The organism is Amycolatopsis nalaikhensis (genome assembly GCF_030264295.1).
GTDB lineage: Bacteria > Actinomycetota > Actinomycetes > Mycobacteriales > Pseudonocardiaceae > Amycolatopsis > Amycolatopsis nalaikhensis.
In genome coordinates this window covers 7,266,637-7,324,307 of record NZ_CP127173.1, presented here as the reverse complement: position 1 = coordinate 7,324,307, position 57,671 = coordinate 7,266,637, and the positions used below count along the sequence as shown (strand labels likewise).

The following is a 57,671-nucleotide window of genomic DNA, read 5'->3' as shown; positions in this document are numbered from 1 at the left end:
GCGCCGCCACCGCCGCCGTGCTGCGGGACGCATACGCCCTCGGCGCGCGCACGGCTTTCCTGCACGCCAGCCCGCTGGGCGTGCCGCTCTACGAGGCGATGGGCTTCGGCCACGCCGAAACCTGGTCGCTGTTCACCCAGTGAAAGAGGACGACATGACCGAACCGAAGAACCTGGTGCTCGTGCACGGCGCCTGGCACGGACCCTGGTGCTGGGAGCCGCTGCGGCCCGAGCTGGCCGGCCGCGGCTGGACCGTGTCCACTGTGGACCTCCCGAGCACGTCCGGCGACCCGGCGGCCGGGATGCACGCCGACGCCCGCGCCGTCGAGGCGCACCTGGCCGCGATCGACGGCCCGGTGACCCTGCTCGCGCACTCCTACGGCGGCGTCCCCGCCACCGAGGCCGCGGCGCCGAACGTCCGCGCGCTCGTCTACCTCGCGGCGCACGTGCTGAAGGCGGGGGAATCCCTGGTCTCCCCGCTGGGCGGGCCGTGGTTCCCGCCGGAGACGGAGTTCGTGCCCGGCGCCGACCCGCTCGAGGCGCTCTACCACGACGTGCCCGCCGACCTGGCGCGGGAAGCGGTGGCGCGGCTGCGGCCGCAGAGCGCGAAGGCGTTCACCGAGGAGCTGACGCGCGAGGCGTGGCGGGACACCCCGTCCGCGCTGATCGTCTGCGACGACGACCGGGCCATGCCCGAACCGCTCATGAAGCGGGCCGTCGCCGAGGGGCTGACGGACGTCGTCCGGCACCTGCCCGGCAGCCACTCCCCGTTCCTGACGCGGCCCGCCGAGCTGGCCGCGCTCCTCGACGACGTCGTGGCGGCGCTGTCGTGACAGTGGAACCGCTCGAGCTGGCTCCGGACTACGTCCAGGACCCGCACGAGCTGGAAGCCCTGCTGCGGGCCGAAGCCCCGGTCCGGCCGGTCTTCATCCGGCGCGGCGTGCGGCTGTGGCTGGTCACCCGCTACGACGACGTGCGCGCCGTGCTGACCGACCCGCGCGTGCGCAAGGACTCGCGCCGCACGACGGAGCTGATGGCCGAACAGCTCGGGCCGCGGTCGGGTGCGCTGAGCCCGGCCTTCCGGGCCCTGGATGCCCACCTGCTCAACTCCGACCCGCCGGACCACACGCGGCTGCGGCGGCTGGTCGGGAAGGCGTTCACCAGCGGGGTGGTCGCGCGGCTGCGGCCCCGCGTCGAGGCGGTGGCCGACGAGCTGCTCGACGCGATGGCCGCCGACGGCGCGGCCGACCTGCTCCCCGCGTACGCCGAACCGTTGCCGATGACGGTGATCTGCGAGCTGCTCGGCGTGCCCGAAGAGGACCGTCAGTCTTTCCGCGAGTGCGTGCTGGTGATCACCGCGCAGGACGCCGCCGGGCAGCTCGCGGCCGCGTCGACCCGGTTGCTGGGCTACCTCGGCGAGCTGATCGAGCGCAAGCGCGCGGAACCGGGCGACGACCTGCTCTCGGAGCTGGTGCGCGTGTCCGACGACGGCGACCGGCTGTCGGCCGCCGAACTCGTCGCGATGGCGTCGCTGCTGGTGATCGCGGGCCAGGACACCACGGTCAACCTGATCGGCAACGGTGTGCTGTCGCTGCTGCGGGAGCCGGTCCTGCTCGACAAGCTCCGCGCCGATCCGGAGCTGCTGCCGGGTGCCGTCCAGGAGCTGCTGCGCTACGAGGGCCCGGTACACGTCGGCACGTACCGGTTCACGGCGGAGCCCGTGGTGGTCGGCGGGGTGGAGATCCCGGCGGGCGAGTTCGTCGCCGTGTCGCTGAACTCGGCCAACCGCGACGAGCACCGGTTCCCCGAGCCGGACCGGCTCGACCTCACCCGCCGCACCGGCGGCCACGTCGCGTTCGGGCACGGCATCCACTACTGCCTGGGCGCGCCGCTGGCCCGGCTGGAGGGTCAGGTGGCCATCGGGCGGCTCATCACCCGGTTCCCGCGGCTGCGGCTCGACGTCGGCTCGGAACCGAAGTGGCGGTTCAGCCGGCTGATGCGGGGTCTGGAGGCGTTGCCCGTCCGGCTGGACTGACGGCGAGCGCCGGGCCGACCCAGCGGCGGACGAGGGCCCGCAGCTCGTCGTCGGTGCGGTCCGGGGCCGAGGGGTACTGCAGGAACGACATGAACAGCCGCATCAGGACCTCGGCGAGCCCGCGCAGGTCGGCGTCGGTGGCGACGCCGGCCGCGCGCCAGTCGACCGGGACGTCGCGCAGGATCCGCGCGCCGAAGTCGAACGCCTGCGGCGAGATCACGCCGTCGGTGAAGAAGTCGGCCTCGCCCGCCTGCAGGAGCAGGCCGAGGTGCGGCTCGCCGGGGACCGTCCGCAGCGCGAACACCACCGATTCGACGGCCACTTCGGCGGCGGTGCCGAACGCGGCCAGGTGGCGTGCCATCCGCCCGGCGAACTCCTCGACCCCGGCCAGCGCCACGGCCCGGAGGATGTCCTTGAGGCTCGGGAAGTAGCGGTAGACGGTCTGCCGGGTCACCCCGGCCTCGGCGGCGACGTCGGAGAGGTTCGTCTTGGCGAGCCCGACCCGGTCGAGGCACGCCGTGGCCGCCGCCACGATCCGGCGGCGTGCCTCGTCTTCGGTGCCGGGCGGGTTGCCCCGCCAGCCGTGGTGCCCCATGGGCTCCATCATTCCCGAGCGGCCCGGGCCGGCGCCCGGCGGTACAGCGCGCCCAGCAGCAGCCCGGCTCCGGCGAGGCAGGCCAGCGCGTAGAGCCCGCTCCCGATCGGCACGCCGTCGCCGAGCGCGCGCACCCAGAACAGCGCCATGCCCGCCAGGTACAGGGCCGGGTACCACCGGGCGAACGCGGACAGCGGCTCGGCCGGGCCGCGGCGCCTGAAGACGACCCAGGCCCCGGCCGCCCACACCAGCGCCAGCTCGACGCCGAGGATCCAGGCCCGCGCGGTGCCGCTCTCCCCGGCGAACCCGGCCGGGACGCTCGCGACCACCATGGTCAACGGCGTCAGGACCCCGGCGAGGACGATGCGCCACCACCTGAGCCGGGCCCCACGCGTGAGGCGCACGACCAAGTAGGTCAGGCCCGCCATCGACACCGAGGCGAACAGCAGCATGCTCGTCAACGGCACCGTCGCCAGCGCGGGGTGGTTGACGACGTCGTTGGCCGGGTTCCACGCCCACCACCGCAGCGGCGGGCCGACCTGGTCGAAGGGTTCGTAGAAGACCTGGCAGGCGAACGCGACGGCGACCGCCCCGGCCAGCGGGCCGCGGTCGCGGAAGATCCCGAGGGTGCGCACGAGCTCGTAGGCGAGCTGGCTGATCACCGGGTAGAACGCGACGATGTAGAGCGGCAGCCGGTCCCCCATGAACTGCACGGTGAACAGGTTGTGCGCGAAGATGAAGCCGTAGACCGCGTCGAGGCCGAACCACTCCGGGAAGTACAGCGGCGGCTCGGTGACGAACAGGTAGACCAGGGAGGCGCACCACAGCACCAGGTTGACCGGGTCGCCCGCGCGGTGGCGGCGGATCGCGTGCAGCAGCGCGAAAACGGCGCCGCCGACGATCAGCACCTCCAGCACCGGCAGCGTCCAGTTCGCCAGCTCCCACGGGAAGCGGACCGAGACCACCGGCGAGACGTCGTGGCAGTCGAAGCCGAGGCCGCGGGTGACGGCCTCGGCGTCCGGTCCGCAGCCGTCGCTCATCGCGTGGCCGCCGTGGCCGCCGAGTAGTCCGTGGCCGGGGGCTCGGCGCGCGGGTCGAAGCCGAACGGCACCCGGTGCCTGCCCAGCGCCGCGCGGACGCGGTAGCGCACCAGCCCGGCGAGAACCCGCGGGTTCCGCAGCATCTCCCCCAGCGACTCGTCGAGGTTGAACACCTTCGCGAAGTGCTCGTCGACGACGTCGTCTTCGCGGGCCGCCCCGACGATGAGCCGGAAGGCCGGGCCGGATGCGGCGGCGAGCAGGCGGCGCCGCCACTCGGGAGGTTTCTCGGTGCCCACGGCGCATTCGTAGCCCTGGTCCCGCGCCATCGCCAGGCGCCACGGCACGGCGAGCAGTTTCCGTTGCGCCAGCAGGAACTCCTTGGCGAACCCGGCGTCGAGCCGTCCGGCGCGGGCGAGGTGCTCGCGCAGCAGCAGGGCCGACCCGGCGGCGGAGCTGATGCCCTGCGCGTAGAACGGGTTGAACGCGCAGATCGAGTCGCCGACGAACGCCAGCCCCTCCGGCGGTGTGCGCAGCCGGTCGTAGCGGCGCCACTTGTTGCCCGTCGAGCGGGTCAGGTGGACTTCCGAAGTGGGCGTGCACCGGTCCATCGCGGCCGCGAACAACGGCGTCCGCACCCGGCGGGCCGCTTCGCCGAACGCGTCCGCCGTGCGGGGCATGTCCAGGCCCCACGAGCCCATGCAGGCGATGACGCGGCCGCCCTCGATCGGGAAGAAGTTGACCAGGAACTCGTGCTCGTCGGGGTGCTCGCCCTTGTCCGGCGTCGGCATCACGACCAGGTGCTGCCACCACCACGACGCGGGCCGCTGCGGGGGCAGGTCGTACCACCGCGAGGTGTAGGTGACCTTGGCGTCGAGGGTCCGCACCTCGGGCTCGGGCCAGCCCGCGGCCGCCAGCCAGCCGCCGACCGGGGAGCCGCGGCCCGTCGCGTCCACCACGAAGTCCGCGTCGACGTGCTCCTCGCCGATCTCGACGCCGGTGACCCGCCCGGCGCACGTGCGCAGGCCGGTCACCGTGGCGCCCTCGCGGATGACGACGTTGGCCAGGCCGCGCACCTCGTCGCGCAGCACGCGCTCGATGAGGATGCGCGAGCCGTAGATCATCGTCATCGAGCTGCGCTTGCGCGCCGACCAGCCTTCGCCGTCGAGGTAGGCGGCGTCCATGGACGGCATCAGGTGCAGCCCGCCCGCCGCGATCAGGTGCTCCTCGAAGCCGGGGAACAACGCGCCGATCGCCCGGCGGCCGGAGTTGAGCAGGAAGTGCGGGTGCTTGCTCTGCGGCACGCCGCGGCGGTGCTCGGCCGCGGCCGGGAGCTCGTCGCGTTCCAGCACCAGCACCCGGTCGAAGTGCGGGGCGAGCGCCCCGGCCGAGCAGAGCCCGGCGGCGCTGCCGCCCAGGACGACGGCGGTCTGGCCGAGCCGCATGCGGACCAACTCCCCACGTCATTCATACAACTGGACATCGAATGTATGAATGACCGGATGCGGGTGTCAAGGCCGCGCCGCGGGCGGACATCGGCCGAATGGCCGAGGCGGCAGACGTCGTCCTGCCCCTTCGGCCGAGGTCACGGGCCCGCGCGAGCCCCTAGCTTGATCAGCATCGGGAGTCCGGCGAGGGCGAGGGAGTGGTCATGGAGTTCACCGTCAAGCGGGTCGGCGTGACCGCCGTCGCGGCCGGGGCCGCGGTGGTGGCGATCGGCGCGACCGTGATGGCCACGGCCGCCGACCCGGTCGCGCCGGAGGTCCTCAGCGCGGTCCCGGCCGAGGCCGGGCACGCGAACGAAGGCAAGTACACCGCCGGGGACTACGTCCTGAACGTGCACGAGCTGAACGGCGACGACGAAGGCATGGGCACGACCATCGGGCCGAACACGACGTACTACTCGAAGAGCCTGCACGGCACCGGCTCCTGGCAGCCGACGGTCCTCAAGTTCTCCGTGGGCACCGACTCCGACGCGCCGATCGTCTACAGCTACCCGGTGCCCGGCGCCGGCCGGGCCGTCGACTGCGTCGCGTCCGGAACCCAAGCGGCACCGAGCATCCGGTGCGAAACCAAACTCAACCCCGCCGCAGGGTGACTTCGTCGACGAGGACGTTGTCTTCGGTCAACGCGCGCACCTTCAACCGGCCGGGCGTGCCGCCCACGGTGGGCGTGACCTCGACGTGCACCAGGCTGTAGCCGCGGTAGCGCACCCGCGACCAGGTGACCTTCTTCGAGTGCCCGCCACCGTCCTCGTCGTCCCACCGCATGGTGACCGTGGCGTCGTTGACGTGGCCGATGTAGGAATCGCCGACCTTCTCGTCGATCCAGTCGTTGATGCTCTCGCCGCCCCCGCCCGCGGTGATGTAGGTGACGCCGTCGGTCTTGGGGTTGACGGTCGCGCCGGGCGAGGCCTTCTTGGTGCCCTTGCCCGCCTTGATCGGGTCGGTGCGCTCGTAGAGGTGGTTGTGTCCATTGAGGACCAAGTCCACTTGGTACTGGTCGAACAGCGGCGCCCACTTCTGCTGCGCGCCCAGCTCCGCGCCGTTCGCGTCGGAGGTCGAGTACGTGCACTGGTGGCAGTAGACGACGATGAACTCGATGCTCGGGTCGTCGCGGAACTTCTTCAGCTGGCTCTTCAGCCACGCCGTCTGCCTGCCTTCGGTGTAGTCCAGGTTGGACGGGCTGTTGTAGCAGATGTCGTTGCCGTCCAGGCTGATCAGGCCGACGTTCTGGTAGCGCCACGAGTAGATGCACGTCGATCCGGCCCAGGCGTTGTCGGGCATGGTGAACCGGGCGCGCATGCCGCCGTAGCCGTGGTGGTCGTACCAGCCTTCCATTTCGTGGTTGCCGAGGGCGACCATCCACGGGATCCCGGACGAGACCGGATCGTTCTGGGCGAAGAACGAGTCCCACTTGCGGGCGTCGTACTTGTCCTCCTTCGGGTGCCCGCCTTCGCCCTCGAGCGCGTAGCTCATGTCGCCCATGGCGAGGTGGAACCGCGGGTCGAGGTCCGCGATGAGACTGTTGGTGGCGAGGGCGTTGTAGCCGACGCCCTGGTCGCCGAAGGCCGTGAAGGAGAACGTGCCGGTGCCGCCCGCCGCCGGCGCGGTGCGGAAGGTGGCGACCTCGCCGACCCGGCCGCTGGTCGTGGGGTCGTAGCCCTGGTGGCCGAGGACGTAGTAGTAGGTCGTGTTCGGGACCAGGTTGTCCAGCTTGACGTGGTGGTAGTACTGCGTGACGGCCGACCCGCTGTGCGGCGGGAAGTCGTGCTCCGGAGTCTGCCACGAGAGGTCGCTCGTCAGGGCGCGCACCTCGGCGGGCACGGTGGCGCCGTAGTCGCCCGCGGCCGTGCCGATCCGGAGGTAGGGCGCGGTCACCTTCGCCGGCGTCTGCCAGGAGACGACCACCTGGCGCGAGGCGTCGGCTCCGAAACCGAGGTGCCGCCCGAAGGGACGTTGCGTCGAGCCCGCCACCTTCTCGCCACTCAGGAGCACGGTCGGCCCGGGAGCCGCTTCGGCGGTTCCCGGCAGCAGCAGGTGCCCGGCGGCCAGCGTGGCACCACCGGCGGCGGTCGCGCGGAGGACGCCGCGCCGCGTGTGCTTCTTGACGTAGTGGTCGTGCCACTCGGCCAGCCGGATTTGTTCGGCGGGGTTCCGGCGCCGTCGGTTGTCGGACATGCGTCTCAAGTTAGGAAAGTTTCCTAACTACTGTCAACGGCGCGAGCCTCCTTCTCGATTCAGTGGCATTTCCCCCGGTCCGGCGGTTGCCGGAAGTCGATCACCCGGCTACAGTCCCGCTTTGTTAAGATTCTTTCCTAATACTTCAGGGGGCGACGTGCACCTCTCCCGCCGGTTCGCCATGGCAGGCACCCTGTTCGTCGCGGGCCTGCTCACCGTTCCACCCGGCAGCGCCCAGGCCTCGACCGCGGCGGCGTGGCCCGGTGACCCGGCCGTCGCGGTCGCCGACGCGGCCGGCGCTTTCGGCGACAACCTGAGCGGCCTGTCGTTCCAGGGCGCCGACGTGCTGTGGGCGGTGAAGAACGGCCCGGGCACGCTGTACCGGCTGGTCCGCCGCGACGGTCTCTGGCGCCCGGCCGACGGCTGGTCGTCGGGCAAGCGGCTGCACTACGCCGACGGCGGCGGCGACCCGGACGCCGAAGCGGTGGTGGCCACGCCGGACGGCGTCGTGGCGGCGACCGAGCGCGACAACGACGGCGACGGCAGCCTGCTGAAGGTGTTGCGATTCGACGGCTCTGCCACGGGTAGCTCGCTCGACGCGGTGGCGGAGTGGGACCTCACCGACGACCTGCCCGCCGTCGACGACAACGGCGGTTTCGAAGCCATCAGCTGGATCCCGGACACCTTCCTGACCGCGGGTGGTTTCCTCGACGAGCACACGAAGAAGCCGTACGACCCGGCCGCCTACCCCGACCACGGCACCGGCCTGTACTTCGTCGGTCTCGAGGACGAGGGCAAGGTGTACGCGTACGCGTTGAACCGGTCCGGGGGCGGGTTCACCCGGGTGGCCGCGTTCTCGGCGGGCTTCCCGAACGTCATGGAGCTGGAGTTCGAGCCGGAGACGGGCAGCCTCTGGTCGGTGTGCGACAACACGTGCGACGGCCGCTCGGCGCGCCTGAAGCTGGTCGACGGCCGGTTCAAGGTAGCGGCGACGTACGCGCGCCCGGCGAAGATGCCGAACTACAACAACGAGGGGTTCGCGATCGCCCCGCAGTCGAGTTGCGCGTCGGGCCGCAAGGAGGTGGTGTGGGCCGACGACGGCAACGACGGCGACCACGCGTTGCGCAGGGGAACCCTGCCGTGCCAACCACCATCCGCCTCGGCGACGGCATGACGGCGACGCGCTCGTGGCGCGCGACGCCAAGAAGACAGGTGCGGCGACCTCACCCGCCGCGCATTGAGTTGAACTCCTACCGGCAGGCGACCACCGTCCGCGGCGTGAGTCGCCCTTTCTCCGGCTCCCGGCTGATATCTCCCGCCGCGGCGGCGGCCGTCAAGGCCGCCACCGCATCGGCCGGACGGTAAATCGTCTCGAGCAGCGTGTGCTGCTGCAGTTCCGCCACCGAACACGAACCCCGCCGAGCCAACTCCGCCGACAACACCCGCCGCAGCGGCAACAGCTGCGGGGTCAGCGAGATGTCGACCAACGTCCGCTCCGGGTCCCGCGGGTCGCGGTAGCGGATGCCCGCGAACTCGTCCACCGCCCACAGCTCGTTCTTGAAGGTCGCGAGGTGCTTGCTGTCCGCCGTCGCGAACACCAGCGTTTGCGCTGCCCCGTCCTCGGCCACCAAGTCGACCGCCAGCACGCACCGAAGGCCCGCCGTCCGCAGCCGGGCTCGGTGGTCGTCGCCCGGCTCGGCGCCCGTCACCACCACTTCGTGCCCCTTGCCGCGGGCGAGCGACTCGGCCACCGGCCAGTCGTCCTCGACGTGCGCGAGCACCGGCCCGGCAAAACCGAACGGCTCGGTCATCTCCCGGACGCTCAACCCCGCGGGCACCGCCACCGGCGCCGGGCCGGTGACCACCAGCTCGAGGTGGTGCCCGTCGAGCCGGTCGGCGAACTCGGCGAAGACCCGCACCGCGTCGGCCGCGAACCCGCCGCACTCGACGTACGTGCCGCCGCGCTGGGAGCGCAACGTCGTCGCCGTCCACGCGTCGAGGTACCGCACCAGCACGTCCCGCTCCACCACGACGTGCTGGTCACGGCGCCGGACGCGCTCGGACACATCTCCCGTTGTACCCCGTCCGCCCGGCGAGCACCATGGTCGTTCAGCCGACGAGTGCGCTGTCCCGCAGCTGACGGCGGGAACTGATCCCCAGCTTCGTGAAGATCTTGCGCAGGTGCCACTCGACCGTGCGCGGGCTGAGGAACAGCCGCGTGGCGATCTCCGGGTTCGAATACCCCTCGCCGGCCAGGCGGGCGATCTGGAACTCCTGCGCGGTGAGCTCGTCGGTCACCTCCACCGTCCGCTTCCGCGCGGTCTCCCCCGTCGCCAGCAGCTCGCGCCGGGCCCGCTCCGCGAACGCCGTCACCCCCATGGCCGACAGCTGCTCGTGCGCCGTGTTCAGGTGCGCGCGGGCGTCGACGCGGCGGCCCTCGCGGCGCAGCCATTCGCCGTACAGCAAATGGCCGCGGGCGAGCTCCACCCGCAGCGTCGTCTTCTCGAGGCAGGCGATGGACTCGCGGTAGAGGCGGTCCGCGTCGTCGCCGCACAGCGCGCGCACGCGGGCGTCGAGCCCCATCGCCTCCGCCGTCTTGGCCGTCCCCGCGCGCTCCGACGACCTCGCGGCCGCGGCCTCGAGCCGTGCCTGGTCGCCGGTCCGCGACGCCGCCTCGGCCAGCTCCGTGGTGGCGAACCCCTGGAACCCCACCACGTCGCGGTCGAACACCCGGGCCGCCGCCGCCAGCGCGACGTCGTGGCGGCCGAGGCCGTTGGACAGCACCGCCGTCGCGTGGTCGGCGAGGCTGACCAGCCGGAGCTGGCCTCGCTCCGACGCTTCACGCGCGGTGTCCGCGATGAGCTCCGACGACCCGCGGAACGCCTCGAGCAGCATCGCGGCGTACCCGACCGGCGGATTGCCCGTGACGTCGGCGATCGCGCGGTCCTCCTCGGCCGACGACGCCGCCGCGGTCAGCTCGCCCGCGAACAGCTCGGCCACCGCGAGGAAGTTGAGCGCGAACTGCAGCTGCACCAGCGCGCCCGCGTCGCGCGCGAGCTGGACCTGGCGGGTGGCGAGCTCCCGCGCGGCCGTGAAGTCCCACGCCTCGGTGGCGATCACGCCACCCGCGCGGTTGCCGAGCAGCCAGAGAACCCGCCCGGCGTCCTCCCCTTCGACGTCCAGCGCGCGAACGGCCGCCAGCGCCGGCCCGAGGAGCGGCGCCGCGGCCTCGTGGCCGTCGGTGAACCGGGTGGCCAGCGCGTCCAGGACGAGGTCGACGGCCCGGGGTGGCACGGGTGCCGGCGGTGCGGCGCGGGTGGCTTCGGCCGCCGCCGCGAGGTCGGTCCCGGCCCACAGCGCGGCCGCCAGGGCCTCCAAGTACGTCTCCCGCGCCCGGCCGGGGTCGAGCGGGGTGAGCCGGTCCGCGGCGCGCAGCAGGGTCCGGGCCGCTTCGCCGCTGCGCCGCTGGTCGAACGCGATCTGCCCGCGCAGGCGTTCGACCTCGGCGGCGCGTGCCGGGTCCGGTGGCCCGGTCTCGACCGCGTCCAGGAGTTCGAGCGCCGCCTCGAGCGCGCCCGCGTCCCGCTTGACCGCGGCCGCCGCCAGCTCGCGGTCCGCGCGCCGGGCGGGTTCGGGGGTCAGCAGCGCCGCCTGCTCGAAGAACGCGGCCGCGGCGACCAGGCCACCGCGGGCCTGGGCGCGTCCGGCCGAACGTTCGAGTTCGGCCGCGACGTCTTCGTCCGGGGAGACGGTGGCCTGGGCGCGGTGCCAGGCGCGGCGGTCGGGGTCGCGGTCCGGGTCCGTCACCTCCGCCAGCGCGCGGTGCACGTCCTGGCGGTCGCGGGCCGGTGCCGACCGGTAGACGGCCGAGCGCACCAGCGGGTGCCGGAACCGGATGCGGCGGCCGAATTCGATCAGGCCGGTCGCTTCGGCGCCGGCCGCGGGGTCGGCACCGAGGCCGAGGCGCCCGGCCGCGGCCCACAGCAGGGTGGCGTCGCCGAGCGGCTCGGCGGCGGCGATGAGCAGGAGCTTGCGGGTGTCGGCGGGCAGCGGGTCCAGGCGACGAGCGAATCCCTGCTCGAGACGCCCGGCGAGCGGCACGGCCCCGGCCGGCCCGAAACCCCCGGCCAGCTCCGCGGCCGTCCACGCGCGGGGCAGCTCCAGCAGCGCCAGCGGGTTGCCGTGGGTTTCGGCGAGGATCCGGTCGCGGACGCGGCCGTCCACCGGCCCGGTGAGCACCGAACCCAGCAGCGCGTCCGACTCGGCTTCCGCCAGCCCGCCGATCGGCAGCTCCGGCAGCCCGGCCAGGTCGCCGTCTCGTCCGTCGTCACGCAACGCGAAGACCACCGCGATGCGCTCGGCGAGGAGCCGCCGGGCGACGAATGCGAGAACCACCGCGGACATCCGGTCGAGCCACTGCGCGTCGTCGACCAGGCAGAGCAGCGGCTGCTCCTCGGCCACCTCGGCCAGCAGCGTCAGCACCGCGAGGCCGACGAGGAAGCGGGTCGGCCGGGCGCCCGCGCTCAGCCCGAACGCCGTGCCGAGCGCGTCGCGCTGGGGTTCGGGGAGGCGGTCGAGCCGGTCGAGGAACGGCGCGCACAGCTGGTGCAGCCCGGCGTAGGCCATCACCTGCTCGGATTCGACGCCCGCGCCGCGCGCGACCCGGAACCCGGCCGCCTGCGCCTGAACGTGGTCCAGCAGCGCGGTTTTGCCGATCCCGGCCTCGCCGCGCAGGACGAGCACCTGGCCCTGCCCCGACCGCGCTCCGGCGAGCAGGCGGTCGAGGGCGGCGCGTTCGGCGTGCCGGCCGATCAGCCCCGGCATGCGTACCTCCCGCGGCCCGGCCGGCGACGGCGGGCTGCCCGTGCCGGGTGCCCGAACACTATCGCAGCGCCGGCCGCGCGGAATCAGGCGTTGTCGCGGCTCCTCGCCTCGATGGCCTTCGCGGTCTTCGCCAGCTCACCGCCGAGGACGCGCTTGCCGACGAGGCCGAGCAACCCGCCGAGCAGGCGGCCCTTGAAGTTCTTGCCCTCACGGACGACGACGGCGTCGACCTCGGTGGTGCCGTCGGGCAGCCGGGTCAGCGTGTAGGTGTGCCCGGACGCCCCGCCCCACACGTTGGAGTCGGTGGTCTTCATGACGATCCGGGCGGGATCGGACCAGTCGTAGTCGAGGCGTTCCCACACCCCGCCCGACCCTTCGGTGACGTCGGCGTGGCCGGGGCTCCGGTCGTGCACGCGCAGGTACTCGTCCGCGCTGCGGCCGAAGAGCTCGGCGCGGCCGGGGCCGAAGTCGGTCAGCCCGGCGAGGAACTGCTCGGGCGTCGCGGTGGTGCGCAGGTTCAGGTGGATCGTGGACATCGCGTTCTCTCTTCTCGGGTCCCGGGCGCCGCTCAGGCGTCCTGCTCCTGCGCCAGGTAGCGGGCGTACCAGGTCGGCCAGGCCTCGTCGTAGTGCCCGAGCTCCTTCTCGTGCTCGCCGTGCGCTGCGGCGGCCTTCCGCAGGGCCTGCTCCAGCTCGGCGGCGGACCCGTACGCCACGCCGCTGGTCCGGCCGGGGAACCGGGTCGTGATCTCCTGGAGCAGCCAGGTGTTGCCGTCGGGGTCGCTGAAGGAGGCGAACGACGAGTAGGTGCCGCGGTCGGGGTGGGCGCCGGGGGCGAACCCGCCGGTCGCGTCGCGGTGGAAGACCTCGCTGACGTCGACGCCGTGCCCGGCGAGCTCGGCGCGGGCGGCCTCGATGTCGTCGACGACGAGGTAGGTGCCGCGCACCGAGCCCGGAGCGGCGTCGGTGATGCCGGTGCCGAAGTGGACGGACGCCGCCGACCCCGGCGGGGTCAGCTGCACGACCCGCGCTTCGCCGAATTCGATGTCGGCGTCTTCGCGCCAGCCGAGGGTCTTGTAGAAGTGCTTGGTCCGGTCGACGTCGGTGACGGGCAGGACCACGACCTCGAGCTTCATGTCCATGGTGGGTTTCTCCTCCGGGTGGGTGGCGGCGGGGTTCGCCGCGCTCCACCACCTTCGCCCCCGGCGGGGCCGGTTCGCCCCGGTGAGACACCCTGGTCGTCCCCGGGCCCGGTGGTGGCGGTCACAGCCGGGGTATGCGCGCGGCGGGCAGCGAACCGACCTGGTATGCGTGGACGTCATGGCCTTCTCCGACGCGTCACTGACCGCACTGCGGGTGTTCCGGGAGGTGGCGGAGCGGGGCACGCTCACGGCGGCGGCGACCGCGCTCGGCTACACCCAGTCCGCGGTGTCCCGGCAGATCGCGGCCCTGGAACGCGCGGCGGGGACGACGTTGCTGGAGCGCCGCCACGACGGCGTGCGGCTCACCTCGGCGGGCCGGATCGTGGTCCGCCGCGCCGCGGTCGTGCTCGACCAGCTCGACGCCACGGCCCGCGAACTGGCCGGGCTCCCGGGCGAGCAGGCGACGGTCCGGCTCGGCTGGTTCCCGACGGCGGGAGCGGACCTGCTCCCCCGCGCGCTCACGGCGTTGCGGCGCACGCACCCGGCCATCACGGTGGTCAGCCGCGAGGGCGGGACACCGGCGCTCGTGCGCGCACTGCGTGCCGGGACGGTCGACCTGGCGCTGCTGGCGTCGGCCCCGCCGTTCCGCCCGCCGGACACCGAGACCCCGGCGCTGACGGTGCACACGCTCACCGAGCGAAGCCTGCGGGTGGCGGTGCCCGAGTCCGACCCGCTCGCCCGGCGCGAGTACATCGACGTGGTCGACCTGCGCGGACGGAGGTGGATCGCCGGTTCGGGAGACGACCGCCTGCTGGGCGTGTGGCCGGGCCTGGACGAGCGGCCCGAGATCGCGCACACCGCGCGCGATTGGCTGGCGAAACTTCAGCTGGTCGCGGCCGGATGCGGGATCACGACGGTGCCCGGGGCGCTCGGGCCGGTCGTGCCGCCCGGGGTGCGGGTGCTGCCGGTTCGGGGTGGGCCCGGGGAGCAGCGGCGGATCTTGCTGGCGCACCTGCCTCGGCCGTTGACGGACGCTGCCAGCCGGGTGGCGGCGGCGCTGCGGGAAGCGGCGCTCGAGTCGGAGGTGCAGTCGTAGGTGGGTGGCGGTCGGCCCGGGCCCCCGGACCCCGGCCAGCGGCAGCCAGCAGGCGGTGCGGCCCGGCCGAGCCGCGCCCACCGACGCGAAGCAGGCCGCGGCCGTCGCACCCGACGCGCCGCGGCCCGCTTCCCCCGTGACTACAGCCGCTTCTTCATCTCCGGCCGGGCGACGACCGCCGTGCCGCCGCCGATGTCGGACTCGATCGCCGCCGTCACGATGCGGTTCCGGTCGCCCGAGGACAGCACCCCGTTCGTCACCAGTTCCTGCGTCACCGCCTTCACGTGCTGCACGAACCGGTCGTGCGACGCGTACTCCGCGTCCTCGTCGATGACGTCGTTGAGCGTGCAGCCGTTGCCGATGTCGATGTTCTCGACCTGGCTGTCGATCCCGCCGATCACCACCGTGTCCCGGGTGTCGGAGTCCGGGCAGGCGTCCGGTGGCGGGGCGGCCGCGACCACCGTGAACGCTCCCGTTCCCTCCGCCGAGACGTTCCCGGCGACGTCCGCTGCCCGGAAGCGGACCGTGTGCGCCCCGAGCGCGGACACCACCACCGGTGCCGTGTACCGGGCCCAGGCCGCGCTGTCCACTTTGTACTCGACCAGGGCCACGCCGGACTCCGCGTCGGTCGCCGTCAGCGTCACCGACGCCGATCCGACGTAGTTCCAGCTGCCGTCTTGCTTGCCGGTGACCTGCATCGTCACGGACGGCGCGGTCGTGTCCCCGCCCGCGACCACCGTGAACGACACACTCCCCTCGGCCGACGCGTTCCCCGCGACGTCACGGGCGCGGTAGCCCACCGTGTGCGCGCCGGGTGCCGTCACCGGAACCGGTGCGGCGTAAGCGGTCCACGCTCCGCTGTCCACTTTGTACTCCACCGCCGCGACGCCCGACCCCGTGTCCGAAGCCGTCACGGTGACGACCGCCTTGCCGACGTAGTTGCCGTCCTCGTCCTGCGTGCCCGCCACCGAAGCCGACACGGCCGGGGCCGTCGTGTCGCGCTTGACCACCGTGAAGTGGGACATCCCCTCCGGTGACGTGTTCCCGGCGGCGTCGGTCGCCCGGAAGTGGACCATGTGCTCACCCGCGCCGGTCACCGCGACCGGCGCCGAATACGGTGTCCACGCGCCACCGTCCAATTGGTACTCGACCGACCGGACCTCCGAATCGGCGTCGGTCGCCGTCAGGGTTACCGTGGCGACGTCGAGGTAGTTGCCCGACGAGTCCTTGTCCCCCGCGATCGAAGCGGTCACCGTCGGCGGGGTGGTGTCGCCCTGGCCCTCGACGATCGTGAAGTGCGCCATGCCTTCTTCGGACGTGTTCCCGGCGACGTCGGTCGCCCGGTAGTGCAGCATGTGCATGCCCACCGCGGAAACCACCACCGGCGCCGAGTACGTGGTCCACGTGCCGCCGTCGAGCTGGTACTCGACCGAGGCCACGCCGGATCCCGCGTCGGTGGCCGAAAGCGAAACCGTGGCCGACTCGATGTAGTTGCCGGAAGAGTCGCGATCACCGGCCACCGCGGCGGTCACCACGGGCGCGGTCGTGTCGCCGCCGCCGTCGGAGACGACGAACTCCCCCACCATCGCCGTGTGGCCGGGGATCGTGCAGAAGTAGCGGTACTTGCCCGGCGTGAGCGTGACGACCGCTTCGTGCCGTCCGTTCTGCGGGTCGAACGGGTTGGCCAGGATGTTCAGGGAGACGTCGTGGTTGTAGCCCGGCGTCGACGTGTCGAACGTCAGGGTGTGCGACATCCCCGTCGTGTTGCCGGTGGCTTCGCTGTTCTCGAAGACGATGGTGGTCTCGCCGGGCAGGGCGCCGGTGGGCGCGGACGCGTATTCGGTGGTGCTGTTGTTCCCGGTCCAGGTCAGCGTCTGGACCGGCGCCGCCACCGCGGGCGTGGCCAGCCCGAGCACCGCCAGGAACGCCGTCAGCAGCACGGCGATCAGTCGTGGGGACATCGCGGGGAACCCTTCCTGGGAGAGATGGGGGCCGGACGCGCGCGCCCGGCCCCCATCGCGCTACAGCTGCCGCACCCGGATGTTGCGGAACTCGATCAGGTCGTTGTCGCTGTGGTTCTGCAGCCCGATGAACCCGCTGACGAACTGCCGCAGGTCGGTCGGCGGGTCACCCGCGCGCGACGACTGCTGGCCCGGCGTGTTGTCGAACTCGTTGATCACCACGCCGTTGCGGATCATCGTGTAGTGCTGCCCGACGACCTTGATCTCGTACTCGTTCCACGTCGCCTTCGGCCGGGCACCCGCCTGGTCGAGCGGGCGTGGGTCGAAGTTGTAGACCGACCCGGTCTTCTGCGGCTCACCGGTGTCGCCGTCGTAGATCTGGATCTCGTGGCCGCAGTAGATCGCGACCCACGCCTGCGACGTCCGCGCCGAGCCGACCGTGCCGCAGCTGCCCGGTGGCCGCTGCTCCAGCGGCGTCCGCGGATCCGGGAACCGGACGAACACGCCGCTGTTGGCCCGGTACCCCTCCGGGGCGATGTCCTTGAACTGCACCTTCACCGAGAAGTCGCCGAACTGCCGCTGGGCGTACCAGAGCATGCCCAGCCCGCCGGCCGAGCGGATCGACCCGTCGGGTTGCAGCGTGAACTGTCCCGACGGCGCTTGTTCCCAGCCGCGCAGCGACGCGACCGTGCCGTCGAACAGCGCGTCGTAGCCGGTGGTCCCCGCCGTGCCGATCGGGGACGCCGCGGCGGCCGCGTTCAGTTCGGCGGACTCGGCGGAGTTGATGACGCCGAGGTCGGAGAGCGTCTCGGTGGCCTGCTCGACGTGGTTGACGAACGCCGCGTGCGTGCTCCACGTGTTTTCGTCGTCCATGAAGTCGTCGACCGTGCAGCCACCGCCGGCGATGCGGTTCGGCACCTTGGTGATGGCGTCGCCCAAGGTCACCACCGGACTGGGATCCGCGACCGCGCAGCCGACGTTCACCGACGTCCGGGTCGTCACCGCTTCGCCGTTCGCGTAGGTCACGGTCAGCTTGGCGGTGTAGAGCCCGGTGCGCGGGTAGGTGTGCCGCGGGTCGGCCTGGGTGGACACCGAGCCGTCGCCGAACTCCCAGCGGTAGGACACGCCGCCGGACTTCGACCCGGTGAACGCGGCCGTCAGCGCCTTGTTCTGCACCATCGTCGACGACGCCGCCGGAGCCGGGGTCGCCGCGCCGCCCGTGTAGCTGATCTTCAGCAGCTTCTGGTTGGCGTCGAGGGAGAAGAACCCGTTGCCGTAGTCCAGGACGTACAGCGCGCCGTCCGGCCCGAACTTGGCGTCCATCCAGCTCTGCACCCGGGTGTCGCCCGAGCCGCCCGGGATGATCTGCCGGAACGTCTCGGCGAACACCGGCGGCTGGTGCGTCGGCACGCCCGCCGGGTCGACGGTCACCGCGACCCGGTTCTGCGAGTTCGACTCGTCGCCGATGAACCACTTGTTGTCCCAGTACGCCGGCCACGCGACGCCGCTGTTCGTGTTGACCAGCGAACGGTGGTACGTCGGCCCGGACATCACGGCCTGGCCGCCACCGCGCAGGTACGGCTGGGTGTAGACGGCGTCCGCCGCGTTGTACGTCGGGATGGACGAGCCCGGTCGCTTCGGGAACACCGGCCCGCCGCCGTCCGGCGAGTACCAGATCATGTTGTCCTTGATCGGCGGCAGGTTCACCAGGCCGGTGTTGCGCGGCGAGGTGTTGACCGGGTGGTCGCAGTCGTACCAGCCGGTCAGCTCGGCCGCGTTGGTGCTGCTGCGGTCGCGGTAGGGCTGCCGGTTGCCCATGCAGTACGGCCAGCCGTGGTTACCGGCTTCGGTGATGATGGTCGCCGTCTCGTACTTCGCCGGCCCCAGTTCGGGGCTCGGCGACGACGCGTCGGGGCCGACCCAGCCCGCGGTCATCCAGTTGTGCACCGGGTCGATCTGCAGGCGCGAGATGTTGCGGACGCCCATCACGTAGATCTCCGGGCGCGTCTTGTCGGCCGGCCCGTTCGGGAAGAGGTTCCCCTGCGGGATCGTGTAGGTCCCGTTCGGCTCCGGGTGGATGCGCAGGATCTTGCCGCCCAGGTCGTTGGTGTTGCCCGCGGTGCGGCGCGCGTCCTGGAACGAGAGACCCTTGTAGTCGAGCGTCCAGTTGTTGCCCGAGTAGCCGTTCGAGCCGCCCGAGGAGTTGTTGTCCCCGGACCCGACGTAGAGGTTGCCGTCCTTGTCGAACGCCATGCCGCCGCCGGCGTGGCAGCAGCTGTGGATCTGCACGTCCCAGGACAGCAGGTCCTTGCGGGTGGCCTGGTCGAGCGTCTGCTTCGCCAGGTCGTAGGTGAACCGCGAGATCGTCCGCTTGCCGATCCGCTTGTCGCGGTCGATCGACTCGTGCGGCATCCAGTAGGCGTACATCCAGCCGTTCTCGCTGAACTTCGGGTCCAGCGTCAGGCCGAGCAGGCCCTCTTCGTTCTTGACGAGTTCGTCGCCGCTGCCCCGGTTGCCCATCACGCGCAACGTCGTGAGCAGCTTGGGCTTCTTCGTGACCGGGTCCCACTGGTGGATCGTGCCGCAGCCGAGGCCGACGTTCGGGTCGTCCCAGCTCACGACCGGCCCGGTCGGGCAGGCCGCCTTGCCGATGTAGAACACCTTGCCGTCCGGGGCGATGGTCAGCCCGTGCGGCTCGCCGATCTGGTCGAGCTGCCCGGCCGCGTTCTTGCCGGTCAGCCGCTCGATCTTGTAGTTCGCGGCGATCCCGGCCTGGCAGTCGCCGCGGACCATGCCGGTCGTCCAGCGCAACGCGCCGAGCAGGTGGTTCCGGAACTGGTCTTCGCCGTAGGACCCTTCGGTGCGGCCCATGCCGGTGTAGAAGGACCGGCCGCCGTCGTAGTCGCGGCACCACGAGATCGGGTGGAACGCGCCGTTCGCGCCGACCCCGGGGTTGTAGCCCTTCTCCTCGACCTGCGCGACGGTGTGCACGGTGCCGACCGGGTTGGTCTCCCAATTGAGCCACCGGTCGGTGCGCGTCCAGTTCTGCGGCAGCCCGGCGGTGGCCGGGTGCTGCGCGTCGAGGACGTCGACCACGGCCTGCTGCGGCGCCGGCTCGGGCGGCGGCGGGGTCGTCGAACTGTCCTTGAACAGCTTGAGGTCGGCGAGCTGGATGAGCGGCTCACCCGAGTTCGCGGTGATGTTCAGCCGGTAGTTCGGGTACACCGTCGTGTTGGCGAAGGTGAAGGTCCGGGTCTGGAACCGTTCCTGGAACACCTCGTTGGTGCGCGTGTCCAGGTCGACCCAGGTGCTCCCGTCGGCGGACCCCTGCAGGGTCCAGTTCTTCGGGTCGCGGCCGGGGAAGTCGTTGGCCGACACCAGCGAGTAGCTGCTGACCGCGACCGGCGCCGCCATCTTGTAGGCCGCCCAGCCGGTGGTGGCGAAGGTCAGCCACTTGGTGTTCTCGTTGTTGTCGGCCAGCTTTTCCTTGGTCTCGTTGGGCGGGTTCTCCGCGCTCGCGGTCACCGACGCCACCGCTTCGGGCGTCGGCCGGGCGCCGACCGGGCGGGCGCCGATCAGGCCGGTGAACCACTGGGACGAGTCCTGCGCGCGGGCGGCGTCGGAGATGCCGAGGAACCCGCCACCCGCTTTCATGTAGGCCTGCAGCGCGCCTTCCTGGTCACGGTTGAGCGTGACGCCTTGCGCGGACAGGTAGACGACCCCGCGGTACTTCGCGAGGTTGGCGGTGCTGAACACGGCGGGGTCCGAGGACGCCGTCACGGTGATGCCGTTGTCCGTGCCGAGCCGCGCGATCGCGTCCGCCGCGCGCAGCACGGGGTCCTTCTGATCCGCCGCCGCGCCGTGGAAGACCAGCACGTTGACGGGCACGTTCACCGCGGCGGGCGCGGCCTGGGCCACGGGCATCGCCATCAGCGGAGCCCCGGCCGCCAGGACCGAACCGATGGCGAGCACGACCGCGCCGCGCCTGCCGAACCAACGTTTTCTCATAGCTCCCCTCCTAAGCGTGCGTGCGGGCATCGGGGTTCATGTCGTGCCCGGAATGGTCGTGCAGCTTGAACCGGTCGATCGCGTCCTGCGCTCCCGCGGGGAGGCTGCCGTCGGCGTTGCGGACCAGGAACAGGCCCACCATCCCGCCGTCGGAGTGGGTCTGGACGTGGCAGTGGTACATCCACGCACCCGGCCCGACGCCCTCGCCGGCGATCACCTGGAACCCGAACGAGCTGCCGGGGTCGAGGTTCTTGTTGTCGACGATGGCAGCGTTGTCAGCGGCGCCGTCGAGCATCCCGGTGCGGGTGTCGGCCCAGCGGTGGGCGTGCAGGTGGAACGTGTGCGGCAGGCTGCCGTACCCGATGCAGACCCACTCGACGCGCTCCCCCAGGTTGGCTTCCAGGATCGGCGTGTCCGGGGCCATCTTGTGGTTGATCATCATCTCGTTGAACACGACGGTGTACTGCCTGCTGGGCAGCAGGTCGCCGCGCTTGCGCACGATCAGCCCGCCGTAGAGCCCGCGCGCGAGGCCGCCGGTGCCGTGGTCGGTGCCCATCGCGTGGTCGTGGTAATGCCAGTACCCGGCGTTGCCCGGCATCCAGAACCCGCTGCCGGTGTCGTAGCGGGCGCGCGTCTTCCAGGTGTAGGTCCGGGTCTCGTACGGCTTGTTGAACGACGCGTTGAGCGGGGCGCCGTCGGACGCCGTGTCGTAGTTGACGCCGTGCGGGTGGATGGACAGCCGCTGGTCGGTCGTGTTGACCAGCTCGATCTCGAGGGTGTCGCCCTCGTAGATCTCCAGCAGCGGTCCCGGGATCGTGGCCTTGCCCGGCTCGAGGCCGTAGCCGTACAGGCCGTTGGGCAGTGCTTCGGCGTAGATCGTGATCCGGCGGGTCAGGCCCGCCGCCGACGCCGTCCCGGCCGTCGCGGCCAGCCCGACGGCGGGCGCGAGCACGCCCGCGGCGGTTCCGGCCAGCATCGACCGACGTGACACTCGCATGTGGACTCCCCCGGGGCTCAGAAACGCACGGTGCGGAGGTACTCGAACCCGACCTTCGCGGTGTTCAGCGGATCGGCGGGCTGGTCGTGCTCGACGATGTACTCGCCGATGGTGTGGCAGGAAGCGGCGAAGATGCGCGGGAAGTTGATGACACCCGCGCCGGGGTCGACCATCTGCCCGTCCGCGGTCCGGTCCTTCACGTGGTACTGCTTGACGCGCGGGTAGTTGCGCCGGAACAGCTCGACCGGGTCCGCGCCGCCGTTCACCGCCCAGAACAGATCGATTTCCAGGTGCACGAGCCGCTTGTCCGTCTTCGCGGTGAGCACGTCGTAGGGCACGACGCCGCCGATCGGGGCGAACTCGTGGTCGTGGTTGTGGTAGCCGAGCTTCAGCCCGGCCTTCTTGAAGGCGACCGCGGCGGTGTTCATGCGGCCCGCGAAGGCCTCCCACTCGGCGATGGTGCCGAAATTCGCGTACGGCACCACGGCGGAGGTGTTGCCGAGGATCTTCGCGTCGGCGATGGTCTGGTTCAGGTCGCCGTCGATGCCCACGTGCGTGGACGACGCCTCGAGGTGGCACCGGTCGAGGATGGCGCGGAACTCGGTCGCGCTGCGGCCGTACGTCCCGGCCAGCTCCACCTTGCGGTAACCGATGTCGGCCAGCGCGGACAGCGTGCCTTCGGGATCGTTCTGCAGCAGGGAACGCAGGGAGTAGAGCTGGATGCTGATCTTGTCGAGCGGCACGCGGCGGCGGGCCGGGGAAGCGGCCGCGGTGCCGGGCAAGGCCACCGCCGCCGCCCCCACCGTGAGGGCCGCTGTCGCCACGTTCAGGAACGTTCGTCGGGAGTGCTGCTCTGGCCGTTCACCGCACATGGAACTCCCTCATCTCTGGTTGCTGAAAGCCGCGTCGAAAGCCGCCGACGGCTGGTCGAACAGGTGCTCGCGCAGGTACTTCACCGCCTCCGCCGCGCCTCGGAGCCGGTCCATTCCGGCGTCTTCCCACTCCACCGAGATCGGGCCGGAGTAGCCGATCGAGTTCAGCGCCCGGAAGCAGTCCTCCCACGGGACGTCGCCGTGGCCGACGGACACGAAGTCCCAGCCGCGGCGGGGATCCGCCCAGGCCAGGTGCGAGCCGAGCCGCCCGTTGCGGCCGTCGAAGCGCTTGCGGGTGTCCTTGCAGTCGACGTGGTAGATCCGGTCGGCGAAGTCGAGGATGAACCCGACCGGGTCGAGGTCCTGCCAGACGAAATGCGACGGGTCCCAGTTCAGCCCGAACGCCGGCCGGTGGTCGACGGCTTCCAGCGCGCGCTTGGTCGTCCAGTAGTCGTAGGCGATCTCCGACGGGTGGACCTCGTGCGCGAACCGGACGCCGACCTCGTCGAAGACGTCCAGGATCGGGTTCCACCGACGGGCGAAGTCCGCGTAACCGTCATCGATGTCATCGCGCGCGACCGGCGGAAACATCGCGACGTACTTCCAGATCTTCGACCCCGTGAAGCCGATGACGGTGTTGACGCCGAGCTTCGCCGCCGCCCGCGCGGTGTCGGCCATTTCGGCCGCCGCGCGCTGCCGGACGCCCTCGGGCTCGCCGTCGCCCCAGATGCGCGACGGGAGGATCGCCCGGTGCCGGGCGTCGATCGGGTCGTCGCAGACGGCCTGCCCGACGAGGTGGTTCGAGATCGCCCACACCTTGAGTCCGTGCTCGGCGAGCAGCCGCAGCCGCCCCGGCACGTAGTCCTCTTCGGACAGCGCCCGGTCGACCTCGAAGTGGTCACCCGAGCAAGCGATTTCCAGGCCGTCGTAACCCCACTCCGAGGCGAGCTTGCACACCTCGGTGAACGGCAGGTCGGCCCACTGGCCGGTGAACAACGTGACGGGACGGCTCATTTCTCCTCCACCGACGTCCAATTCGCTTCCGCGGCCGCGCTCCGCTCGACGGCGTCGAGCACCCGCTGGACCCGCAGTCCGTCGTCGAAGCCCGGCGCGGGATCGGTGCCCGCGCCGATGGCTTCCAGCAGGTCGGCGACCTCGTGGGTGAACGTGTGCTCGTAGCCGAGCAGGTGGCCCGGCGGCCACCACGCGCTCACGTAGGGGTGCTGCGGCTCGGTGACGAGGATCCGGCGGAACCCCGCCTCGGTGCCGGAGCCCTCGTACCACTGCAGCTCGTTCATCGACTCGAAGTCGAACGCCAAGCTGGCCTTCGACCCGTTGACCTCCAGCCGCATGGAGTTCTTGCGGCCCAGGGCGTAGCGGGTGGCTTCGAAGCTCGCCACCGCGCCCGACGACAAGCGCGCCAGGAACAACGCGGTGTCGTCGACCGTCACCTCGTCCGTCCCGCCGCTCTCGGACGGCCGCTGCTTCACGAAGGTGTTCGTCAGCGCCGAGACCCCCGTGATCAAGTCGCCGGTGACGAACTGGGCGGCATCGACGATGTGCGCACCCAGGTCGCCCAGCGCCCCCGAACCCGCGGACTCCTTCCGCAACCGCCACGTCATCGGCGCCTCGGGATCGGACAGCCAGTCCTGCAGGTACACCGACCGCACGTGCCGGATCTCACCGAGTGCCCCGCTCGCGACCAGGTTCCTGGCGTGCGCGAGCGCGGGCACCCGGCGATAGTTGAACGCGACCATGGCCCGTACCCCGCGTTCACGGGCCCGCCGCGCCGCCTCGGCCATCGCCTCGGCCTCCGCGACCGAATTGGCGAGGGGCTTTTCGCACAACACGTGCTTCCCGGCCTCCAGCGCGGCGATCGCGATCTCCGCGTGGCTGTCCCCCGGCGTGCAGACGTCGACCAGGCCGACGTCGTCCCGCGCGACCAGCTTCCGCCAGTCCGTCTCGACGTCCTCCCAGCCGTACTTCTCCGCCGCCGCCTTGGCCCGGGCCTCGTCGCGGCCGCCGAGCACGGCGAGTCTCGGCACCAGCGGCGAGTCGAAGAACCGGTGGACACTGCGCCAGGCGTGCGAATGCACCGCACCCATGAACGCGTGCCCCACCATCCCGATCCCGATGGTTTCCCGTGCCGGGCTCATACCCCTCCTTTGGTTTCGGTGCCGTGGTGGTCGTGAGTGTTTAGGGCGGTTAGAACCGCCCTAAACACTCACGACGGGGTCAGGAGTCGAAGCCGACGTCGAGGTACTGGTCGACGTTCTCCTTCGTGACCACCGCCGAATACGTCGTGATCTCGGCCGGGATGTCGTGCTCGGCCAGGTCGCCGATCCCCTTGCCCTGCCCCAGCAACCGGGCCAGCGCGACCGCCGTCGAAGCCATCGACGGGCTGTAGAGCACCGTCGCCTTGATCGGCGAGGAGTCCGCCTTGATCAGGTTCATCATGTTCTTCGAGCCGGCGCCGCCGACCATGATGAACTCCTTGCGGCCCGCGGTGTCGATCGCCGCGTTGACGCCGATGCCCTGGTCGTCGTCGTGGTTCCACAGCGCGTCCAGCTTGGGCGCGCCCTGCAGCAGGTTCGCCGTCTGCTGCTCCCCCGACTCCGAGGTGAACTGCGCCGACACCCGCGGGCCCACCTTGAACCCGGCGCGGCCCAGCGCGTCCGAGAACCCCTTGCTGCGTTCCTGCGTCAGCGGCAGCGAGTCGATCCCGGCGACCTCGCCGATGATCGGGTTGGCGACGTTCTTCTTCTTGAGCTCCGCGGCGATGTAGTTGCCCGCGTTGACGCCCATCCGGTAGTTGTCGCCGCCGATCCACGTTCGGTACGCCAGTGGCGTGTCGAAGACGCGGTCGAGGTTGATCACCGGGATGCCCGCGTCCATCGCCTGCTGGCCGACCGCGGTGAGCGCCTTGCCGTCGAAGGGCAGGATGACCAGGACGTCGACCTTCGCGTTGATCAGCGTCTCCACCTGGGAGATCTGCTGGTTGACGTCGTTGGTGCCCTCGGTGGCGTTGAACTTCACCTCGCTGAACTTCTGCGCCTGCGCCTTGGCGTTCTTGGTGATCGCGGCGATCCAGCCGTGGTCGGCGGCCGGCGCGGAGAAGCCGATGGTGATCGGCTTGCCCGGCTGGGCGTTGTTGCCCGCGTTGGCCACCGGCGCGTTCGACTCCGAGTTCGCCGGCGTGTTCGACGTGCACCCGGCCAGCAGCGCACCGGCCCCCAGCGCGGCCCCGCCGAACAGGAATCCCCGGCGGCCGAGGAACGGTTCTCCGGTCATGACGACCTCCTTGCTGACTGGTTCTTGATCTTGCGGCCCCGGAACTGCAGGAGCACGGCGAGCACGATGATCACGCCCTTGGCGATGTTCTGGATGTCGGTGTCCAGGTTGTTCAGCGTGAAGATGTTCGACAGCACGGTGAAGATCAGCACCCCGACGAGGGTGCCGATGAGCGAGCCGCGGCCGCCGGTGAGCAGCGTGCCGCCGATGACCACCGCCGCGATCGCGTCGAGCTCGTAGAACATGCCGTTGGTCGACGCGCCCGCCGTCGTCCGCGCGACGACCATCAGCGCGGCGATCCCGCAGCACAGCCCGGCCACGCCGTAGACGAGCGCGAGGTGACGCTTGACGTTGATGCCCGCCAGCCGCGACGCCTCGGCGTTGCCGCCGACCGCGTACGTCCGGCGGCCGAACGTGGTGCGGTTCAGCACCACCCAGCCGACCGCGAAGACCAGCGCGAACAGCCAGATCAGCGTCGGGATCCCGAGGAAGGCGCCGCGGAAGAAGGCGAGGAAGTCCTGGTCGGCGACGACCTGGGTGCGCCGGCCGCTGATCCGTTCGGCGAGCCCGCGGGCCGAGACGTACATCGCCAGCGTCGCGATGAAGGGCACGACCTTGCCGTAGGCGACGAGGACGCCGTTGATCAGCCCGCAGCCGAGGCCGACCGCGAGTCCGCAGAGGACCATCACCCACGGGCCGTACGACTGCGTCGCCAACGTCGTCAGCCACACCCCGGCCAGGCCGACCATCGAGCCGACGGACAGGTCGATCCCGCCGCTGATGATCACGAACGTCATCCCGACGCTGACCACGCCGATCGCCGCGGCCAGCCGCAGGATCGTCGAGATGTTGCTTTCGGTGAAGAACAGCTCGGGCCGGGTGAACTGGCCGACCAGGCACAGCACGACGAGCACGCCGGCCAGGCCGAGCAGCCGCGGGTCGGCGGTGAAGGCGAACCGCCGCTTCCGTTCGGCGGGAAGCGCTTCCTGTGGTGGTGCTTGCGTTTCGGTCATGCCGCGCTCCCCTCGAGAATCACGTCGAGCACCTCGGCCTCGGTCAGCCCGGCGGAGCGCCGGTCGGCGAGGACGCGGCCCTCGCGCAGCACCAGCACCCGGTCGGACAGCCCGAGCACCTCGGGGATTTCGCTGGACACCAGCACGATCGCGACGCCGCTCGCGGCCAGCTCGTCGATCAGCCGGTAGAGCTCGGCGCGGGCGCCGACGTCGACGCCGCGCGTGGGCTCGTCGAGCAGCAGCACCTCGCACCCACGGACCAGCCACCGCGCGAGCACGGCCTTCTGCTGGTTGCCGCCCGAGAGCGTCCGGACGATCCGCCTCGGGTCGGCGGGCCGCAGGTCGAGGCGCCGCAGGCTCTCGCCCGCGTCGTCCAGTTCCTTGGCGCGCTCCCTGAAGCCGAGCTTCGCGTAGCGGTCGAGGCTGGCCAGCGTCACGTTGTGCACCACCGGCAGGTCCAGCAGCAGGCCCTGGCTCTTGCGTTCCTCGGGCGCCAGGCCGACCCCCGCCTTGACGGCGGCGAGCACGCTGCCCGGCCGGAGCGGTTTCCCGGCCACGGTCACGGTGCCGCGGTCGGCCTTGCGCGCGCCGAAGATCGTCTCCAGCAGCTCGCTGCGGCCGGACCCGACCAGCCCGGCGATGCCGACGACCTCCCCGGCGCGGACGCTGAAGCTCACGTCCTCGAACTCGCCGTCGCGGGCGAGCCGGTCGACCTCCAGCACGGTCGTGGCCCTCGCGTGACCGTCGTGGCGCGGCCCGAAGACCGTCTCGACCTTGCGCCCGGCCATCAGGGCGACCAGGTCGGCGGTCGGGGTGGTGCGGGCGTCGAGGCCGGTCCCGACGGTCCGGCCGTCCTTGAGCACGGTCACCCGGTGCCCGATCCGGCGCAGTTCCTCGAGCCGGTGCGAGATGTAGACGACCGAGACGCCGTCGGCGGTCAGCTCGCCGACGATGCGGAAGAGGTTGTCGACCTCCTCGCCGGCCAGCGCGGCGGTCGGTTCGTCCATCACCAGCAGCCGGGCGTCGTGGGCCAGCGCGCGGGCCATCGACACGAGCTGCTGCCCGGCCGCGGACAGCTTGCCGACCTCGGTCGACGGCCGGATGTCCGGGTGGCCGAGCCGGGCCATCAGCCGGGCGGCCTCGTCGCGGGCCTGCGAGATGCGCGTGAAGCCGAAGCGGGCGCGCTCGTGGCCGAGGAAGATGTTGTCCGCCACCGAAAGCCCGGGCACGAGGTCGAGTTCCTGGTACATCGTGGCGATGCCCAGCCGCAGCGCGTCGACCGGCGAGCCGAGCGTCACGGGCTCGCCGTTCCAGGTGAGCTCCCCCGCGTCGGGCTGGTGCGCGCCGGCGAGCACCTTGATCAGCGTCGACTTGCCCGCGCCGTTCTGCCCGAGCAGGCAGTGCACCTCGCCGGGTTCGACGTCGAGGTCGACGCCGTCGAGCGCGCGGACGCCGGGGAAGGTCTTCACGATCCCGCGGACGGAAAGCAGGGTCATCCCGAGGCCTCCTCACGGCCGAGCGCGGGGTTGGCGAAGAGCCGTTCGGCCGCCAGGTGGGCCGCACCGCGCAGCGGGGCGCGCAGGCCGAGCGCCGAGGGCACGACCCGGGCGTGGCCGAGCGGCCGGGCGGCCAGCTCGACGCGGATCGGCTCCACCAGCCAGTCGCCGAGCTCGGCGAAGGAACCGCCGAGCACGACGACGTCCGGGTCGAGCACGTCGACCACAGTGGACAGTGCGACACCGAGCGCGACGCCGAGTTCGTGCACGGCCGTCGCCGCGCGCTGGTCGCCGCGCCGCACGCGATCCTTCAGCTGCGAAACCCGGCCTTCGACGCCGAGGGCGGGGTCGTGCAGCGGGTCGCCGGGTGCCGCCGCCGCGCGCAGGACGGCGGCCAGGTTCGCCTTCGTCTCCAGGCAGCCCGTCCGGCCGCAGGCGCACCGCTCGCCGGACGGGTCGACGGCGATGTGCCCGACCTCGCCGGCGAACCCGCGGGCGCCGCGCAGGATCGTGCCGCCGGAGACGAACCCGCCGCCCACGGCCGTCCCGCCGCTGAGGTAGAACAGCTCGCTTCCGGTCCCGGCGGCCGCTTCCGCCAGCGCCCCGAGGTTGGCTTCGTTGTCCACGGCGACGGCGTCGACCGGGACGTCCAGCCGGGCCGCCATGAGCCCGGCGATCTCCGCGTCGCGCCAGCGCAGGGCCGGGGCGAACCGCAGCACCGCGGCGGCCGAGTCGACCAGTCCCGGCACCGAGACCGCGACCCCGGCCGGTGGACCGGGCAGCACCCGTCTCGCGAGGTGGGCGAGCTCGTCCATGCTCCGCTGGAGCCCGGCCGCGGCGACGTCGACGGTCTCGGCGTGCTCGGCCAGTACGCGGCCGGACAGGTCGGTGACCACGGCCGAGAGCCGGTCGGCCTCGATGCTCAGGGCGAGCGCGGGCACGCCTTCGCCGTCCAGCTCGACCAGGCGGCTCGGCCGTCCGTTGCCCGGGAGCACCCCGGCCGGGCGGACCAGGCCGCGTTCGGCGAGTTCGGTGAGCAGGCCGGGGACGGCCGATTTGGCGAGCCCGCAGCGGGCGGCGAGCTGCGTGCGCGAGAGCGGTCCGGCGCGCAGGGCCCGCAGGACCGCGGCCAGGTTCGCCGTGCGCGGGCTCGCCGGGTCGGCTCGCCTCGTCCCGGTCCCGGCCACAGTGCCCCCATCGTGCTGCGTGTCGACCACACTTTGTCACTCAGGCAGCGAAAGTAGGGTGACGACGGTCACCCGTCAAGGTGACGAAGGCGGGTTTAGTCCGGTATTCACCCGGATAGCCGTGCGAAACCGTGCAGACTTTCGATCGAAACGTACGAAAGTCTGCTCGAATCGAGCGCTGCGCTGAAGGGGACTTTGCTGGCATGTGATGCGCTGAAGGGGACGTTCAGCGCATCACATGCCATGAACGTCCCCTTCAGCGCGCGCTACTGCGCGGGCACGGTCAGCTGCTCAAGGTGAACGCGCGGTCCGTCGCGGACCAGGCCGCCCCGATCACGCCCGCCGTGTCGCCGAGCTCGGAGAGCACGATCGGGAGGTTCCCGGTCGCCAGCGGCAGCGAGCGCCGGTACACGGCGCTGCGCACCTCGGCGAGCAGCTGGTGGCCGAGCTGCGCCACCCCGCCGCCGATCACGACCATCCCCGGGTTGAGGAAGCTGACCAGCGACGCGACGACGTGGCCGAGTCGCCGCCCGCCGTCCCGGATCAGGTTGACCGCGCCGAAGTCGCCCGCCGCGGCGGCGCGGCCGACGTCGCGGGCGGTGACGACCCCGCGTTCGGCGGCCACCTCGGCGAGGTGGGCCGAGCGGCCACTGCGTGCGAGGGCGAGCCCGTCGCGGGCCAGCGCGGCCCCGCCGAAGTAGGCCTCCAGGCAGCCGACCTCCCCGCAGGCGCAGGTCGGGCCGAAGTCGTCGAGCCGGATGTGCCCGATGTCGCCGGCGGTGCCCGCGACGCCGCGGTAGACCTTGCCGCCGAGCACGATCCCGCAGCCGATCCCGGTGCCGATCTTGACGAACATCAGGTCGTCGGTCGAGCGCGCGACCCCGGCGTGGCGTTCGCCGAGCGCCATGGCGTTGACGTCGTTGTCCACGGCGACCGGGCAGCCCCAGAGCCCGCCCAGGTGGTCCCGCACGTTGAACCGGTCCCACCCGGGCATGATCGGCGGGGCGACGGCCATCCCTTCGGCGAAGCTGACCGGCCCGGGCAGCCCGATCCCGGCGGCGACCAGCCGGCCGGGCGCCTCGTCCCGGACCTTCGCGGCGAGTTCGGCGACCCGCCGCAGCACGGGGTGCGGCCCCTGCCGGACATCGCAGTCTTCGACGGTGTGCGCGAGGACCTCGCAGGAGGCGTCGGTCACGGCCACCCCGACCGACGTCGCACCGACGTCCACGGCGAGCACCCGCAGGTCACCGGCCAGCCGCACGAGCGTCGAGCGCCGCCCGCCCCGGCTGGCCGAGGGCCCGGCGGTTTCGACGAGACCGACCTCGTCGAGCCGGGCGACCTCGGCGCCCACCCGCGCGCGCGGCAGTTCGAGCCGCTCCCCCAGCTCGACCCGCGACATCGGGCCCTCGTCCCGGAGCAGGGTGAGCAACCGGGTCTGGTGCCGGGTTTCGACCATCGAGTGCTCCGTGGTGGGTGCCGAGCTCATCCGAGAAGCGTACGACCTCGCGGCGGAAGCCCGTGCGAACGCGGGTGGCCGGACCGCTCGCCCGTGTCACGCTCGACACGTTCACCGCCGACATTCCACCTCCCCGCGCGTCTCCGCAGGTCAACGCCGCCCTCGACGGTTCAAACGTCAGTTGCCGCAATTTCTGCCGTTCGTCCCGTTTCTGGTTAGGGTGCCGGGAGGAAACCAGGTCACCCGGGTGGAAGGAGATCGCGCGCCGGTGGCGCGCGCTTGGACCATGACTTCGCAGGACGGCAGGCAAGCGGAAGAAGAGGCGGTGGTGTCCGCCGCGACGGACGTCGCCAACGCACCGGACACCACGGGTCCCGGGCACTCGCCCGACGAGCACGTTCCGCTCGACGTCGCGGCCGACCGGCCCGCGGCCACCGACCGCGTCGTGTTCGGTGTCGCGGCCGTGCTCGCGCTCGCCATCATCGTCTGGGGTGTGCTCTCCCCGGCGAGCCTGGCCAGCGTCGCCTCGACCGTGCTGAACGACGCCGTGATCCCGTACGGCGGCTGGGCTTTCGTGCTGACGGCGAGCGGGTTCGTCCTCTTCGCGGTGTGCCTGGCGATCAGCCGCTACGGCCGGATCCCGCTGGGCCAGGACAAGGAGCTGCCCGAGTTCCGGACGTCGTCGTGGATCGCGATGATGTTCAGCGCCGGGATGGGCATCGGGCTGATGTTCTTCGGTGTCTACGAACCGGTTTCGCACCTGGCCAGCCCCCCGCCGGGGACCGCGGCGCCGAACTCCGACGAAGCCGTCCACACCGCGATGGCGACGACGTTGTTCCACTGGACCGTGCACCCGTGGGCCATCTACGCGGTGGTCGGCCTCGCGATCGCCTACAGCACCTTTCGCAAGGGCCGGACCCAGCTGATCAGCTCGGTGTTCGCGCCGCTGCTGGGGAACCGGCGCACGGAAGGGCCGCTGGGCAAGGCGATCGACGTCATGGCGATCTTCGCGACGCTGTTCGGTTCGGCCGCCTCGCTCGGCCTCGGCGCGCTGCAGGTCGGTGGCGGCATGGGCGCCGTCGGCTGGATCGACGACCCGGGCAAGGGCCTGCTGGTGGCGATCATCGCGATCCTCACCATCGCGTTCATCGCGTCGGCGGTTTCCGGGGTGGCCAAGGGCATCCAGTGGCTGTCCAACATCAACATGGTGCTGGCCGCGGTGCTCGCGGTGTTCGTGCTGGTGGTCGGGCCGACGGTGCTGATCCTCAACATCGTGCCCGGCGCGATCGGCGACTACTTCCGCGAGTTCGCCGAGATGTCCGGCCGCACCGGCATGACCGGCGGCGAGCAGATGCAGACGTGGCTGTCCGGCTGGACGGTTTTCTACTGGGCGTGGTGGATCTCGTGGACGCCGTTCGTGGGCATGTTCATCGCCCGCATCTCGCGCGGGCGCACGATCCGCCAGTTCATCTTCGGCGTCATCGCGATCCCGAGCATCGTGAGCCTGCTGTGGTTCGCGATCTTCGGCGGCGCGGCGATCAGCAGGCAGCGCGCGGGCACGGACATCGCGGGCGCGGGCAGCGCGCAGTCGGCGACGTTCGAGCTGCTGGAGACCCTGCCGTGGTTCGTGCCGATCGCGATCCTGGTGATGCTGCTGGTGTCGATCTTCTTCGTCTCCGGCGCGGACGCGGCCTCGGTGGTGATGGGGACGCTGTCCCAGCGCGGCAGCGTGCACCCCAAGAAGAGCGTGGTGATCTTCTGGGGCGTGCTGATGGGCGCGGTCGCGGCGGTGATGCTCCTGGTCGGCGGCAACGAGGCGCTCACCGGGCTGCAGAACCTGACGATCCTGATCGCGGTACCGTTCCTGTTCGTGATGGTCGGGCTGTGCGTGTCGGTCTGGAAGGACCTGCGCCACGACCCGCTGATGCAGCAGGAAGACGCGATGATGCGCTCGTTGAAGGAACTGCACGACGAACGCAACGCCGGACGTCGTCACCGCCTGGGCCGCACGCGCCGCTCCTGACCGGTCCCCGGTGGCGGTCCTGCTCGGGGCCGCCGCCGGGACCGGGCCGCGTCACTAGGTGAACGTCGTCGCCGATCCACTTCCACATCGGGACCGTTCCGTTCAGCTCCGCGCCCGTGATCAGGTTCTCCCGCTTGTTTGGCGGTCAGCGCCGCCCGGTGCGCGCGGGGCTCGAGCATCGCCCGGTACGCGCACGGGCCGACCGGTCCCCGCCCGCACGCGCCACCGGCACCGCCCGGAGCAGCGCCATGGCATCCTCCCGGCGACCAGGCGGCCGATCCCCGGCAGCGGGCCGAACCGCAACGCCGCCACCGCCCGAAAGGAGCGCGGCCGCGTACGACCGGCCCCAGCCCCGCCGCCCGGAAGGCGTCCTCCCGGCGAGCCGGTGACCGGTCCCACGGCGTGGAATACTGCGACGGGCCCACCCGGCCCACCCCACCGACGCCCGCAGCGAAGCGGGCCGACGACCGAGGCTCCCGGCGACCCCGGGACCCGATCCGAACGGAGGCCACGATGAGCGCGATCCCCGCCGTACTGGCCGGGTTGTGCGATGACGCCGCTGTCTTCCCGCCCGGCCTCGCCCCGCTCCCCGATGCCGTGGGCGCCTACCGCGACCGCGCCGGCGCCTGGTACGCCGAGCTGGTCGGCCCACTCGTGCTCGCCGCCGCCGCGGTGCCCGGCCTCGATCCGCTCCTCCCCGACGATGGCACCCCACTACCGCTCTCCGTCACCTTCCCGGAAGGGCCCGCGCAGGTGTCCGACGTCCGCGCCGCCGCCGCACGGCTGCCGGTCGAGCTGCGGTCGATCGAGGTCGCCCTGCCCGTCGGCATGGCCGTCGATGCCTTCTTCGCGCAGCTCGACGACGTCACCGGCCTCGACGTCTACGTGGAGGTCCCCCGCGACGACCGCCGGGACGCCGTGCTCGACCGGCTGCCCGGCCGCTACCGGGCCAAGTTCCGCACCGGCGGGGTGCGCGCCGAGCTGTACCCCGACGAGGCCGAGCTGGCCGACGGCATCGCCGCCGTCGTCGCCGCCGGGGTGCCGTTCAAGGCGACCGCCGGGCTGCACCACGCCTTGCGCAACACCGACCCGGAGACCGGGTTCGAGCAGCACGGGTTCCTCAACGTGTTGCTGGCGACGGACCTGCTCCGCACCGGTTCGTCCACAAAGGACGCCATCGAGGTTTTGGCCGAACGGGACGGCGCGACCGTCGCCGGGCTGGTCACCGAGAACGTCACCGGCGCGCGGGCGGCGTTCACCTCGTTCGGCACCTGCAGCATCACCGACCCGCTGACCGAGCTGGTCGGCCTGGGCATCGTCACCGCACCGGAGGAAAGCGAGTGAGCACCATCACCATCCCGGACGGTTCGCCGTTCGGGCTCGACAACCTGCCCTACGGCGTCTTTTCCGCCTCGGACAGCCAAAAGCGGGTGGGCGTGCGGGTCGGCGACACCGTCGTCGACCTCGCCGAGCTGCTGCGCGACGACGTCTTCGCGGCCCCGACGCTCAACCCGTTCCTCGCCCAGGGCCGGGAACGGTGGACGCGGGTACGGACCCAGCTGCGCGAACTGCTGACCGGCGACGTCCTCGAAGCGGCGGTGCACGCGCTCGGCGACGTCGTGCTGCACCTGCCGTTCGAGGTCGCCGACTACGTCGACTTCTACGCCTCCGAACACCACGCGTCGAACCTCGGGCGCCTGTTCCGCCCGGACGCCGAACCGTTGCTGCCCAACTGGAAGCACCTGCCCGTCGGCTACCACGGCCGGGCGGGCACCGTCGTCGTGTCGGGTACCGACATCGTCCGCCCGTGCGGCCAGCGCAAGGCGCCCGACGAGGATGCGCCCACCTACGGCCCGAGCCGTCGGCTCGACATCGAGGCGGAGCTCGGCTTCGTCGTCGGCACCGGCTCGCCGCTGGGTGGCCGGATCGGCGTCGACGACTTCGCCGAGCACGTGTTCGGCGCCGTGCTCGTCAACGACTGGTCCGCCCGCGACCTGCAGGCCTGGGAGTACGTGCCGCTCGGCCCGCACCTGGGCAAGAGCTTCGCGACGTCGATCTCGCCGTGGGTCGTGCCGCTGCCCGCGCTCGAGGCCGCGCGCGTCCCGCTGCCCGGCCAGGACCCGGCTCCCCTGCCCTACCTGCGCGGCAAGGACGACTGGGGGCTCGACATCGACTTCGCCGTGGAGTGGAACGGCGAGGTGGTCTCGCGCCCGCCGTACCGGGAGATGTACTGGTCACCGGCCCAGATGCTCGCGCACCTCACGGTGAACGGAGCTTCGGCTCGCACGGGCGACCTGTTCGCCTCCGGCACGATCTCCGGGCCGGAGAAGCACCAGCGCGGCGCGTTCATCGAGCTGAGCTGGGGCGGCCGCGAGCCCGTGACGGTCAAGGGCGAGGAGCGCACGTTCCTCCTGGACGGCGACGAGGTGACGATCACGGCGACGGCACCGGGTCCGGGCGGCAGCCGCATCGGCTTCGGCGAGGTCACCGGCACCGTCCGCCCCGCCACCCCCTAGCCGCGTCAGAAGGTGAACCCGAACCGCGCGATCACCGGGCCCCAGCGCCGGTAGCTCTCGAGGTCGTCGAGCATCCCCCGCTGACGGCTCGCCTCGAGGGCGCCGTGCAACCGCGTCCACTCCGCGAACTCGGGTGACCCCGCGAGGAGCCCGGTGGGGAACAGCTCACCGGGCTCCTCCCCGGCCGTGGCCGGGGCCAGCCGCCGGACGAACTCCGCCCAGCTCCGGACGTCGGCCGCCTGCTGCAGGGCGGGCAACAGGAAGTTCGCCAGCATCGGGTACCCGGCGACGGCCGCGAGCAGGGTCAGCACGGCCTGGAACTCGCCGGGCCGCCCATCGCCGCCGAGGAAGCGGGAGCGCGGGCCGACGTGCCGGGTCGAGCGGATCAGGCGGTAGGTGTTCATCAGCCGCTTGGCCGCACGAGGGCTGTTGACCAGCGCGCCGAGCCCCTGGGCGAACTCGACCTCGGGCTTGGTGAGACCGATCCGCTCCCCCGCGCCCCCGGCCGCCGCGGAGCCCGGCTCCAGGTCCAGCCCGGCGGCGACCGGCACGCGTTCGTCCTCGGACGCGGGTTCTTCCACGGCGGCGGTCGCCGCGGGGCGCACCGGCACCGGCGTGATCGGCTCCGAGACGTCCGCGACGCTGCCGATCAGCCGGGCGAAGGCCGCCGGTTTCATGGCGGGCAGGGTGAACGGGATCTGGAAGATCTTCTCCAGGTACTCGATCGGCATGCCGCGCAGGTAGGCGTCGGCCCGCGGGTCGCCGTCCGCGGCGAGGTCGCGGTACTGGTGCCACAGGCTGCTGCTCAGCCAGCGCGGGTCCACGCCGACCACGACCACGAACAGCTCCAGCGCGAGCAGCAGGTGGACGGCTTCCAGCACCTCGAGGACCTTCGACGGCGGGCACCGGTCGAGGTCGTCGATGTAGAGCACGACGCGGGAGACGGGCCGCACCCCGGCCTCGGCGCTCCGTTCGCGGCTGCGCAGCAGGGCGTCGAGGAAGCGGAAGTCGCGGTGCAGCCCGCCGACCACCCCTTGGTGCTTCTGGTAACCCGACGCCCGGTCGTTGAGGAACTCGTACAGCTTCCGGCCGACGGTGAGCGTCTCGGCGGCGGCCCGGGTGGCGGCGATCTTCTCGTCGAGCGCGGTGATCGCCTGCGTCTTCTCGGCGATCACGTGCTCGGTGTCCGCCAGTTTCAGGTCCAGAGCGCGCTCTTCGCGGCTCCGGCGCGTGCGCAGCTCCTCACGGACTTCCGAGGCGATCCCGATCGCCGTCTGGAGGTGCCCCAGCGCGGTGTTCACCCGGCGGGCCGCGGGAGCCGCCATGCGGGCGGCCACGACGAGCGAACCACCCGACCCCGCCAGGGAAAGCAGCCAGGCCGGGCCGCCGCGGGTGGCGAGCGCGACGGTCACGACGGCCAGCACGGCGAACGCCGCCGCGAGCGTGCCGAGCCAGGACTTGTGCCGGATCCCGCGCCAGACCGCCGGGAGGTAGCCCGCGGTGGTGCGGAGGTCCTTGGCCAGCCCGGTCAGCTCGTCGACCGCCGGTTCGAACCCCAGCTCCCCGGAGATCTTCTTCAGTTCTTCCCGCACTTCGGGGCGCTTCGCGAGTTCGACGGCGACGTCCGTGAGCGGCGCGTTCTCGATGTCGTCCCGCCGTTTTTCCCCGGCCTGCTTGCGGCGCCCGACGAGCTGCTTCCGCTCGGCCTCCAGCCGTTTCAGGTCGGCGTCCAACGTGGACTTGGCGTCGCGGTAGGTCTCCAGCTCGGACAGCAGCGCTTCGCGTTCTTTGCGGTGGCGGTCGCCGCGGCCGCGCTGCCACTGGAGCCGCTGGCCGGGGTCCACCGGCTCCGGGTCGGCGAGCCGTTCGAAGATCTCGATCGCCAGGCTCGCCCAGAGACTCGTGTCGGCGTAGTGCCAGGCGTTGAACCGGATCTGCACCACGCTGAACTCGTCGTCACCGGACTCCGGGACGCGCTCGGCGATGCGCTCCCGCATCTTCTCCATGAAGAAGCTCTTGCCGGTGCCCCACTTCCCGAAGAGCCCGATCGACAGCGGCGGCGTGACGGCCGGGTCGGTGACCACCTCGCACAGCGCGTTGACGTAGCCCTGGACGTCCAGCTGGTCGGCCCCGCGCGTGCCGTCGTTGCGGTAGCCGGGGGCGAACCGGATGCCGTCGAGCACCGACGCCAGGCGCGACCCCGGCGTGGCGACGGCCTCGTCGATCTCCGTGGCCAGCGGTGCCCAGGCTCCTTCGGCTTTGAGCGCGGCCAGGACTTCGGGGGCCGTGAGGCCCAAACCGAGCAGGAAGAGCCGCCCGTTGAGCATCTCGTGGCGGCTCTTCGCAACAGTTTCAGCATCGAACCAGGCGGAGACGGATTCGTACCAGTCCTCCCAGGTGCGATGCCGGCCGCGTCGCTGGAGCGAGCGCACCGAGCCCAGCCGCCCGCCGGCGTACTCCGGGTGTCGCTCCGCGATGGCCCGGACGATGTCGAACGCGTTCAGCGGCCCGCTCAGGCTCTCCGCCACGGCCCGCATGCTGCTCGACAGCGGCACCAACCGAGCCCGGCGACGGCTCGCGTCGGCGAAATCGTGCAGGTTGTTCAGGGTCTCGTCGACCGAAACGCGCATTTCCCGCAGCCGCCGGGGCAATCCGGCGCCCGACCGAGCCGAGCGCACGATCGCGATCGCGATGTCGACGAGCTCGACGACCCGCTGCTCGCGCGGCAGCGTCCCCAGGTGGGCGCGCAACGCCAGACCGAGATCCTCGTCGGTGATCACCTCCATGACGGGCCTGCCGCGCGGCACCCCCGAAACGCCGAGAAGAGCACCGAACTTCTGGGGATCCACGCCGCTTCGCCGCAGCACGGGCCCGATGTCCTCGTCGGCCAAGAGCACCCACAGCGCGGTCGACCGGGTGACCCGGTTCGTCGCACTGCCGCCCGAGGCGTGCCGCTCCCCCTGGACGGCCGACGCCGTGACGGCGAACTCGGCCACGCGCCGCCCCGGCGTCCGCCCGGACTCCTCGATGAGCTCGCTGATCGTCCCGGCCGGGTCGCGGATTTCGTTCACCGAGGAGTGTCGCCTCCGGCCCTGCCCGTGTTTCAGGGCCGGTGGATCTTCACCCCCTCGGCCGTGCGGAACGCATGGGCCGCAATTCCGGAGAACAACTTCGAAAATGCGGAAGAAACACGACGTGCGTTTCACACCCTACGCTGGTGCGGCATTCAGGGGAGACAACGGAAGGGCTGCACGTGTACCGGTCTTTTTCGGAGAAGCTCGCGGATCCCGACCTCATCGATCTCGGGGAGGGGATCTACGTCCTGCGGTTCGAGGTCATGAAGGTGGCTTCGGTCCGCGCGGCCGTGCAGGACCTGCTCGACCGCGGGGTCATCCGGCCGGGCCAGACACTGGTGGACAGCTCCAGCGGCATCTACGGGCACGCGCTGGCGCTGGTCTGCCGCGAGTTCGGGCTCAAGTGCCACATCTTCGCGTCGATCTCGGTCGACGTCGGGATCCGGACCCAGCTGACCTACCTCGGGGCCACCTTCCAGCAGGTGCCCTCGTCGGCCAGCCTCAAGCACGACCAGGAGATCCGCGTCCGGCTGGTGCACAAGTACCTGCGGGCCAACCCGGACGCGTACTGGATGCAGCAGTACCACGACGACGTCCACTACCTCGGCTATCGCGGGGTGGCGCGGACCGTCGTCGAAGAGCTGGGCACCGACGGGCTGACCCTCGTCGGCGGGGTCGGCACCGGGGCGTCCACCAGCGGGATGGGCCGGTACCTGCGGGAGGCGTCCCCGGACGTGCGGGTGGCCGGGATCCAGCCGTTCGGCAGCCGGTCGTTCGGGGCGGAGTCGGCGCCGATGGACTCGTTCATCATCGCCGGCATCGGCAGCGGGATCCGGTTCGCGAACATCGACTACCGGGTCTACGACACCGTGCACTGGCTGGACTTCGACGTCGCGGCGGCGGGCTGCCGGCACCTGCTGGCGACCACCGGCGTCTTCGCCGGGCTCTCCGGCGGCGCCGGGTGGCAGGTGGCGAGGCACGTGCGCGAGACCGAGCCGGGTGGCGGCCCGATCGTCTTCCTCGCCGCCGACCCCGGCCACCGCTACGTCGAGGTCGTCTACCCCGTGGAGGCCGCCGACGCGCCCGACCCCGGCTACCGGCCGGTGGAGATCGGTTCACTCGACGACCTGACCGGGCCGTGGTCCACGATGGACTGGGCGCGGCGGCCGTTCGAAGTGCACGACGACCTGCCCGAGTGGCGCCAGGTTCCCCGGGCCGCGTGACCGGGACGGCCGCCCGGCCCGCTCACCGGGCGGCCGTTCAGGCTGTTCAGGCGGCTTCGGCCGAACCCAGGCGCCCCTGGGCGCGCAACGCCTCGAGCACGGTGTTGACCGCCTCGGACGACTGGTCGACGCCGGTGGCGCGGAACGAGTAGTTCAGCCCGCCCGGGTTGACCAGGTTCAGCTCCATCACGTACGGGTACGCCAGGTCGATGCCCGAGTAGAAGATGCCGTGCGCCATCAGCCGCTTGCCGAGCCGTCGCACGAAGGCGTCTTCCTCGGGGGTCAGCGTCAGGCCCTCGAACTTGGTGCCGAGGGTGACGTTGGCGCGGTCGTCGTGCTCGAAGTGGAACCGCCGGAACCCGCACACCGGGACGTCGCCCGCGATGATCACGCGCTTCTCGTTCTCGCGGACGTTGGGGATGTACTCCTGCACGGCCGCGTACCGCTTGGCCAGCCCGATGATCTCGCGGCTGTACATCTCGTACCGCGGCACGGCGTTGCCGGTGGCCGACTGCAGCAGCGCCGCCCGGTTGCGCTCGTTCTTCGACAGGAAGTAGACATCGGCGCCGCAGCCCTCGTTGGTCGGCTTGAGCACCCAGGTGCGCTCGGCGTCCGACTCGACCAGTCCGGTGAGGAAGTCGAAGTCGTTGGACACGTAGGACGCGGGCAGGTGCTCGTGCGGCACCACGGACCCGAGCGTCGTCTTGGAGTTGAGGTAGAACAGCGCGGCGGCCTCGTTGACGAACGGCACCCGCTGGTTGAGCACCCAGAGCAGCTGGAAGTTGTCGGCCTGCACCTCGGGGTTGGTGCCCGCGAGCACCCACACCAGGTCGAAGTCCTCGGCCGAGGCGTAGGTCTCGGACAGCGCCGGGAAGTCGTGCCCGGTCAGGTACTCCTCCGACAGCCGGACCCGGTCGCAGACGACGACCGAGTCGTGGATCGAGAGGGTGTCGATGTCACCGATGTGGACGTCGTGCCCCTCGCGGTGCAGCGCGCTCGGGATGATGGAGTGGTTGTCCAGCCGGAACTTCGCGACCTCGGACACCAGGACGAGGATCTTGTACGGCACGGGCGGGGTCCTTTCGGGCGGCGGGTTCACGACCCGCGGGTGAACGCCGCGACGGCGCGGGTGAGGTGGGTTTCGAGATCGGCGCGGGTGTCGCCGACGGCGACCACGAACCCGTGCCGGTCGCGGGACTGGCGGACCGCGGGCGGGCGGCGGCCGGGCACGGCGGCCAGCTGGGCTTCGACGACCCCGGGCGACGCCGTGACGGCGGCGAGGTCGACGTCGGGCACGGGCGCGTCGGCGGGGAACGTGACGTAGCGGATCCCGGCGACGCGCTGCCGAGTCGGGGCCGTCGGCACCGGCAGGCCGAGGACGACCGCCATGGTCTGCTCGAAGACGTCCTCGCCGAGCGCGAGGGCGAGCATGTCGCTGATCCGGTCGCCGCCGGGGCGGCCGTGCGACTCGATCAGCCGGGGCCCGGCCGCGGTCAGCATCACCTCGGTGTGCGAGACGCCGTAGCGGTACCCGGCGGCGTCGAGGGTCGCGGCGACGAGGTCCGCGATCGCGGCCGCCGGGCCCGCGCCGAGGTCCACCGGCAGGGTGTGCCCGGTCTCGACGAAGTGCGGCGCGCCGGTCGTCGCCTTCTCCGTGACGGCGAGGATCCGGTGGCCGCGCGGCGAGCTCATCGCCTCGACGCTGTATTCGGTGCCGTGCAGGAACTCCTCGACGAGCTGGGGCCGGTCGATCGCGGTGAGCGCGGCGAGGTCGGCCGGGCCGTCCAGCCGGGTCACGCCCGCGCTGCCGGTGCCGTCGACCGGCTTGACGACGCACGGGTACCCGATCCGCGCGACGGCCCGCCGGACTTCGCCGAGGGTGTCGCAGACCGCGTGCGCGACCGGCACCCCGGCCAGGTCGCCGACCGCGGCGCGCAGCTTTGCCTTGTCCCGGAACGTTTCCAGCGCTCCCGGTGGCGTGCCGGGCCAGCCCAGCCGCTCGTTCACCACCGCCGCCACGGAGGAGCCGACCTCGCCGAACCCGAAGCAGGAGACCGGCCCGGTGAGGTCCAGCTCGCGCAGGCGGGCCACCAGGACGGCGGGGTCGGTCGTCCACGGTCCGTTCTCGATGACGACCGGCGTCACCCCGAGGCGGCGCGCGGCGTCGAGGACCAGGGCGCGCGGGCTGAGCAGGACGGCCGTTTCAGGCATGGCGGACCCGCGCTTTCGGCAGGAGGAGGCTGGCGACGGCGGCGGCCGCGGACACGCTGATCAGCACGAGCCAGACGCCGTTGCCGCTGAGCAGCTGCACGAGGTAACCGCCGAGACTGGCCCCGGCGAGGCTGCCGACGGCACCGGCCGCGCTCATCGTCCCCAGCGCGATCCCGGTGCGGCGCACGGAGCTTCGCCCGGATCGCCTGCTCGTCGAGGCTCGGCCCGATGAGCATCTCGGCGAGGGTGACCGGCAGGGCGAAGACCAGCAGCGAATACCAGCCGGCGTGGGCCAGCAGAACCGCGTAGGCGCAGGCGAAGAACAGGAAGCCGAGCGCGAGCAGGGTGCGGTTCGCGGCCCGGGCGAAGACGTGGCGCAGCAGCGCGTACTGGCACAGCACGACGAGGACGCCGTTGACGGTGAAGACGACCGCGATCGCCGCCGTGCTGCCGGTCATCGCCAGTGCCGCGATCGGCACGACGACGTTGAGCTGGCTGTAGATCGCCCAGTAGGCCACCCCGAGCACGAGCAGCGTGAGCCAGTGCGCCCGGCCCCACCGGCCGTCCGGCGGCTCGGCCGCCTCGGTGACCGGGCGCGGCCGCGCGGCCGGTCGGCCCGCGCGCAGGAGCAGCCGGACGCCGAGCGCCAGGTGGGACAGGACGCAGGCGCCGAGGATGTACCGGAACCCGAGCGGGTAGACCGCCGCCCCGAGCGCGGGCCCGGCGACCACGCCGATGTTGACGAACGTCGAGCGCAGCGCCAGCATCGCGCGCGGCCCGACCCCGTCCTCCGAGACCAGCCGCGTCTTGATCGCCAAGCCGAGCAGGGAGCCGCCGACGCCGATCCCCACCACCCCGGCGACCAGCGACGCGAAGTGCCCGCCGAGGCCGAGCAGGACGTACCCGGCGATCCGCAGCGCGAACCCGGCGCCCAGCACCGCTCGCGTGCCGAGGCGGTCGACCAGGAAGCCGGTCAGCAGCGAGAAAGCCTGGCTGGAGAAGGCCAGCAGCCCGACCAGGAACCCCGCCTGGCCCGCCGCCACGCCGCGGCCGGTGAGCTTCGATCGCCAGCAGCGGCAGGAACATGAACGTGGTGAGCCCGGTCAGCAGCACCGTGACCAGCAGGGCCCGCCCGTCCGGGGACGTCTCGCGCCACGCCGTCACGGCACGTCCGCGGTGTTCGCCACCAGCCACGCTTCGGTTTCCCGCAGCCGGATCTCGACCTCGGCGGTGGTCCGGCCCTCGACCATCGCCCAGCAGAGGTGCGAGGTGCTGTTCTGGGCGACCGCGCCGTCGGCGAGGGCGGTGTTGACCTCGTAGGCGGTGATCCACGGGAACGGCGGTCGTTCGGGGGCCCGCACCGCGTGGCCGGGCGGGACGATCGCGACGGCGCCGTGCAGCTCGGCGGGCGGACCGGACGGCGCGTCCTCCACCGGCAGCCCGGTGGACAGGCGCAGCCACACGGTCAGCGGGTCGAGGCCGTAGGTGGCGCGGGTGAGCGCGGGGATCCGGGCGCCGCCGACCCGGGACGCGATCTCGCACAGCAGCAGCTCACCGTCCGCGGTGCGGAAGACCTCGAGGTGGTAGGCGGACACGGCGGGCGTGCCGAACGCGGCGAGGCAGTCGTCGAGGAACGCGGTCAGCTCGACCGCGACCGGGTCGTCCGGGTGCAGCTGCAGGGAGCCGTTGTTCTCCCCCGACAGCACGCCGAGGCAGCTGCGCAGGTACCGCGAGCAGGCCACGAACCGGTAGCCGTCGGCGAGCACGGCGTCGACGTGGTGGACCTCGCCGTCGACGAACTCCTCGGCCATCAGGTCGTCGCGCCAGTGCCGCCTGCTGAACGCGGTCAGGTCGTCCCGGTCGCGCAGCACGGTGATGTCCCGGGAACCGCCCTGCTTCCGGGGTTTCACCACGACCGGGTAGCCGACGTCGTCGATGAAGGCGAGCAGGTCGGCGAAGGTGCCGAGCCCGGCGAACCGCGGCGTGCGGACGCGCTTGCCCGCCACCTCCTTCATGACGACCTTGTCGCGGAAGGACAGTGCGCTCTCCGGCGACTGGCCGGGCACGCCGAGGTGGGTGCGGAGCCGGGCCACGCGCTCGAGGTCGTACTCGTTGTCGGTGATGACGTGGTCGAAGACCCGGTCGCGGGCGAGCTCGCGCAGGCGGAGCTCGGCGTAGGGCACGAACTCGCAGTCCGGCACGTACTCGTAGTGCGCGAAGCCCGACGTCCGCTCCAGCTCGTGGTGGCTGAAGACGTGCAGGCCGCCGGTGAGCTCCGGCAGCATGGCCGCGTAGTCGTTGAGCCGCCCGTAGTTGACCACCGCGACGTTGACCACCGCAGAACCGCCCCTCGCCGCCCGTGAACACGCTGTCGTCCCAGCGATGCTAGGGAGCGGGCCGTCGGGCCCTCATCTCCCAGGCGGCGGCATCACCGCACGACAGGACATGCGCGGACGGCGAGGAGCGGCTACGGCTGAAGGGGACTTTCACCGCATCACATGCGCTGAAGGGGACGTTCATCGCATCACATGCACTGAACGTCCCCTTCAGCCCGCCCAGCCCGCCGCCAACGCTCGGATCTCCTCCTCGCCCAGTGTGCGGCCGTACAACCGGAAGTCCGCGACCGCGCCCTTCAGGTACGGGTGCTTGGGGTTCTGCGACCGCCCGAGGTAGTTCAGCTGGGTCGCGCCGAGCAGCAGCGGGCTCATCAGCGGTGCCGGGTTCATCCCGGTCAGCGCCCCGCCGAAGTACAGCCGCAGCCCGTTCCCCGCCGTCACGGCCACGTGCGTCCACTCCCCCGCCGGGAGGGCGACCGCCGCGTCCACGTAGTCCTCGCCCTCCATGCCGCTCAGCTTCATCGCGCAGCGGGCCACGCCGAGACCCGTGCGCGGGGTCAGGAACAGGTACGACTGCGGGTTGAAGCCCAGGTCGAACACCCGCGTCGAGTTGACGATCACGTCCGGGCGCACCCACATCGACACCGTCAGCTCGGTCAGGTTCGCCGGGAGCCCCGGTGCCAGCCGCACGTGGCCGCCCGCGCCGTCCAGCTCGATGCCCCGCGCACCCGGGACCGCCCCGCCGACAAGCACGGCGTCGGGCCAGCGGTGCGTCGACTCAGCCAGGTCCGCGCCCAGCGGGTAGACCGCCACCGTCTTCGGCGCCTGTTCCTCCGGCGGCGTCGCGAAGTAGACGCTGTAGTGCTCGTGGTGCACGTCGAGGAACGGGCTCAGCCGCAGGCGCTCGGCCCCGGCCTGGACGCTGAACTCCGCCCGCCCCGGCTCCCGCCGCAGCGTGCGCGGGTCCACCGTCGGGATCACCGGCGGGACCGACGACCCGTGCCGGGCCGCCAGCACCAGCGGCCCGTACGTCAACGCCCGCACGGCCGGGTTGTCCGGCGCGGGCAGCCAGCGCGGCGTCATCGGCAGGCGCAGCTCGACGACGTCGCCCCGCCGCCACTGGCGCCGGATCGTCGCGAACCGGCCCGGGGACGCGGCCACCGCCGTGCCGTTCACCGTCAGCCGGGGGTTCGAGACCCACGACGGGATCCGGACGCGCACGGCGAAGATGGCGGACCCGTCGATGCGCAGCCGCACCGTTTCGTCGTACGGGTACTCCGTCTCCAGCCGCACCGAGGCGCCGTGGAAGTCCACCGCGGACGGGATGAACAGGTTGACGGACAACGTGTCGCCCGCGGTGGAGTAGATGTTCTCCGCGTACTTCACGTGCGTCTCGAGGCCCGTGCCGTGGTCGCAGGTGAAGTTGCCGTAGTCGCTGCTGTACGAGCCCGGGTCCGACGTCACGCCCTGCTTTCCCTGGCGCTGGGCACCCGGCACCAGCCCGGTGTAGTAGGTGACGAACCCGTGCGGCGAGTCCGGGTCCTGCTCGCCCAGCAGCTGGTTGAGCAGCGTCCACTCGTAGTGGTCGAGGTACTCGCTGCGGCTCGGGTCCTGCAGGTACAGCAGCCGCCCGAGCTTGAGCATGTTGTAGCTGTTGCAGTTCTCGCAGGTGTTCTCGCCGAGCTGGCTGACGATCTGGTCCGGCGGGCCGAAGAACTCCGCGTTGGCGTTGCCGCCGATGACGTAGCTGTGGTGGTGCACGACCTGGTCCCAGAAGTAGGTCGCGATCGTGCGGTAGCGCTCCTCGCCCGTGACGTCGTACTCGGCTGCCGCGCCGACGATTTTCGCGATGTCGGTGTTGGCGTGCCGCCCGGCCAGGGTGTCCTGGCGCGCGGCCAGCGGCGTGAAGATCTCGTCGTGGTCGAAGCGCCGGGCCAGCTCCAGGTGCAGCGGGTCGCGCGTGATCGCGAACAGGTTCGCCAGCGCCTCGTTCATCCCGCCGAACTCGGTGTGGAGCACCTTCTGCATGGCCTCGCGCGACAGCGGCGCCGTGCGCGTGTCGATCCACCGGGCGATGCCGCGGGCGACGTCGAGGGCGCCCGCGGTGCCGAGCAGCCGGTGCTGGTCCAGCAGCCCGGCGAGGATCTTGTGGATCGTGTAGTACGGCGCCCAGACGGACTTCCCGGCTTCGAGGTCGGCGAACGCCTGCTCCGGGAAGGCCGAGAGGTAACCGGACGGCGCCTGGCACTCGGCCAGCGCGGCCACCAGGCGCGTGCTCTTCGCGGCCAGCTCGGCGTCGCCGGTGTTCGCCGCGGCCAGGGCCAGGCCGGAAAGCAGGTGCCCGGTGGTGTGCCCGCGCAGCTGGATGTTCGGGGCCTCCCAGCCGCCGCACGGCTCGGCCGACGTCGGCCGCCCGGCGGTCAGCCGGAACGTGTGGAGCAGCCGGTCGAGGTCGACGAACTTCAGGTACGCCACCGTCCGCCGCATGTTCGCCAGGTAGCGGCTCTCCAGCAGCCGGACGCCGCCGAGCGCGACGGGCCGCATCGGCGCGTCCGGGGCGGCCGAAGCGGCTGAGGCGCTCCAGGGCGCGACGGCCGCCAGACCGAGAGCCGCGCCGAGGCCGAGCGCACTGCGCCGGGTGAAGTTCATCGGACCTCCTCCTGCCGGTAGGGCAGCAGGCGCACCGGCCCGACCAGCCCGTAGGCCTGCCGCGCCGCGATCGCGAACACGGCGGGACGGCTCACCCGGAGCCGGTTGTTCAGCGTGGTGGCGACCTCCACCTCGATGCTGTTGCGCCCGGACCGCAGCCACGGCCCGACGTCGACGACGGTGTCGAGCACGTCGGCCGGGGGCAGCGCGGTGCCGTTCACCCGCACGCGGTAGGTGTCGAACACCTCCCCGAGGTCGAGGTAGGCGCCGAGCCCGTGGTCCCACCGGCCGAGGTCGACGGTCGTCCGGTAGCGGCCGACGCCCGAGACGTCCTCCAGCCCCAGGATCGACGGCCAGGCCGCGAGCGAGGTCAGGGAGAACCGCCGCGTCGGCTTGATCGTCTCCGTCGGGGTCGCGCCCGGCTGCCAGTCCGCCACTTCGAGGTCCCAAGTGGACAGTGCGATCGGCGCGGGCGCGGCCGCGACGGTGGTCCGCGCGACGCGGCCGTCCGCCAGGGTCGTCGAGTACGTGCCCGCGGCCGACGCCCGGACCACGAGCTTGCCGTCGAGGTACCGCACCTCGGGCGCGTCCGTGGCCACCGCCTGCGGGCCGCGGTCACCGCGCGCGAGCGCGACGAGCACCGACTGACCCGGGTTCAGCGAAACCGAAACCCGGACCTTGTCGCCGACGCGGGTGAACACGCCGAGCCGCTCGGTCTCGCCGGTCCAGGCGTTCAGCAGGAACGGCCGCGCGTCGCGAGCCTGCGCGGTCAGCCACACGTCCTGGGTGACGGCGGTGATCTTGCGGTTCTCGGCGTGCCGGGCGTTGCAGAGGTAGTAGTAGTCGGTGTCGCCGTCGACGCGGTGCACGCTCATCACGGTGGACGTGGCGTGCTCGACGTCCCGCGTGACGCCCAGGTCGGCGAGCGCGGCCGGGATGCCGGTGGCGTCGGCGACCACGCGGACCGTCCGCTGCGCGAGCAGGTCCGAGAGCAGCGACTTGAGCTGGTCGTTCTCCCCCGGCTGCGCGATGCCTTCGGCGTGGACGTCGGTCCAGGTGCCGACGACGATCGTCGGCAGGCCGGCGCGGGCGAAGTCGAGGAGCCGCCGGGCCGCGGGCACCGACAGCGTGTGCTCGCTGCCGTGGAACTGGTCGCCGCCGAGGATCATCGCCTTGTACGCGGGCCCATCGGGCGCCAGCCGCCCGCCGCGGACGACGGCGCTCGGCAGGTCCAGCACGCCTTCGCTGAGGAAGCCGTGGGTCCAGCCGATCGGGATGCCGTCGTTGGTCGCCCACGGCGCGCCGATGCCGGTGGACGTCCAGCCCTTCTGCCGGAAGAACGCGAGGTCGACCTGCGGTTTCCCGGTGCGCAGCACCAGCTGCGTGCGGGCGAACCAGCCGGCGATGTCCGGCACGTGCTCCCACGTCGGCTGGCGCGGGCCCCACGCCTCGGCGTACCCGATGCCGGTGCCGTTGTACGGCGAGAAGGCGGCGAACCCGGGCCACTCGGCGCCCGGTGCCATGGCGTACGCGAACCCGTGCAGCACGGCCTGGTTGACGCCGCCCGCGAAGACGCTGCCCATCGTCTGCAGCACCTTGTCCCAGGTGGTGTTGTAGGCGCCGTTCGCGTACGCCGCCGACTCGCACGAGAGCAGCTGCCGCCCGCCCATGTCCCGGCCGGAGGCGAGCACGCGGTAGTCGTCGAGGTTCTTGAACCCCAGCGACTCGCTCTCCGGCACGTCCAGCAGCGCGGCGCTGCGGATGGCGTCGGTCGGCAGGCCGTAGGGCTGCACGCGAATCGTCATGCCGAGGCTGTGCGCGAAGTCGCGCACCGGGATCAGGTGGTTCTCGTGGTACAGATCGGAAAGCACCTGGTTGTAGTCGTCGCGGACGTGGTTGGTCGTGTCCGTGTCGAAGGCGTACAGGTACTTGCCCTTGCGCTGGACGATCACCGGCAGGTACGGCAGCAGGTCGTAGCCCGCCCGCCGCCGGAACTCGGCGACGAAGTCCGGCGTCCAGATCGTCGCGTCGGTCTCGATCTCCAGGGAGTCCTCGAACAGGTCGCCGCCGACGTCCTTGAGCAACCGCCGGATGGCGGGCGTCAGGATCGTCGAGTTCCACTCGTCGAGCACGACCTTCGTGCCCGCCGCGCTGAAGTGGTCGACGACGTACGCGAGCGGCGCGGTGTGCGGCCCCGCCTCCGGTTGCTGCGCCGAGCCGCGGAGCCAGTACGCGAGCAGCACCCACGTGCCCTCCGGCGCGGTCCAGCTGATCTGTCCGTTGTGGACATCCACGGACCGCACCGACGCCGGGTCGAGCGTCACCGTGGCGGCGGTCGGCGACCCGACCACCTTCGCGGCCTGGACCGCGAGCAGGTCCTGCTTGCCGACGCCGTCCTCGGCAGGCACCAGCGCGGGCGGCGGCGGGCCGGTGTAGGTCCCGTCGACCGTGACGACGCCGTGGGCCAGCTCCTTGCTCGCCGCGACGTCGTCGGGCGTGATGGTCGGGACCGCGGTGGGCCAGCACGGGCCCATCGCGAGGTCGACGGTCAGGCCGCGCGCCTTCGCCCGGCGCAGCGCCGTCTCCACCGCCGCCAGCCACGCCGGGGTGCCCCAGCCGTGGTGCTCGGGGTCCATGACCGTCCGGACGCTGTGGTGGACGTCCTGGATCTCGACACCGCCGAACCCGGCGTCGGCGATCTGGTCCACCTCACGGGCGATCTCGCCGCGGTCGACCAGGCCGTGCGGCCACCACCAGCGGAACTTCGCGGCGGTCGACGCGTCGGGCTTGGCGAACTGCCGCGCGAACGGCCTGCCGGGCGCGGCGAGGGCGGGCGGTACCCAGGAGAGGGTGGCACCGACGCCGAGGGCGGCGCCGATCGTGAGCACCGTGCGTCTGCTGACTGTCATCGGGTGGCCTCCAGCCGGGCGGTGAGGGCGGCCCGCGGGCGCAGCGCGACCGGGCCGACGAGGCCCGACGCCAGGATCTTGTTGCGCGAGTTGGCCAGGGTGTTGGTGACGCGGACGCTGATCGTGTTGACCCCGGGACGCAGGGCCGTGGTGGCGTCCACTGTGTACGGGTGCCAGAGCGCGGCGGGCAGTTCGGCGCCGTTCACCGTCGCCGTGGCGAGGTCGTGCACCTCCCCCAGGTCCAGGATCAGCTTGCGCCGGGCCAAGTCGGCCGCCGTGAGGGTGACCGTCGTGGTGTAGACGGCGCTGCCGGAGAACGTCGGCGCGAAGGTGGTCCACGAGCCGAGCGGGCGTTCGGTGGCGACAGCGCCGTCCTGCTCCAGCCGGACCGTCCACGGCCCGTCGAGCGCGATCGGCGTCAGCGGGTCGGTGACGTTCATCGTGCCGCGGTAGGTGCGTCCGTCGGCCAGCCCGGTGAGGGTGTACGTGCCGGGTGCCGTCGCGGTCACCGCGGCCCGCATTCCCTGGCGGTCAAGGGAAACCGCGTCGGCGGGCAGGGTGCCGTCAGTCAGGTGCGCGGTGTCGCGGACGCCGTGCCGGAACACCACGCCGAGGGTCTCGTACGGCTGGAGCGTGACCGGGACGCCGGTCGTGCCGTGCCCGCTCGAGTACGCCGTCGCGACCTTCGCCGTGCCGGTGCGCGGGTTCCAGATCTCGGGCGTGCCGCCGACCGGGAACGTCGCGGTGGTGGTCACCACGGCGTCGCTCTCGTTGTTGAGCAGGAACGCGGTGTCCGCGCCCCGCCCGGTGCGCTGCACCCGCACGGCGTCGGCGGCTGGCCGCAGCCGGGCCGCGCCGAACCCGGCGTTCTGCGCCAGACCCGCGATGGCGTCGACGTCGGTGACGAGCGCGACCGCACCGGCTCCGCGGCGGGCCCACGACGCACCCGCGTCCCCGAAGAGGTTCCCGAGCTTCCCGCACCAGGTCGGCGTCGCGGCCGGCCGCTTCCCGCGTGGGCAGCGGGCCGACGGCGACGACGTGCCCGCCGGTCGCCACGAACGCCGCCAGCGTGTGCGCGGTCGCGAGGTCGAGCACCGGCGTGCGCGGCAGCACCGCGAGCCGGTAGCCCGCCTGGCCGACCTGGAGGCTCCCGGCTCGCGGGACCGCCTGGAAGCGGGCGACCGGGTCGCCCGAGAGCGACGAGTCGCTCAGCAGGTCGAAGTCCACCTGCCCGCGTTCGAGCGCGTACGCCGTGGCCGAGAAGTCCTTGTCGAGCTGGTGCCCGGAGTCGGCCCTCCGGGTCTGCTCGGCGGCGCGCTGTGGCTGGACCAGCGCGGTCCGGGCGAGGTTCGTGCCGCGGCCCAGCTCCATGACGCGGCCGATCCAGGCGTCGACGTCGGGCATGTCCTCCCAGAACGTGCTGCGCGGCCCGAACGGCGGCGCGAACGTCACGGACGTCTCGTCGGTGTACATCGCGTGCAGGAACGTGAGGTTGACGCCGCGGGTGGCCAGCGCGCCGACGGTCGCGTGCATGTAGTCCGGGGCCACCTGCCAGCCCGCGTTGCCGAACGTCTCCATCAACGTCCGCGGCGCGCCGCTCTGATGCGCGGCCGAAGCGGCGTTGCGTCCCAGCGTCGTCTGTTCACCGGCCGTGTAGTCGGTGGTGATCATGTCGCTGCCCGGGACCTGCGCCCACTGGTTGTCCTTGGCCAGGTCGCCGGTCGAGTTCATCCGCTGCTGCGGGCTCTGCTCGTCGAGCAGCGGGTTGGTGATCAGCTTCAGGCCGTGCTTGCCCATCCAGTCGGCTTCGCGCTGGTAGTAGCTCGTGGCGAAGAGGTTGTTCACGGCCCGCCAGTACGAGCCGGCGGCCCGGTCCGCGACGGCGTCGAGGCCGTCCGCCGCCGCCGTGTAGGCGATGCCAGGGGTGCCGCCGGCCGTGCGGACGGCGTCGGCGAGACCGGGCGAGGAGGGCAGGCGCTTGAACGGGTGCGGCTGCGCGGAGGCGAGGAACGGTTCGTCGTCCCAGAAGCCGGGCACGACCGTGCCCATCGCCCACGGGAAGCGGCGCGCGTACTCCTCGGGCGCGATGCTCAGGAACGCGTCCGTCGCGTTCGGGTCGAGCAGGTCGAGGTAGCCGCGGACGTACCCGCTGGAGTCGTCGCGCAGGAGGACCTGCGCGTAGACGTCGACCTGCCAGCGGCCCGCGGGCACCTGCCAGGTGTCGCCGGTCAGCTCGACCGCGGCGGTCGTGCCCACCGGCCGCGCGGCCGCCGCCGTGACCCCGGCGAGGTTCACCCGGTTCTGCGGGAAGTCGGCGAGCGCGGTGGCGTCGTCGAAGGTCGAGGACCACAGCTTGGCGCCGCCGGGCGCGGTGACGGTCAGGTCGTCCCACAGCGACCGTTGCGTGCCTTCGGCCGACACGGCGGCCGCGCCGGCCGGGAAGCTGGTGTCGGTGGCCGCGGGCTGCACGGTGTTGTTGATCTTCGGGGTGATCGTGTTCCCGGCGACCGTGACGCTCACCGTCTGCACGTGGGACGGGGTGAAGCCGGGCGTGTTGACGCCCGTGGTCAGCCGCGTCCGGTTCGGACCGTCCACTTTGTACACACTCGCCGCGCCCTTCGGGTCCACGTCGACGAGGTAGCCGTGGGTGCCGTCCGAGCGCACGGCCAGCTGGACGCCGCCGGTGTTCAGCGTGACCTTGCCGCTCACCGTGTAGTCGGTCCAGGCCGCGCCGGGCGTGAGCGGGGCGGCGCCCGGCGCGGTGGCCGGGTCGACGACCAGTTTGCCGGTGTCCACGCTGAGCCCCGAGGTCTCGGCGAGCTTCAGCGTCGAGGGCCCGGTGACGATCCGCGTCGAGCGCAGCAGGCCCTTCAGCCGCAGGTCCGGCCGCGCGGGGATGGTCCGGTCGCCGAGCGTCCCGCCGTTGACGACGTAGTTCGCGCCGCGGCCGCTCGGGAAGTTGTTGTCGTTGAACAGCCACATCTTCATGCCGGTGCGCTGCGCCTCGCGCAGCACGTGCCCGACGAGGGTGAACCAGTCCTCGGAGAGGAAGACCGGCTTCATCTCGTCGCCGCCGAGCGGGAAGATCACCGCCTCGTACACGCCTTTCGCGCGCATCTCGGCCATCTGCCGGTCGGTGGTGTCGGCGGTGATCGTGTTGTTCCAGTACCAGTAGATGGCGGGGAGGCTGTCCTTCGGCGGGTTCGCGAAGGCGGCCGGGTCGAAGCCGGGGTCGTGCTCGGCCGTGGCCGGGGTCGCCGCGGTGACCAGCCCGAGGGCCGTCACCGCCGCGAGCACGAGGGACGTCAGTGTCCTGCGCATGGGTTTCCCTTCAGCCGCGCGGAACGGGTTGCCGGAAGGTGTGGGTGCCGGAGCCGACGTGGACGGCGTCGCCCTGCGGCAGGTGGACTTCGGCGGTGCTGCCGGGCGGCACGGTGACGGTCAGCCGGTATTCGCCGTCGGACTTCGTCCACGCCGTGCTGACCCGGCCCTGCGGGGTCTCGTAACTGCCGGACGCCGACGTCAGGTCACCGACGACCGCCGGGTCGATCACCAGGTCGCGGAAGCCCACCGAGCCGGGTGCCTGCCCGATGCCGGTCAGCCGCGTGGTGAGCCAGCCGTCCAGCGCGCCGAGCATGAAGTGGTCCTGCGACTGGCCGCTGCCGCCGTCCCAGGTCTCGCCGAGCGCGGTCAGCCCGGCCTGCACCTGGTGGCCCAGGCTGGGACTCGTCGTCTGGGTGGCGATGCGGTAGACGACGTCGTCGCGGCCCGCGGTCGAGAGCACCCGCAGCACCGACGGGAAGGAGATCTCCCCCATCACCAGGTGCCAGCCCGCGGCCTCGATCGTGGCGACCAGGTGCTGGGTCTGCGCGGCCCGCAGGTCGGCCGGCACGGCACCCATGTCGAGGGCGAGAGCCGTGGCGCCCTGACCGCCGCCGCCGAAGAGGCCGGTCGTGGCGTTGTAGTACTTCGCCCAGACGGCTTTGGCGAGCGCGTCGGCTTGGGCGCGGTAGGCCGAGCCGTCCTGGCCGAGTGCCGCGGCCACCCTCGCGAGGCCGTCCGCGACGGCCCAGACGCCGAACGAGCCGACGATCGCCCGCGGCATCGCCGGGGACTCGGTGGTGATCCAGTCGCCGAGGCCGTAGTCGTAGACGCCGTCGACCCAGCGGGCCGGCCGGCCCCGCAGGTAGGCGAGGTAGCGCTGCATCGCCGGGAAGTACCGGGCGAGGAGTTTCTTGTCGCCGTAGGCCTGGTACGCCTTGAGCGGGACCTGGACGAGGGCGCCGCCCCAGTTCGGGTCGTCGCGGTAGGACCCCGACAGCGTCACGTGGTCCGGCACGGTGCTGGGCACCAGGCCGCTCGCCTCCTGCCCGTCGGCCATGTCCTGGACGATCTTGCCGAGGTAGGCCTCGACGTCGTAGTTGCGGGCGATGGCGTCGAAGGCGAGGTGGTCCTGCTCGAGCCAGCCGAGCTTCTCGCGGCTCGGGCAGTCGGTGAGGATGCTCTGCATGTTGTTCTCGACGGCGGCGCGGGTGAGCCGGTGGATGCCGTCGAGGGTCGCGTCGGAGGAGTCGAAGTCGCCGGCGGAGTCGTTGTCCGCCATGACACGCAGGCCGGTGACCGCCAGCCGCGCGTCCTCCGGGACGCCGACGACTTCGAGGTAGCGGAAGCCGTGGTAGCTGAAGTCGGGGTGCCAGGTCCGGGTGCCGCCCTTGCTCGTGAAGCTGTCCCAGATCGGCGTGCCGACGTTGCTGATGGACTGGTCGACGTGCCCGTCGCGCAGGGCTTCGGCCGGGTAGACGCGGATCGCGGTCCCGGCCGGGGCGGTGAGCGACACCTGCGGCAGTCCGGCGATGTTCCGGCCGACGTCGTAGACGCGCACGCCGGGCGCCGGACGCGAAATCTCCTTGCCGGGCAGCTGTTCCACCACGCGGACGGGCTCACTCTGCCGCGCGGTGAGCTTCGCCGTGCTCGTCACCGGCACGACCGGTGACCAGTTCGCGCGGTCGGTGCCCGGCCGGTCCCAGCCGGGGATCTCACGGCGGGCGTCGTAGTCTTCGCCGCCATACCACTGCGACACGGTGGTGGCGCCGAGCGTGGTCCGCCAGCTCGCGTCGGTGGCGATCCGCTGCACGGTCCCGTCTGTTAGCGTTAACTCCAGCTGCGCGACGACTCGCGGGTCGCTCGCCGTGCGGGCGAACTTCCGGTAGCGGCCCGAGGTGTGCAGCGCGTCCGCGGTGCCGTTGCCGACCGCGAGGCCGATCGTGTTCGCCCCGCCCCGGACCTGGTTCGTGACGTCGTAAGCGGCGTAGGTGACGCGCTCGGCGTAGTCGCTGTCGCCGGGCTCGAGCACGGCGTCGCCGACGCGGGCGCCGTTCAGGCTGGCCACGTAGACGCCGAGCCCGCTGACGTACAGCCGGGCGCTGGCGACGCGGCCGCGCACGGAGAAGTCCTTCGCGAACACCGGCAGCGCGGGCGGCAGCCAGGTGGCGGGCGTCGGCTGGCCGGTGACGGTCTTGGCCACGGTGAACGGCCCGGCCGGGTCCGTGGCGGTCTGCACGGTGTAGTCGACCGGGAAGTTCGCGGTCTTTCCGTCGGCGGTGAGGGTGTCGGTGCGCGGGTAGAGCACGACCTGGTCGAAGGTGCGCGTGGCGCCGAGGTCGATCGTGAGCCAGACGTCGGCGTCGGCGCTGGTGTGCGCGGCGCTCTGGTACCCGGCGTTCCCGGCGTCTTCGGGGTTGGACGTGGTCAGGCCGTCGGCGACCAGGCCGGGCTCCCACTCCTTGCGCACGGTCTGGGTTTCCGAGGCGGTGACGTACTTCTGGCGGCCGTCGGCGAAGTTCACGCCCGAGTTCGCCGAGTCGCGCACCTGCAGCTCGGCCAGCTGCAGCCGGTAAGTCAGGTCGGGGAAGCGGCGCGTGGCGCCGGTGGTGACCATGCGGTTCTGGCTGTCGATGGGCTGTTCGGCCAGGGGGAGGCCGAGCTTGGTGACGTCGAGCTTCACGTACCGCGCGGTCTGCGTCGACAGGGGGACGACGACGCCCGGCGCGGGCTTGCCGTCGAGCTGCCAGTCGCTGTTGGTGACCCAGCCCGCGGACCAGTCGGCAGGCTGGGTCAGCCCGGTCTCGAACCAGGTGGGCGCGCTCCACGCCGAGGGCGTGTGACCGGACCAGACGCGGACCCGCCAGTAGACGCGCTGGCGGCTGCCGAGGGCGCGGCCGGCGTAGTCGAGTTCGGTCGAGGTGCCGGCGACGCGGCCGGTGTCCCAGAGGTCGGGGCGGTCGAGCCCCGCTTCCGACGTGGCGGCTTCGACTTCGTACGCGGTCTGGTCCCGCGCGGTCCGCCAGCTCAGTTCCGGGGTGGTGTCGTCGATCCCCAGCGGCCGGTCGAGGTGGTTGGCGCGGAGGCCGTCGGCGGCGAGGAAGGGGTTTCCGGCTTCCGCGGCGGCGGGCGCGGCGAGGCCCGCGACGAGGAGCGGAGTCAGGGCGGCGAGGACGAGCGGACGGCGGGATCTGTGGCGCACAGCAGCTCCGTGATTCGACAGTGAATCGTTTCAATTCGACAGACGCGAAAATCTTTTCGACACAAGAAGACACGGGGTTCCGGAGTCAGGCGAGCGGACATCCTTGTGGGCGTCGCTCGCCGCCTCCGAATTGAAAGGTTTCATACGGCTGACGCGGAGACGCTACCTTGCGCCCGAAGCCGAAGTCAATGACGCGCGACCGGCCCGGGTGCGTCTTGTCCGGTCATTCGTTCGTGGGGTCGAACAGGCGCGGAACCTCGGCGAGCGGGACTCGGGTCTGTTCGCCGGATTCCATGTCCCGGACCGTGACGACCCCGGCCCGCTGTTCTTCCGGCCCGTACAGCAGGACCCGGCGTGCGCGCTGGTCGTCGGCCCATTTCAGCTGCTTGCCCAGCTTGCCGGAACTGCCGAGGTACACGCCGGTGCGGAGCCCGCGGGCGCGGAGTCCGCTTGCCAGGCGCATGACCTCGTCCTCGGCGCCCAAAACGGTCAAGGCGACGTCCAGTCCGCGTTCCGCCGGCCGCTCGGCCTCCTGGATCGCGAGGATGCGTTCCATCCCGATCGAGCCACCGCAGGCGGGCAGGTCCGGCCCGCCGAGCTTGGCGACCAGTTCGTCGTACCGGCCACCGGAGCCGATCGATCCGGGGAACCCCGGGGCGGTCACCTCGAAGATCGCTCCCGTGTAGTAGTCGAGGCCCCGGACCATGCGCGGGGTGAACGCGACCCGGCCCGGGGGCAGCCCCTCGGTCAGGGCGAGCAACCGGTCGACCTCCGCCAGGCCGAGCCGCCCCCGCTCGGTGCTGTCGAGCTGCCCGCGGATCCGGTCGGGGTCCGGCGCGGTCACGTCCGCCACCAGTCCCTCGGCCGCGTCGGTGGCCAGTCCCCGGTCCACGAGCTCGGCGACCACGACGTCCGGGGCGACCTTGTCCAGTTTGTCCAGTGAGCCGAGCACTTTCGTGCCCAGCTCGGCCGGGATGCGGTACGCTTCCAGCAGGCCGTGGAGCGCCTGCCTCGAGTTGACCTGGAACGTGAACTCCTCGACGCCCAGCGCCACCAAGCCGTCGTTGATCGCCCAGACGATTTCGGCGTCGGCCAGCGGAGACGCCGACCCGAACGTGTCGATGTCGCACTGGACGAACTCACGGAAGCGACCGCGGGCGGCCCGGTCGGCCCGCCACACGTTGCCGATGACGTACCGCTTGAACGGCGACGGCAGGCGGCTTCCGTGGGTGACCACGGCCCGGACCGCCGGAACGGTGTGGTCGTAGCGCAGCGCGAAGTCCGCCTCGCCGCCGGCTTCCTTCGCTCCCCGCTTCATGATCTTGAAGATGAGCGACGAGGCTTCCTCGCCGAGTTTGCCCGCGAAGGTTTCCAGCCGCTCGAACGCGGGAGTTTCCAGGGGGTCGAAGCCGTAGTGCTCGAACACCGCGCTGACCCGCTCGAAGGCGACCCTGCGGCGACGTACGTCGTCGCCGAGGAAGTCGCGGGTGCCCGACGGTGGCTCGACCTTCGCCATGAA

40 protein-coding genes (1 of these 40 running past the window's edge) are annotated in these 57,671 nt (G+C 72.0%); 10 read left to right on the top strand and 30 right to left on the bottom strand.

Annotated features, from left to right (window positions below):
* The 3 genes in view from QP939_RS35790 to QP939_RS35780 are tightly spaced (at most 11 nt apart) and all read left to right on the top strand, a layout consistent with a single transcriptional unit that may run on beyond the window.
* Positions 1–143 carry the 3' end of a GNAT family N-acetyltransferase gene (locus tag QP939_RS35790; RefSeq protein ID WP_285450777.1) on the top strand. It extends 622 nt beyond the left edge of the window, so 143 of the gene's 765 nt are visible here — the last part of the coding sequence; its start codon lies off the left edge, out of view; its stop codon occupies positions 141–143.
* Between the two features lie 11 nt (positions 144–154).
* A complete protein-coding gene (locus tag QP939_RS35785; protein ID WP_285450776.1) occupies positions 155–832 on the top strand; it encodes an alpha/beta fold hydrolase in 678 nt (225 codons plus the stop codon).
* Positions 829–2,034 (top strand): cytochrome P450 family protein, encoded by a 1,206-nt coding sequence (locus tag QP939_RS35780; RefSeq protein WP_285450775.1) that lies wholly within the window; start codon positions 829–831, stop codon positions 2,032–2,034. Before QP939_RS35785 ends, QP939_RS35780 begins: the two co-directional genes overlap by 4 nt.
* Here the strand turns inward: QP939_RS35780 and QP939_RS35775 are convergent.
* The 3 genes from QP939_RS35775 to QP939_RS35765 are packed head-to-tail and all read right to left on the bottom strand — an operon-like array spanning position 1,985 to position 5,111.
* Positions 1,985–2,629, bottom strand: coding sequence for a TetR/AcrR family transcriptional regulator (locus tag QP939_RS35775; RefSeq protein ID WP_285450774.1), 645 nt, complete (start codon positions 2,627–2,629; stop codon positions 1,985–1,987). The genes QP939_RS35780 and QP939_RS35775 overlap by 50 nt on opposite strands.
* An 8-nt stretch (positions 2,630–2,637) precedes the next feature.
* Positions 2,638–3,669, bottom strand: coding sequence for a hypothetical protein (locus QP939_RS35770; RefSeq protein ID WP_285450773.1), 1,032 nt, complete (start codon positions 3,667–3,669; stop codon positions 2,638–2,640).
* Positions 3,666–5,111, bottom strand: coding sequence for an FAD-dependent oxidoreductase (locus tag QP939_RS35765; RefSeq protein ID WP_285450772.1), 1,446 nt, complete (start codon positions 5,109–5,111; stop codon positions 3,666–3,668). Before QP939_RS35765 ends, QP939_RS35770 begins: the two co-directional genes overlap by 4 nt.
* A gap of 206 nt (positions 5,112–5,317) precedes the next feature.
* Between QP939_RS35765 and QP939_RS35760 the strand changes: the two genes are divergently transcribed.
* On the top strand, positions 5,318–5,764 hold the full coding sequence (locus QP939_RS35760; protein WP_285450771.1) for a hypothetical protein: 447 nt from the start codon (positions 5,318–5,320) through the stop codon (positions 5,762–5,764).
* Here QP939_RS35760 and QP939_RS35755 read toward each other — a convergent pair.
* Complete coding sequence (locus tag QP939_RS35755; protein ID WP_285450770.1) at positions 5,745–7,346, bottom strand: purple acid phosphatase family protein; 1,602 nt, start codon at positions 7,344–7,346, stop codon at positions 5,745–5,747. The two genes, QP939_RS35760 and QP939_RS35755, sit on opposite strands and share 20 nt — an antisense overlap.
* A gap of 157 nt (positions 7,347–7,503) precedes the next feature.
* Between QP939_RS35755 and QP939_RS35750 the strand changes: the two genes are divergently transcribed.
* Positions 7,504–8,520 (top strand): SdiA-regulated/phytase-like domain-containing protein, encoded by a 1,017-nt coding sequence (locus QP939_RS35750; protein ID WP_285450769.1) that lies wholly within the window; start codon positions 7,504–7,506, stop codon positions 8,518–8,520.
* A gap of 76 nt (positions 8,521–8,596) precedes the next feature.
* On the opposite strand, the gene QP939_RS35745 is transcribed toward QP939_RS35750, so the two are convergent.
* From QP939_RS35745 to QP939_RS35730, 4 genes are all read right to left on the bottom strand, one after another.
* A complete protein-coding gene (locus tag QP939_RS35745; RefSeq protein ID WP_285450767.1) occupies positions 8,597–9,412 on the bottom strand; it encodes a hypothetical protein in 816 nt (271 codons plus the stop codon).
* Between the two features lie 43 nt (positions 9,413–9,455).
* Positions 9,456–12,170, bottom strand: coding sequence for a helix-turn-helix transcriptional regulator (locus tag QP939_RS35740; RefSeq protein WP_285450766.1), 2,715 nt, complete (start codon positions 12,168–12,170; stop codon positions 9,456–9,458).
* Between the two features lie 83 nt (positions 12,171–12,253).
* The gene (locus tag QP939_RS35735) at positions 12,254–12,706 is read right to left on the bottom strand and encodes a hypothetical protein (RefSeq protein WP_285450765.1); all 453 of its coding nucleotides are present in this window, start codon (positions 12,704–12,706) and stop codon (positions 12,254–12,256) included.
* Between the two features lie 32 nt (positions 12,707–12,738).
* Positions 12,739–13,311: a VOC family protein gene (locus tag QP939_RS35730; RefSeq protein ID WP_285450764.1), complete on the bottom strand. Its 573-nt coding sequence runs from the start codon at positions 13,309–13,311 to the stop codon at positions 12,739–12,741.
* A gap of 178 nt (positions 13,312–13,489) precedes the next feature.
* Between QP939_RS35730 and QP939_RS35725 the strand changes: the two genes are divergently transcribed.
* Positions 13,490–14,407 (top strand): LysR family transcriptional regulator, encoded by a 918-nt coding sequence (locus QP939_RS35725; protein WP_285459921.1) that lies wholly within the window; start codon positions 13,490–13,492, stop codon positions 14,405–14,407.
* 140 nt (positions 14,408–14,547) lie between these two features.
* Here QP939_RS35725 and QP939_RS35720 read toward each other — a convergent pair whose 3' ends face one another.
* The 11 genes from QP939_RS35720 to QP939_RS35670 all read right to left on the bottom strand — a co-directional run bounded on the left by QP939_RS35720 (position 14,548) and on the right by QP939_RS35670 (position 30,718).
* Positions 14,548–16,368 carry an OmpL47-type beta-barrel domain-containing protein gene (locus QP939_RS35720; RefSeq protein WP_285450762.1) on the bottom strand — a complete coding sequence of 607 codons (1,821 nt, stop codon included), beginning with the start codon at positions 16,366–16,368 and terminating at the stop codon, positions 14,548–14,550.
* 60 nt (positions 16,369–16,428) lie between these two features.
* Positions 16,429–20,376, bottom strand: a complete 3,948-nt coding sequence (locus QP939_RS35715; protein WP_285450761.1) for a ThuA domain-containing protein — start codon at positions 20,374–20,376, stop codon at positions 16,429–16,431.
* Positions 20,377–20,386: 10 nt separating this feature from the next.
* A complete protein-coding gene (locus QP939_RS35710) occupies positions 20,387–21,373 on the bottom strand; it encodes a multicopper oxidase domain-containing protein (RefSeq protein WP_285450760.1) in 987 nt (328 codons plus the stop codon).
* 17 nt (positions 21,374–21,390) lie between these two features.
* Complete coding sequence (locus tag QP939_RS35705) at positions 21,391–22,245, bottom strand: TIM barrel protein (RefSeq protein WP_285450759.1); 855 nt, start codon at positions 22,243–22,245, stop codon at positions 21,391–21,393.
* A 9-nt stretch (positions 22,246–22,254) separates the two neighbouring features.
* Positions 22,255–23,259 carry a sugar phosphate isomerase/epimerase family protein gene (locus tag QP939_RS35700; protein WP_285450758.1) on the bottom strand — a complete coding sequence of 335 codons (1,005 nt, stop codon included), beginning with the start codon at positions 23,257–23,259 and terminating at the stop codon, positions 22,255–22,257.
* Positions 23,256–24,401 (bottom strand): Gfo/Idh/MocA family protein, encoded by a 1,146-nt coding sequence (locus QP939_RS35695; RefSeq protein ID WP_285450757.1) that lies wholly within the window; start codon positions 24,399–24,401, stop codon positions 23,256–23,258. The genes QP939_RS35700 and QP939_RS35695 overlap by 4 nt, the downstream gene beginning before the upstream one ends.
* A gap of 79 nt (positions 24,402–24,480) precedes the next feature.
* A complete protein-coding gene (locus QP939_RS35690) occupies positions 24,481–25,536 on the bottom strand; it encodes a substrate-binding domain-containing protein (protein WP_285450756.1) in 1,056 nt (351 codons plus the stop codon).
* The gene (locus QP939_RS35685; RefSeq protein ID WP_285450755.1) at positions 25,533–26,549 is read right to left on the bottom strand and encodes an ABC transporter permease; all 1,017 of its coding nucleotides are present in this window, start codon (positions 26,547–26,549) and stop codon (positions 25,533–25,535) included. The genes QP939_RS35690 and QP939_RS35685 overlap by 4 nt, the downstream gene beginning before the upstream one ends.
* On the bottom strand, positions 26,546–28,045 hold the full coding sequence (locus tag QP939_RS35680; protein ID WP_285450754.1) for a sugar ABC transporter ATP-binding protein: 1,500 nt from the start codon (positions 28,043–28,045) through the stop codon (positions 26,546–26,548). The genes QP939_RS35685 and QP939_RS35680 overlap by 4 nt, the downstream gene beginning before the upstream one ends.
* A complete protein-coding gene (locus tag QP939_RS35675) occupies positions 28,042–29,232 on the bottom strand; it encodes an ROK family protein (protein WP_285450753.1) in 1,191 nt (396 codons plus the stop codon). The genes QP939_RS35680 and QP939_RS35675 overlap by 4 nt, the downstream gene beginning before the upstream one ends.
* Positions 29,233–29,515: 283 nt before the next feature.
* Positions 29,516–30,718: an ROK family transcriptional regulator gene (locus QP939_RS35670; protein ID WP_285450751.1), complete on the bottom strand. Its 1,203-nt coding sequence runs from the start codon at positions 30,716–30,718 to the stop codon at positions 29,516–29,518.
* Between the two features lie 256 nt (positions 30,719–30,974).
* On the opposite strand from QP939_RS35670, the gene QP939_RS35665 reads away from it, so the two are divergent.
* The 3 genes from QP939_RS35665 (at position 30,975) to fahA (ending at position 35,227) form a co-directional block, all read left to right on the top strand.
* Positions 30,975–32,711 (top strand): BCCT family transporter, encoded by a 1,737-nt coding sequence (locus QP939_RS35665; RefSeq protein WP_285450750.1) that lies wholly within the window; start codon positions 30,975–30,977, stop codon positions 32,709–32,711.
* Positions 32,712–33,224: 513 nt separating this feature from the next.
* Positions 33,225–34,055 carry a hypothetical protein gene (locus tag QP939_RS35660; RefSeq protein ID WP_285450749.1) on the top strand — a complete coding sequence of 277 codons (831 nt, stop codon included), beginning with the start codon at positions 33,225–33,227 and terminating at the stop codon, positions 34,053–34,055.
* Positions 34,052–35,227 (top strand): fumarylacetoacetase, encoded by a 1,176-nt coding sequence (fahA, locus tag QP939_RS35655; RefSeq protein WP_285450748.1) that lies wholly within the window; start codon positions 34,052–34,054, stop codon positions 35,225–35,227. The genes QP939_RS35660 and fahA overlap by 4 nt, the downstream gene beginning before the upstream one ends.
* 5 nt (positions 35,228–35,232) lie before the next feature.
* Here the strand turns inward: fahA and QP939_RS35650 are convergent, their stop codons facing one another.
* Positions 35,233–38,298 carry a P-loop NTPase fold protein gene (locus QP939_RS35650; RefSeq protein ID WP_285450747.1) on the bottom strand — a complete coding sequence of 1,022 codons (3,066 nt, stop codon included), beginning with the start codon at positions 38,296–38,298 and terminating at the stop codon, positions 35,233–35,235.
* 146 nt (positions 38,299–38,444) lie between these two features.
* On the opposite strand from QP939_RS35650, the gene QP939_RS35645 reads away from it, so the two are divergent.
* The gene (locus QP939_RS35645; protein WP_285450746.1) at positions 38,445–39,524 is read left to right on the top strand and encodes a pyridoxal-phosphate dependent enzyme; all 1,080 of its coding nucleotides are present in this window, start codon (positions 38,445–38,447) and stop codon (positions 39,522–39,524) included.
* Between the two features lie 46 nt (positions 39,525–39,570).
* Here the strand turns inward: QP939_RS35645 and QP939_RS35640 are convergent, their stop codons facing one another.
* From QP939_RS35640 to hisS, 10 genes are all read right to left on the bottom strand, one after another.
* Positions 39,571–40,593 (bottom strand): ATP-grasp domain-containing protein, encoded by a 1,023-nt coding sequence (locus tag QP939_RS35640; RefSeq protein WP_285450745.1) that lies wholly within the window; start codon positions 40,591–40,593, stop codon positions 39,571–39,573.
* Between the two features lie 26 nt (positions 40,594–40,619).
* Positions 40,620–41,735 (bottom strand): ATP-grasp domain-containing protein, encoded by a 1,116-nt coding sequence (locus tag QP939_RS35635; RefSeq protein WP_285450743.1) that lies wholly within the window; start codon positions 41,733–41,735, stop codon positions 40,620–40,622.
* Positions 41,666–42,778 carry an MFS transporter gene (locus QP939_RS35630; RefSeq protein ID WP_285450742.1) on the bottom strand — a complete coding sequence of 371 codons (1,113 nt, stop codon included), beginning with the start codon at positions 42,776–42,778 and terminating at the stop codon, positions 41,666–41,668. The genes QP939_RS35635 and QP939_RS35630 overlap by 70 nt, the downstream gene beginning before the upstream one ends.
* A gap of 117 nt (positions 42,779–42,895) precedes the next feature.
* Positions 42,896–44,071: an ATP-grasp domain-containing protein gene (locus QP939_RS35625; RefSeq protein ID WP_285450741.1), complete on the bottom strand. Its 1,176-nt coding sequence runs from the start codon at positions 44,069–44,071 to the stop codon at positions 42,896–42,898.
* A gap of 210 nt (positions 44,072–44,281) precedes the next feature.
* On the bottom strand, positions 44,282–46,720 hold the full coding sequence (locus QP939_RS35620; RefSeq protein ID WP_285450740.1) for a beta-L-arabinofuranosidase domain-containing protein: 2,439 nt from the start codon (positions 46,718–46,720) through the stop codon (positions 44,282–44,284).
* Positions 46,717–49,629, bottom strand: coding sequence for a glycosyl hydrolase (locus QP939_RS35615; RefSeq protein ID WP_285450739.1), 2,913 nt, complete (start codon positions 49,627–49,629; stop codon positions 46,717–46,719). Before QP939_RS35615 ends, QP939_RS35620 begins: the two co-directional genes overlap by 4 nt.
* A complete protein-coding gene (locus QP939_RS51980; RefSeq protein ID WP_352252801.1) occupies positions 49,626–50,069 on the bottom strand; it encodes a glycosylhydrolase-like jelly roll fold domain-containing protein in 444 nt (147 codons plus the stop codon). Before QP939_RS51980 ends, QP939_RS35615 begins: the two co-directional genes overlap by 4 nt.
* Positions 50,070–50,193: 124 nt before the next feature.
* On the bottom strand, positions 50,194–52,950 hold the full coding sequence (locus tag QP939_RS35610) for a glycosyl hydrolase family 2 protein (RefSeq protein WP_285450738.1): 2,757 nt from the start codon (positions 52,948–52,950) through the stop codon (positions 50,194–50,196).
* Between the two features lie 10 nt (positions 52,951–52,960).
* Entirely contained in the window at positions 52,961–56,152 is a 3,192-nt protein-coding gene (locus QP939_RS35605; RefSeq protein WP_285450737.1) for a family 78 glycoside hydrolase catalytic domain, read from the bottom strand.
* Between the two features lie 223 nt (positions 56,153–56,375).
* A complete protein-coding gene (gene hisS, locus QP939_RS35600; protein ID WP_285450736.1) occupies positions 56,376–57,668 on the bottom strand; it encodes a histidine--tRNA ligase in 1,293 nt (430 codons plus the stop codon).
* Between the last annotated feature and the right edge of the window lie 3 nt (positions 57,669–57,671).

Excerpts from the sequence above, each read along its gene's own strand:
- QP939_RS35785 (WP_285450776.1), top strand. The coding sequence starts at position 155 with ATGACCGAACCGAAGAACCTGGTGCTCGTGCACGGCGCCTGGCACGGA.
- QP939_RS35775 (WP_285450774.1), bottom strand. The coding sequence starts at position 2,629 with ATGGGGCACCACGGCTGGCGGGGCAACCCGCCCGGCACCGAAGACGAG.
- QP939_RS35770 (WP_285450773.1), bottom strand. The coding sequence starts at position 3,669 with ATGAGCGACGGCTGCGGACCGGACGCCGAGGCCGTCACCCGCGGCCTC.
- QP939_RS35765 (WP_285450772.1), bottom strand. The coding sequence starts at position 5,111 with ATGCGGCTCGGCCAGACCGCCGTCGTCCTGGGCGGCAGCGCCGCCGGG.
- QP939_RS35760 (WP_285450771.1), top strand. The coding sequence starts at position 5,318 with ATGGAGTTCACCGTCAAGCGGGTCGGCGTGACCGCCGTCGCGGCCGGG.
- QP939_RS35755 (WP_285450770.1), bottom strand. The coding sequence starts at position 7,346 with ATGTCCGACAACCGACGGCGCCGGAACCCCGCCGAACAAATCCGGCTG.
- QP939_RS35740 (WP_285450766.1), bottom strand. The coding sequence starts at position 12,170 with ATGCCGGGGCTGATCGGCCGGCACGCCGAACGCGCCGCCCTCGACCGC.
- QP939_RS35735 (WP_285450765.1), bottom strand. The coding sequence starts at position 12,706 with ATGTCCACGATCCACCTGAACCTGCGCACCACCGCGACGCCCGAGCAG.
- QP939_RS35730 (WP_285450764.1), bottom strand. The coding sequence starts at position 13,311 with ATGGACATGAAGCTCGAGGTCGTGGTCCTGCCCGTCACCGACGTCGAC.
- QP939_RS35725 (WP_285459921.1), top strand. The coding sequence starts at position 13,490 with ATGGCCTTCTCCGACGCGTCACTGACCGCACTGCGGGTGTTCCGGGAG.
- QP939_RS35720 (WP_285450762.1), bottom strand. The coding sequence starts at position 16,368 with ATGTCCCCACGACTGATCGCCGTGCTGCTGACGGCGTTCCTGGCGGTG.
- QP939_RS35715 (WP_285450761.1), bottom strand. The coding sequence starts at position 20,376 with ATGAGAAAACGTTGGTTCGGCAGGCGCGGCGCGGTCGTGCTCGCCATC.
- QP939_RS35710 (WP_285450760.1), bottom strand. The coding sequence starts at position 21,373 with ATGCGAGTGTCACGTCGGTCGATGCTGGCCGGAACCGCCGCGGGCGTG.
- QP939_RS35705 (WP_285450759.1), bottom strand. The coding sequence starts at position 22,245 with ATGTGCGGTGAACGGCCAGAGCAGCACTCCCGACGAACGTTCCTGAAC.
- QP939_RS35700 (WP_285450758.1), bottom strand. The coding sequence starts at position 23,259 with ATGAGCCGTCCCGTCACGTTGTTCACCGGCCAGTGGGCCGACCTGCCG.
- QP939_RS35695 (WP_285450757.1), bottom strand. The coding sequence starts at position 24,401 with ATGAGCCCGGCACGGGAAACCATCGGGATCGGGATGGTGGGGCACGCG.
- QP939_RS35690 (WP_285450756.1), bottom strand. The coding sequence starts at position 25,536 with ATGACCGGAGAACCGTTCCTCGGCCGCCGGGGATTCCTGTTCGGCGGG.
- QP939_RS35685 (WP_285450755.1), bottom strand. The coding sequence starts at position 26,549 with ATGACCGAAACGCAAGCACCACCACAGGAAGCGCTTCCCGCCGAACGG.
- QP939_RS35680 (WP_285450754.1), bottom strand. The coding sequence starts at position 28,045 with ATGACCCTGCTTTCCGTCCGCGGGATCGTGAAGACCTTCCCCGGCGTC.
- QP939_RS35670 (WP_285450751.1), bottom strand. The coding sequence starts at position 30,718 with ATGAGCTCGGCACCCACCACGGAGCACTCGATGGTCGAAACCCGGCAC.
- QP939_RS35665 (WP_285450750.1), top strand. The coding sequence starts at position 30,975 with ATGACTTCGCAGGACGGCAGGCAAGCGGAAGAAGAGGCGGTGGTGTCC.
- QP939_RS35660 (WP_285450749.1), top strand. The coding sequence starts at position 33,225 with ATGAGCGCGATCCCCGCCGTACTGGCCGGGTTGTGCGATGACGCCGCT.
- QP939_RS35635 (WP_285450743.1), bottom strand. The coding sequence starts at position 41,735 with ATGCCTGAAACGGCCGTCCTGCTCAGCCCGCGCGCCCTGGTCCTCGAC.
- QP939_RS35620 (WP_285450740.1), bottom strand. The coding sequence starts at position 46,720 with ATGAACTTCACCCGGCGCAGTGCGCTCGGCCTCGGCGCGGCTCTCGGT.
- QP939_RS35615 (WP_285450739.1), bottom strand. The coding sequence starts at position 49,629 with ATGACAGTCAGCAGACGCACGGTGCTCACGATCGGCGCCGCCCTCGGC.
- QP939_RS51980 (WP_352252801.1), bottom strand. The coding sequence starts at position 50,069 with ATGAACGTCACCGACCCGCTGACGCCGATCGCGCTCGACGGGCCGTGG.
- QP939_RS35610 (WP_285450738.1), bottom strand. The coding sequence starts at position 52,950 with ATGCGCAGGACACTGACGTCCCTCGTGCTCGCGGCGGTGACGGCCCTC.
- hisS (WP_285450736.1), bottom strand. The coding sequence starts at position 57,668 with ATGGCGAAGGTCGAGCCACCGTCGGGCACCCGCGACTTCCTCGGCGAC.